This is a genomic window from Pseudomonas palmensis (genome assembly GCF_017848315.1).
GTDB lineage: Bacteria > Pseudomonadota > Gammaproteobacteria > Pseudomonadales > Pseudomonadaceae > Aquipseudomonas > Aquipseudomonas palmensis.
In genome coordinates this window covers 1-56,579 of record NZ_JAFKEC010000032.1, presented here as the reverse complement: position 1 = coordinate 56,579, position 56,579 = coordinate 1, and the positions used below count along the sequence as shown (strand labels likewise).

The window sequence follows — 56,579 nt, the reverse complement described above, 5'->3', positions numbered from 1 at the left end:
TGCTGATGCGCCCGTTCGGTTGGGACACCCTGGCGGTGCGGGTATTCGAGATGACCAGCGAGGGCGAGTGGTCGCGTGCCTCGCTGCCGGCGTTGACGCTGGTGCTGGTGGGGCTGCTGCCGGTCATCGGGTTGATAAGGCGTTCGGCGCGTCACCCGGGTCAGAGTCACTGAGGGTGTAAGGCTGCGCCCTTGCGGCTACAATGCGCGGCATTCGCTGCGGCCGATCAGCACCGGGTAGCTGAAACGCTGCCCTCAGCCGCAGCCTCGCCACGCCCGGAAGGAGAAACCCATGGGACAGCGTACGCCTCTTTATGACCTGCACCTGGCGCTTGGCGCCAAGATGGTCGATTTTGGCGGTTGGGACATGCCCCTGCATTACGGCTCGCAAGTCGAGGAGCACCACCAGGTGCGCCGCGACTGCGGGGTCTTCGATGTCTCGCACCTCACCGTGATCGATGTGCACGGCGCCCAGGCCACGCCCTGGCTGCGCTGGTTGCTGGCCAACGATGTGGCCAGCCCGAATGCCCACGGCAAGGCCCTGTACAGCACCCTGCTCAACGAACAGGGCGGTGTGATCGACGACCTGCTGGTCTACCGCACCGACGACGGCTACCGCCTGGTGGCCAACGCCGCCACCCGCGACAAGGACCTGGCCTGGCTGCAGGCCCATATCGGCGACTACGACGTGCAGGTGCGCGAGCGTCCCGAACTGTCGATATTCGCTGTGCAGGGCCCGCATGCGCGGGACAAGTTGGCCGAACTGGTGAGCAGTGACCGTGCGGCGCTGATTCGTGAACTGGCCCCCTTCGAAGGCCGCAGCAGTCGCGACTGGTTCATCTCGCGTACCGGCTACACCGGCGAAGACGGCCTGGAGATCACCCTGCCGGCAGAGCAGGCCCCGGCGTTCTTCAACGACCTGGTCGGCGCCGGTATTGCCCCCAGCGGGCTGGGCGCGCGCGATACCTTGCGCCTGGAAGCGGGCATGACGCTGTACGGACAGGACATCGACGAGGCACACTCGCCACTGACCTCCAACCTGGCCCACAACATCGCCCTGGAACCGGCCGACCGCGACTTCATCGGACGCCGTGCGCTGGAGGCCGAACAGGCCGCAGGCGTGCAGCTGAAACTGGTCGGCCTGGTGCTCGAGGAACGCGGTGTGCTGCGTGCGCATCAGGTGGTGCGAATCGCACAGATTGGCGAAGGGGAGATCACCAGTGGTAGTTTCTCTCCTACGCTGAGCAAGGCGATTGCCCTGGCCCGCGTGCCGGTGGCTACCGCCGACCGCGCCGAGGTGGAAATTCGCGGCAAGTGGTACCCGGTACGGGTGGTCAAGCCGACCTTCGTGCGCCAGGGCAAGATCCTGATCTGAATTCATTCCGGCGGGCCGACCGCTGACCTGTTGAGGAAAGACACTATGAGCAATATCCCCGCCGACCTGCGTTTTGCCGAGAGCCACGAGTGGGCCAGGCTGGAAGCCGACGGTACCGTCACCGTGGGCATCAGCGACCACGCCCAGGAAGCCCTGGGCGACGTGGTATTCGTCGAACTGGCCGAGGTCGGCAAGGTGTTCGCGGCCAAGGACGCCGCCGGGGTGGTGGAGTCGGTGAAAGCCGCTTCGGATATCTACGCGCCGGTCAGCGGCGAAGTGATCGCGGTCAACGAAGACCTCAGCGACAGCCCTGAGAACCTGAACAACGATCCTTACGCCAGCTGGATCTTCAAGCTCAAGCCGTCCAACCCGGCAGAGCTGGAGCAGTTGCTGGACGCCGCCGGCTACAAGGCCGCCATCGGCGAGTAGTTTTTCCCGCACGAACGGCAATCCCTTCCTAGACTCAATAAGCCTCGACCCCTCGAGGCTTGGTCTTGGAAGAGAGAGCCGCTATGTCCCAGTCGCCGTCCCTGAGCCAACTGCACGATCCCAACCCGTTCCTGCGTCGTCATCTTGGCCCGGATGCGGCCGAGCAGCAGGCGATGTTGCAGGCCCTGGGCCTGAGCAGTCGCAGTGAACTGATCGAGCAGACCGTCCCGCCGGGCATTCGCCTGAACCGCCCGCTGGAACTGCCCCCGGCGCTTGATGAACAGGCCGCCCTGGCAAAACTGCGCGGTTACGCCGAGCAGAACCAGGTGTGGACCAGCCTGATCGGCATGGGGTACCACGCTACCCTGACGCCCACGGTGATCCTGCGCAACGTGCTGGAGAACCCCGGCTGGTACACCGCCTATACGCCGTATCAGCCGGAGATCGCCCAGGGTCGCCTGGAGGCGCTGCTCAATTACCAGCAGATGGTCATCGACCTGACCGGGCTGGACCTGGCCAATGCCTCGCTGCTCGACGAAGCGACGGCCGCTGCCGAAGCCATGGCTCTGGCACGGCGCATGGCCAAGTCGCGCAGCAATGCGTTCTTCGTCGATGAACATTGCCACCCGCAGACCCTGTCCGTATTGCAGACCCGCGCCGAGGGCTTCGGCTTCGAGCTGATCGTCGATGGGCTGGACAACCTGGACAAGCACCGGGTGTTCGGCGCGCTGCTGCAATACCCCAACACCCACGGCGGGGTGCACGACCTGCGCCCGGCCATCGAGCAGCTGCATGCCCAGCAGGCGCTGGCCTGCGTCGCCGCCGACCTGCTGAGCCTGGTGCTGTTGACCCCGCCGGGCGAGCAGGGCGCCGACGTGGTGCTCGGCTCGACCCAGCGCTTTGGCGTGCCCATGGGCTACGGGGGCCCGCACGCGGCCTACTTTGCCTGCCGCGACGACTTCAAGCGCGCCATGCCAGGGCGCATCATCGGCGTTTCCAAGGACGCGCGCGGCAACCTGGCGCTGCGCATGGCCCTGCAGACCCGCGAACAGCACATCCGCCGCGAGAAGGCCAACTCCAACATCTGCACCGCGCAGGTGCTGCTGGCCAACATCGCCGGGTTCTATGCCGTGTACCACGGGCCCGAAGGGCTCAGGCGCATCGCCCAGCGGGTGCACCGGCTCACGGTGATCCTGGCTGCCGGCCTGCAAGCCAAGGGGCTCAAGCGCTTGAACGAGCACTTCTTTGACACCCTGACCCTGGACGTCGGCGGCAGCCAGACCGCGATCATCCAGAGCGCCGAGGCCGCGCAGATCAACCTGCGCATCCTGGGCCGCGGGCACCTGGGCGTAAGCCTGGATGAAACCTGCGACGAGGCCACGGTGCTGCGCCTGTTCGGCATCTTTCTGGGCGCCGACCATGGGCTGAGCGTGGCCGAGCTGGATGCCCAGGCGCAGCACAGCGGCATCCCCGACGCCTTGCAGCGCCAGTCGGCGTTTCTGACGCACCCGGTGTTCAACCTGCACCACAGCGAAACCGAGATGCTGCGTTACCTCAAGCAGCTGGAGAACAAGGATCTGGCCCTCAACCAGTCGATGATCCCGCTGGGCTCGTGCACCATGAAGCTCAACGCCAGCAGCGAGATGATCCCCATCACCTGGCCGGCCTTCGCCAACCTGCACCCGTTCGCGCCGCTCACCCAGGCCCAGGGCTATACCGCGATGATCGACGAGCTGGAGCGCTGGCTGTGCGCGATCACCGGTTTCGATGCCATCTGCATGCAACCCAACTCCGGTGCCCAGGGTGAATACGCGGGGCTGCTGGCGATCAGCAAGTACCACCGCAGCCGCCAGCAGTGTCAGCGCGATATCTGCCTGATCCCGGCCTCGGCGCACGGCACCAACCCGGCGTCTGCGCAGATGGCCGGCATGCAGGTGGTGATCGTGGAATGCGATGTGGCGGGCAACGTCGACCTGGTCGACCTCAAGGCCAAGGCCCAGGCGGCAGGTGAGCGCCTGGCCTGCCTGATGGCCACCTACCCGTCGACCCACGGCGTGTACGAGGAAGGCATCAGTGAGATCTGCGAAGTTATCCACAGCCACGGTGGCCAGGTGTACATGGATGGCGCCAACCTCAATGCCCAGGTCGGGTTGGCGCGGCCGGCGGACATCGGTGCCGATGTATCGCACATGAACCTGCACAAGACCTTCTGCATTCCCCATGGCGGTGGCGGGCCGGGCATGGGCCCGATCGGCGTGCGTGCACACCTGGCACCGTTCGTGGCCAGCCATCCGGTGGTGCCGGTGCCCGGCCCCGACCCGCAGAACACTGCGGTCAGTGCGGCGCCCTGGGGCAGTGCGAGCATCCTGCCGATCAGCTGGATGTACATCGCCATGATGGGGCCGCAACTGGCCGATGCCAGCGAGGTGGCGATCCTGTCGGCCAACTACCTGGCCCAGCAGTTGGGCGGGGCGTTCCCGGTGCTGTACCGCGGGCGCAATGGGCGGGTGGCGCATGAGTGCATCCTCGACCTGCGGCCCTTGAAGGCGCTGACCGCCATCACCGAAGAGGATGTGGCCAAGCGCCTGATGGACTACGGGTTCCATGCGCCGACCATGTCGTTCCCGGTGCCGGGCACCTTGATGGTGGAGCCGACCGAGAGCGAGTCCAAGGCCGAGCTGGACCGCTTCGTGGAGGCGATGCTGAAGATTCGGGCCGAGATTGCAGAGGTGCAGAACGGCAACTGGCCAGCCGAGGACAACCCGCTAAAGCGGGCGCCGCATACCTTGGCGGATGTGCTGGGGGTGTGGGAACGACCTTACTCGATCGAGCAGGGTGTTGCGCCGAGCCACCATGCGCGGCTGCACAAGTATTGGCCGGCGGTGAACCGGGTGGACAACGTGTACGGGGACCGCAACCTGTTCTGTGCGTGTGTGCCGGTGGAGGATTATCGCTGAGGTCCAGGGCCTCGTGGGCCGACAAGGCTGGCTCCTGTAGGAGCCGGCATTGCCGGCGAGGCGATTACTCGGTCACGGCATTCTGCGCCAGGATCGCATTGGCCAGTTCCATGTCGCTGACCTGCAGCCCTGGCTGCTCGGCACGCACACGCTGCATGGCAGCTTCAAGATACGGCCCGCTGATCTGGCCGTTGCTGGCCACATAGCTGCTGGCATCTTCCTGCGCCGCCACCACCAGCTTGTGGTCCTTGAAGGTCAGGTAGGTGGAGCCGGTGGTGGCACCGGACGAAATCACATCACGCCAGAAGCCATCAGCCATCGCCGAGCCAACCGGCAGCGACAACAAGGCAAGGGTGGCAACCGCAAGTTTGACGCGCATGGGGCTTACTCCAGTGTGGGGGCTATTATGGTGCGTTGGATCGTGATTTCCCCAGGCAAGTTCCCCAGGGCCTACGGTGCGGGGCCAACCTGCAGTATCGCGCCGTCCTGCGACAGCACTTGCACCGGGGTGCCCACCGGCAGGTCCGGCCCGCGGACCATCCACACCCCGTCGCCGACCTTGATTTTGCCGCGACCGCCCACGATGGCCTCCTGCACCACGAAGGTCCGGCCGATCAGTTCCTGGCCGCGCATGTTCAGCCCCGGCGCATCGCTGGGGCTGGCATTGCTGCGCTGACGGTGCCACCAGAACACTGCGGTGAATACCGACAGCAGGCCGAACAGCAGGAACTGCAAGGTCCACGGCAGCTGCGGGACGACGAAGGTGATCACGCCCACGCCCGCCGCCGCCACCCCGATCCACAGCAGGTAGCCGCCGGCGCCGAACACCTCCAGGATCAGCAGCAGCGTACCGAGCGCCAGCCAGTCCCAGAACGACAGGTGTTGCAGGTAGTCCCACATGCTCAGCCCTTCTTGCCGTCGAAGGTGGCCCGCACGATTTCGCCGATGCCGCCGACGGCGCCGATCACCTGGCTGGCTTCCAGCGGCATCAGCACCACCTTGCTGTTGTTGGCCGAGGCCAGCTTGCCCAGCGCGTCGACGTACTTCTGCGCCACGAAGTAGTTGATGGCCTGCACGTTGCCGTTGGCGATGGCCTCGGACACCACCTGGGTGGCGCGGGCTTCAGCTTCGGCCTGGCGCTCGCGGGCCTCCGATTCCAGGAAGGCCGCCTGACGCTCACCCTCGGCCTCGAGGATCTGCGCCTGTTTCTTGCCTTCGGCGGTGAGGATGGCTGCCGCCCGCAGGCCCTCGGCTTCGAGGATCTGCGCACGCTTGACCCGCTCGGCCTTCATCTGCCCGGACATGGCGGCCATCAGGTCGGCCGGCGGGCTGATGTCCTTGATCTCGATACGGGTGATCTTGATGCCCCACGGTGCGGTGGCTTCATCCACGGTGCGCAGCAGGCGCTCGTTGATGGCGTCGCGCTGGCTGAGCATGGCGTCCAGTTCCATGGAGCCGAGCACGGTACGGATGTTGGTCTGCAGCAGGTTGCGGGTGGCGTGCTCGAGGTTGTTGACCTCGTAGGCGGCCTGCGCCGTGTTGACCACCTGGAAGAAGCACACCGCATCGATCTGCACGGTGGCGTTGTCGGCGGTGATGACTTCCTGCGGCGGGATGTCCAGCACGCTTTCCATCATGTTGATCTTGCGCCCGATGCGGTCCATCACCGGCACGATGATGTTGAGGCCCGGCTTGAGGGTGGTGGTGTAGCGGCCAAAGCGTTCCACGGTCCACTGGAAACCCTGCGGCACCACCTTGAACCCCATGAACACCAGCGCCAGGGCCAGGCCCACGAATAACAGCATTACCATTCCGATTTGCATGACGTTTCCTTGGTCAGCAGGACTGAAAGTGCGCAAGCTTGGCATGTGGTCAGCTGTGCAGGCCAGCGCCGGATCATTTCATTTCATGCAGTAACGCGAATCACTTCTGTCAGTGTAGTCAGCCCTGCGGCGACTTTTTGCGCGCCGCTGGTGCGCAGGCTGCCCAGCCCCTCGGCCCGGGCCTGGCGGCGCAGGTTTGCCAGGTCGACGTCGCCCGACAGCTGCTCGCGCAGGCGTGGGCTCACAGGCAGCAGCTCGAACAGGCCGGTGCGGCCCCGGTAGCCGGTGTACCGGCAATCGCGGCAGCCTTCAGCCTGGCAGGTAGCGGTGGGCAGCGGCGCCTGCGGGTCGAGTTCGCGCCAGTGCGCCATGTCGAGCGGCTGCGCCACCTTGCACGCCGGGCACAGCGTGCGCACCAGGCGCTGGGCCAGCACGCCGACCAGCGTGGCACGGATCAGGTACGGCGCGATGCCCAGTTCCAGCAGGCGCCCGACGGCGCCGCAGGCATCGTTGGTGTGCAGGGTCGAGAGCACCAGGTGGCCGGTGAGCGCGGCCTGGATCGCCACCTGCGCGGTGTCGGCATCGCGGATCTCGCCGATCATGATGATGTCCGGGTCCTGGCGCAGCAGCGCACGCACACCGTTGGCAAAGCCCAGGTCGATGCCGGGCTGCACCTGCATCTGGTTGAAGGCCGGCTCGAGCTGTTCGATCGGGTCTTCGAGGGTGCACAGGTTGACCTGTGGCGTGGCCAGTTGCTTGAGGGTGGCGTACAGGGTGCTGGTCTTGCCCGAGCCGGTCGGCCCGGTCACCAGGATGATGCCGTGGGGCTGGCGCAGCATCGCCTGCCAGTGCTGCAGCGCCTCGCCGTCCAGGCCCAGCTGGGTGAAGTCCTGATGCAGCAGGTGCGGGTCGAAGATACGCAGTACCAGTTTCTCGCCGAACGCGGTGGGCAGGGTGGCCAGGCGCAGTTCGACCTCGGCGCCGGCGGCCGAGCGGGCCTTGATGCGGCCATCCTGCGGGCGGCGCTTTTCCGCGACGTTCATGCGCCCCAGGCTCTTGAGCCGGCTGACCACCGCCAGGGTCACTGCCGGCGGGAACTGGTAGGCCGGGTGCAGCAGGCCGTCGATGCGCAGGCGCAGGTGGCCCTGGTCGCGGCGCGGCTCGATGTGGATATCGCTGGCGCGCTGCTCGAAGGCGTACTGCAACAGCCAGTCGACGATGCCGACGATGTGCGTCTCGTTGGCATCGACGTCGCCTGCGCTGTTGCCCAGGTCGAGCAGTGCCTCGAGGCTGGCGCCGTCGGGCCCGGGCACGGCCTGCTGGCTGGCACCACTGACCGAGTGGGCCAGGCGAAACACCGCCTGGCTCAGCTCACGGATCTGCACCGGGCTGGCCAGCACCCGCTGCACCCTGCGTTGCAGCACCTGCCCAAGGTCGCGCTCCCAGCTGCGTACGTAGGGCTGGGCGCTGGCGACGGTCACCGTGTGGGCATCCACCGCGATGGCCAGAATCTGGTGACGCCGCGCGAATGCGGCCGACATCAGCCCGCCGAGGCTGGCTGCCTGCAGTGCCAGGGGGTCGATGCGCACATGGCGCTGGCCGGCCTGGCGGCCCAGCCATTCGCCCAGGGCATCGAGGTCCAGGGTATGGCCGGGGCGTTGCAGGTCGTTCAGGCCGCGTCGGGCGATGCGCTCCAGCGGATGTGTGGGTTCATTGGCGGCCTGCGGCCAGGGGCGCGCACAGGCGGGGCTGATGCGTTGCTGGGCGAGCAGTTCGGCGAGCAGGGTGTCGAGGTCGAGCCAGCGATCGGGCGGCGTGGCAGGCATGGGGCTTCCTTGCGAAGGTCGGACGGCCAGCCAAGGCTAGCTGCCAGCGGACCACAGGGCCTGTCGCAAGGGTTGCCGGATTTTTCTGTTCAGCGTGCCTGCTGCAATGGCATGCGCGAGGCCGCCAGAGGCTCGACGCTGACCTGGGCGACACAGATCAGGTTGCGCATTTTCTGTGCAATCAGTTCGGCGCGGTGCCAGCTCAGGCCGGCTACGCCGATCTCCAGGTTCAACAGGTCGTCCTGCTGCTGCATCTGTACCTGGTGCGGGGTGAGGAACTGCAGGGCAAACAGGTTGAGCACGCGGCACAGGCTGTCCGGCTCGGCTTCCACCTGCAGGCTGTAGCGCACGCTGCTGTGCGCAGCATTGGCGGCCCAGACATCGCTGCGCAGCGGGGTGACGGGGCTGTCCAGCCGTTCGTGGGCGCTCATGGGAAATCTCCGGTTTCGATGGAGGAATTTTTACATCTTCAACCGGGTATTTTTTCTCTATGATCGAGCGATCTGCGTAATCTGCGCATTGTTCAATTCATTAATGGCGCCTTGAGGGGATAAAACATGCAAAGCCAACTGGACGCCTACGACCGACGTATCCTGGCTCTGCTGCAGGAGGATGCGTCGCTGTCCAGCGCACAGATTGCCGAACGGGTCGGCCTGTCGCAGTCGCCGTGCTGGCGGCGGATCCAGCGGCTCAAGGAGGAGGGGGTGATTCGCGGGCAGGTGACCCTGCTCGATCGCAAGAAGATCGGCCTGAACACGCAGATTTTCGCCGAGGTCAAACTCAACGCCCACGGGCGGACCAACTTCGCCGAATTCACCGAGGCGATCCGCGAGTTTCCCGAGGTGCTGGAATGCTATGTGCTGATGGGCGCAGTGGACTTCCTGCTGCGCATCGTCACCCCGGACATCGAAGCCTACGAACGGTTCTTCTTCGAAAAGCTGTCGATGGTGCCGGGGATCCAGGAGGTCAACTCGATCGTGGCCTTGTCCGAAATCAAGTCCACGACCAGCTTGCCGGTGTAGCCGTCACTTGCGCAGCAGGTGCTTCCAGCCGCGGCTCTGGAACACCGCCATGGCCTGATGCACACGGGCTTCGAGCACGTCGTCGCTGATTGGCAGGCTGGCCAGTTCGTGCAGCTTGTTCAGCTCGCCGAACAGGCGGTCCAGGTCGGGGCTTTCCAGCACCTGGCGGGCATGGTGCAGCCAGGCCAGCAGGCGCTCGATGCGCGGCAGCTGTTCGGCCAGGTCTTCAGGCTGGCGGTGGTACAGCGGCAGTTGCAGCGCGTTGGCTTCGTCCGACAGCAGCACCTTGAGCCAGTTGCCCAGTTGCGCAGCGCCCTGGCGGTCGCCACGTTTGTTGCGCTCGACGGTCCAGCCACGGGCCAGCAGCCAGCGCGAGGTGTCCAGCGAGAACTGGCCCCAGCGGGTGTCGAGCAGTTCTTCGGCGAACTGCTCGGGCGCCGCGCGGCGCACGTCTTCGTCGTCGTTGCCGGCCAGCACCAGCGGGCGCCAGTCCTCGAGCAGGGCGTCGAGGCTGGCACGCAGGGCGCTGGTGGTCGGGCGTGGCGCGGCCTGGCCCAGGCTGCCGAGCAGGGCGCGCAGTTCGGCCAGGCTCTGGACCCAGTCCTGCAGCAGGCGCCAGTGTCCGTTGAACAGGTACTGCTCGGCCAGGCGCTGGCTGCTGCCCAGCAGGTGCCAGGCCAGTGCCGCGAAGGCATCGTCCAGCGGCATCTCGGCGTTCAGTTCAGCAGGCGGCAGGCTCACGGCGAAGCTCGAGGGGTCGAGCAGGCGGTAGCCGCGTTCGGCCTTGCTGATGTCGCACGGCATCAGCGGCAGGCTGGCGGCCAGCTCGGCGGCCAGTTCCAGCAGTGCGGCCGGGTCGCCTTCACGCAGTTCCAGCTCCAGCTCGCAGATGGCTTCCTTCTGCTTGCCGGCCACTACATGGCCCAGGTCCAGCGCAGCCTCGATGACCACCTTGGCCTTGCCACGGCCCCAGGCGATTTCGGCGTACTCGCGGGTGAAGTCGGTGCTGAACAGCGGCTTGATGGTTTTCTTGTCCAGGTCGGCCAGCTCGGCCGGCCATACCTGCTCGTCGAGCTTCTTGAGGTCGAGCTTGGCCTTGGGCAGCTGCCATTCGTGCTCGTTGCGTACCGACAGCCCGGCGGTGCTGTGGCCACGGGCCTTGAGGGTCTGGATCACCACGTCGCCGTCACGGCGCAGGCGCAGGGCCACCTTGGCCGCGGCCAGGTCGCGTTCTGGGGTATCGAAATATTGATTGAGCAGCTCGCGCTGCTGCCAGCCGGACTTGTTGCGCTTCTTCAGCAACGGGTGTTCGCGCAGGGCAGCGAGGGTCTCGCGGCTGACCCGCAGTTTGAGTTCGGTTTCTTTGTTCATTGCTGGCAGGCTCGATGACTGGGTGCGTCTTGGCCGTGCAGTGTACAGGAGTCGGCCGCCGACGGTTTATTCCAGGTGCCCGATAGCCCTATGATGGGCCTCGTACCGAGGAGAATGCGCATGCCTTTGCCGCCGCTCAAAGACCAGTTCGCCGCCCTGATCGCCACGCCGTCGGTCAGTTGCACCCAGCCGAGCCTGGACCAGTCCAACCGCGCGGTGATCGACCTGCTGGCCACCTGGCTGGGTGACCTGGGTTTTGCCTGCGAGCTGCAGGAGGTGACGCCGGGCAAGTTCAACCTGCTGGCCAGCTACGGCAGCGGCCCCGGTGGCCTGGTGCTGGCCGGGCACAGCGACACGGTGCCCTATGACCCGCAGCTGTGGCAGACCGATCCGCTCAAGCTGACCGAGGTTGACGGGCGCTGGGTGGGCCTTGGCAGTTGCGACATGAAGGGCTTCTTCGCCCTGGTGATCGAGGCGGTACGCCCGCTGCTCGAGCAGCCGTTCAGGCAGCCGCTGCTGATCCTGGCCACCTGCGACGAGGAAAGTTCGATGTCCGGCGCCCGCGCCCTGGCCGACGCCGGCCGCCCGCTGGGCCGTGCTGCGGTGATCGGCGAGCCGACCGGGCTGCGCCCGATCCGCCTGCACAAGGGGGTGATGATGGAGCGCATCGATATCCTCGGGCGCAGCGGTCATTCGTCCGACCCGAGCCTGGGCCACAGCGCCTCGGAGGCGATGCATGCGGTGATGGGCGAGCTGATGGGCCTGCGCCGGCAATGGCAGCAGCAGTACAGCAACGCCCAGTTCAGCGTGCCGCAGCCGACCATGAACTTCGGCTGCATCCACGGTGGCGACAACCCCAACCGTATCTGCGGGCAGTGCGCCCTGGAATTCGACCTGCGTCCGTTGCCGGGGATGGACCCGGAAGTGCTGCGTGCGGCGATCCGCAGCAAGCTGGCGCCGCTGGCCGAACAGCACCAGGTGAAGATCGACTACGCGCCGCTGTTTCCCGAGGTGCCGCCGTTCGAGCAGGCCGCCGACGCCGAACTGGTGCGCGTGGCCGAGCGTCTTACCGGGCATACGGCCGAGGCGGTGGCCTTTGGTACCGAGGCGCCTTATCTTCAACGTCTGGGCTGCGAAACCCTGGTGCTGGGCCCCGGCGACATCAGCTGTGCCCACCAGCCGGGCGAGTACCTCGAAATGTCACGCCTGGAGCCTACCGTGCGTCTATTGCGTGAGTTGATCGGGCATTATTGCCTCAACCCGGTAATTGCCCGCTGATTTCAACCGTTTTTACCCAAGGAGAATGCGCGTGACGCCAGACCTGTTGCGACGATAACCCTTCGAGCGCTGTGTGCTTTTCCGTTCTTGTCCTTTTTCCACAGGTTTCTACAGGCTCTGGTTATGCCCGAATACGTCAATTGGCTGCGTCATGCTTCGCCTTACATCAATGCCCACCGCGACTGCACCTTCGTGGTCATGCTGCCCGGTGACGGGGTCGAGCACCCCAACTTCGGCAATATCGTCCACGACCTGGTGCTGCTGCACAGCCTGGGCGTGCGCCTGGTGCTGGTGCACGGTTCGCGCCCGCAGATCGAAAGCCGCCTGGCCGCCCGCGGCCTGAGCGCGCACTACCATCACGGCCTGCGCATCACCGATGCGGCCACCCTGGAATGCGTGATCGACGCGGTCGGCCACCTGCGCATCGCCATCGAGGCGCGCCTGTCGATGGACATGGCCGCGTCGCCGATGCAGGGTTCGCGCCTGCGCGTGGCCGCCGGCAACCTGGTCACGGCGCGCCCCATCGGCGTGCTCGAAGGCGTCGATTATCACCACACCGGCGAAGTGCGCCGGGTCGATCGCAAGGGCATCAATCGCCTGCTCGACGAGCGCTCCATCGTGCTGCTGTCGCCGCTGGGCTATTCGCCCACCGGCGAGATCTTCAACCTGGCCTGCGAAGACGTCGCCACCCGTGCGGCCATCGAGCTGGGGGCCGACAAGCTGCTGCTGTTCGGCGCCGAGCGCGGGCTGATGGATGAGAGCGGCAGGCTGGTGCGTGAGCTGCGCCCGCAGCAGGTGCCGGCGCATCTGCAACGCCTGGGCTCGGACTATCAGGGCGAGTTGCTGGACGCGGCCGCCGAAGCCTGCCGTGGCGGTGTGGCGCGCAGCCACATCGTCAGCTATGCCGAGGACGGTGCGCTGCTCACCGAGCTGTTCACCCGTGACGGTGGCGGCACGCTGGTGGCCCAGGAACAGTTCGAGAAGGTGCGCGAGGCGGCCATCGAGGATGTCGGCGGCCTGCTGGACCTGATCAGCCCGCTGGAAGAGCAGGGCATCCTGGTGCGGCGTTCGCGCGAGGTGCTGGAGCGCGAGATCGAGCAGTTCAGTGTGGTGGAGCGCGAGGGGATGATCATTGCCTGCGCGGCGCTGTACCCGATCGCCGATTCGGAGGCGGGCGAGTTGGCGTGCCTGGCGGTGAACCCGGAATACCGGCATGGCGGGCGTGGCGACGAGTTGCTGGAGCGCATCGAGACACGGGCGCGGGAGATGGGCTTGAAGACCTTGTTCGTGCTGACGACGCGCACGGCGCACTGGTTCCGCGAACGCGGCTTCGTGCCCAGCGAGGTGGAGCGGCTGCCTGCGGCGAGGGCTTCGCTGTACAACTACCAGCGCAATTCGAAGATCTTCGAGAAGGCGCTTTAAGGGCTTCGCCGGCAAGGCCGGCTCCTACACGGTCACATCGACCCTGTAGGAGCCGGCCTTGCCGGCGAATGGACCTTACACGGTGTGCAGGTACCAGTTGTACTCAAGGTCGGAGATGGAGTGTTCGAACTCCTCCAGCTCGCTTTCCTTGCAGGCCACGAAGATATCGATGTACTTCGGATCGATGTACTTGGCCATGATCTCGCTGTCGTCCAGCTCGCGCAGTGCATCCCGCAGGTTGTTCGGCAGGCTCTGCTCGTTCTGCTCGTAGGAGTTGCCCACCATCGCCGGGCCCGGTTCGACCTTGTTGGTCAAACCGTGGTGCACGCCCGCCAGTACGGCTGCCATCAGCAGGTACGGGTTGGCGTCGGCACCGGCCACACGGTGCTCCAGGCGCACGGCGTCCGGCGTGCCGGTCGGTACGCGCAAGGCCACGGTACGGTTGTCCAGGCCCCAGGTCGGGGAGTTGGGCACGTAGAACTGGGCACCAAAACGGCGGTACGAGTTGACGTTCGGGCACAGGAACGCCATCGACGCCGGCAGGGTCTCGAGCACACCGCCGATCGCGTGACGCAATGCGGCGTTCTGCTCGGGATCCTCGCTGGTAAAGATGTTCTTGCCATCCTTGTCCAGCACCGAGATATGCACGTGCAGACCATTGCCCGCCTGGCCAGGGTACGGCTTGGCCATGAAAGTGGTGTCCATCTCATGGTCGTAGGCGATGTTCTTGATCAGACGCTTGAGCAGTACCGCGTAGTCGCAGGCCTTGATCGGGTCGGCCACGTGGTGCAGGTTCACTTCGAACTGCGCCGGGGCACTTTCCTTGACGATGGCGTCAGCCGGGATGCCTTGTTCCTTGGCACCTTCCAGAATGTCCTGCAGGCAGTCGACGTACTCGTCGAGGTCGTCGATCAGGTACACCTGGGTGGAGATCGGACGCTTGCCAGAGATCGGCGAGCGCGGCGGCTGCGGACGGCCGTTCACGTTCTCCTGGTCGATCAGGTAGAACTCCAGCTCGAACGCGGCGCAGATGGTCAGGCCCAGGTCGTCGAACTTGCTCACCACCTGGCGCAGCACTTCACGCGGGTCGGCGAAGAACGGCTCGCCCTCGAGCTCGTGCATGGTCATCAGCAGCTGCGCGGTAGGGCGCTTCTGCCAGGGCTCGTTGGAGAGGGTGCCGGGGATGGGATAGCAGATACGGTCGGCATCGCCGATGTCCAGGCCCAGGCCGGTGCTTTCGACGGTGGAACCGTTGATGTCCAGGGCGAAGAGGGAGGCCGGCAGGTTGATGCCTTTCTCGTAAACCTTGTGCAGGCTCGTGCGTTCGATGCGCTTGCCACGCACCACACCATTCATATCTGCAATCAGAAGGTCAACGTAGAGAACCTCAGGATGTTCCTTAAGGAACGCGTTCGCTTCGTTAAGCTGAACGGCACGCGGGGGTACCGACATGATGCAACACCTTTGTTGTTAAAAATATCAATCAATGGGGGCTTGCAGGTTCAGTCAACGCGAAAGCCCTGCTGAAGTCAAGCCAGCCCCATCATGCCCTAAAACGGCGCTGAAGCGGCATTTTTGCTGCAAATGAGGGCGTCGACAAGGCCTGCTTTGGTAGCGAGACAGCGACTTTGAGCGGGCCGTATTCTATTTTTTACAGGGGTGTTGTGTAAAAAAATGAACAAGGCTAAGCTCGGTTGCAACCCATAACAGCAATAATACCGGGGGTTACATGTCTCGCCAGCCGACAATCGGCGTCACCGGCCGCACTGCGCGGATCGGTCTGCACGCCCGCCGCACCCACGGCAGATACCGCGTGGCCGTGCACCGCCACCTGGCCGCAATAATTGACGGCCTGGGCTGCATGCCCGGTATCGCACCCTCTTCTGTAATCGACTGCCACCACTATAGCCGGCCAGGCGGCCCAGCGGGTATTGCCCTGCGCGTTCGCCCCGTGGCAGGTGCTTTGCTTTAGCGTCGTGCGGCATCCAGAATGAGCAGGACGGCCCAGCCTGGGCGTCCTGACGTCAGTCCAGACATTTACCTCCTGAGGTATTTATGAGTAACAACCTCGACCAGCTCACCGATTGGTTGAAAGAGCACAAGATCACCGAAGTCGAGTGTCTGATCAGCGACCTCACCGGTATCACGCGCGGCAAGATCTCCCCTACCAACAAGTTCATTGCCGAAAAGGGCATGCGCCTGCCCGAAAGTGTGCTGTTGCAGACGGTGACCGGCGACTACGTCGACGATGACATCTATTACGAGCTGCTCGATCCGGCCGACATCGACATGATCTGTCGCCCCGACGAGAACGCGGTATTCCTGGTGCCATGGGCCATCGAGCCCACCGCGCAGGTGATCCACGACACCTACGACAAGCAGGGCAACCCGGTCGAGCTGTCGCCGCGCAACGTGCTCAAGAAGGTCTTGAAGCTCTACGCCGACAAAGGCTGGCAGCCGATCGTGGCGCCAGAGATGGAGTTCTACCTGACCAAGCGCTGCGAGGACCCGGACTTCCCGCTGCAGCCGCCCATCGGTCGCTCCGGTCGCCCCGAGACCGGTCGCCAGTCGTTCTCCATCGAGGCCGCCAACGAATTCGACCCGCTGTTCGAGGACGTCTACGACTGGTGCGAACTGCAGCACCTGGACCTGGACACGCTGATCCACGAGGACGGCACCGCGCAGATGGAAATCAACTTCCGTCACGGCAACGCGCTGTCGCTGGCCGACCAGATCCTGGTGTTCAAGCGCACCATGCGTGAGGCCGCGCTCAAGCACAACGTCGCCGCCACCTTCATGGCCAAGCCCATGACCGGCGAGCCGGGCAGTGCGATGCACCTGCACCAGAGCATCATCGACGTGAACACCGGCAAGAACATCTTCTCCAACGAAGACGGCAGCATGAGCCAGCTGTTCCTGCACCACGTCGGTGGCCTGCAGAAGTTCATCCCGTCGGTGCTGCCGCTGTTTGCCCCCAACGTCAACTCGTTCCGCCGCTTCCTGCCCGACACCTCGGCGCCGGTCAACGTGGAGTGGGGCGAGGAGAACCGCACCGTGGGCCTGCGCGTGCCGGATGCCGGCCCGCAGAACCGGCGTGTGGAAAACCGCCTGCCCGGCGCCGACGCCAACCCTTACCTGGCGATTGCCGCCAGCCTGTTGTGCGGCTACATCGGCATGGTCGAAGGCATCAACCCCAGCGCGCCGGTCAAGGGCCGCGGTTACGAGCGGCGCAACCTGCGCCTGCCGCTGACCATCGAGGACGCCCTTGAACGCATGGAGAACTGCAGCGCGCTGGAGCCGTACCTGGGCAAGAAATTCATCGCAGGCTACGTCGCCACCAAACGCGCCGAGCATGAAAATTTCAAACGCGTGATCAGCTCCTGGGAACGCGAGTTCCTGCTGTTCGCGGTCTGATAAACCCCGGGGCCGCAGGAGCGCGGCCGTCAGTCATCGGAGAAGCACATGAGCGTCAAGAACCCGCAAACCCGCGAGTGGCAAGACCTGAGTCGTGATCATCACCTGGCGCCGTTCAGCGACTACAAGCAGCTGAAGGAAAAAGGCCCGCGGATCATCACCAAGGCCAAGGGCGTGCACCTGTGGGACAGCGAGGGCAACAAGATCCTCGACGGCATGGCCGGGCTGTGGTGCGTGGCCGTCGGCTACGGCCGTGAAGAACTGGCCGAGGCGGCAGCCAGCCAGATGCGCGAGCTGCCGTACTACAACCTGTTCTTCCAGACCGCCCACCCGCCGGCGCTGGAGCTGGCCCGGGCGATCACCGAGGTGGCCCCTGCGGGCATGAGCCATGTGTTCTTCACCGGCTCCGGCTCCGAAGGCAACGACACCAACCTGCGCATGGTCCGCCATTACTGGGCACTCAAGGGCAAGCCGCAGAAGCAGGTGATCATCGGTCGGGTCAACGGCTATCACGGCTCCACCGTGGCCGGCGCTGCCCTGGGCGGCATGAGCGGCATGCACGAGCAGGGCGGTACGCTGCCGGGCATCGTGCATATTGCGCAGCCGTACTGGTTCGGCGAAGGCGGTGACATGACCCCGGACGCGTTCGGCGTATGGGCCGCCGAGCAACTGGAGAAGAAGATCCTCGAGGTCGGCGAAGACAACGTCGCCGCCTTTATCGCCGAGCCGATCCAAGGTGCTGGCGGGGTGATCATCCCACCAGAAACCTACTGGCCGAAGATCAAGGAAATCCTCGCCAAGTACGAAATCCTGTTCATTGCCGATGAGGTGATCTGCGGTTTCGGTCGTACCGGCCAGTGGTTCGGTACCGACTACTACGGCCTCAAGCCCGACCTGATGACCATCGCCAAGGGCCTGACTTCGGGCTACATCCCCATGGGCGGCGTGATCGTGCGTGACGAAGTGGCGGCCGTGCTCAGCGAGGGCGGCGACTTCAACCACGGCTTCACCTACAGCGGCCACCCGGTGGCGGCAGCGGTGGCCCTGGAAAACCTGCGGATCCTGCGCGACGAGAAAATCATCGAGCGCGTTCAGGCAGAAACGGCACCGTATTTGCAGAAACGTCTGCGTGAGCTGAACGATCATCCGCTGGTGGGCGAGGTCCGTGGCCTGGGCATGCTTGGCGCGATCGAGCTGGTCAAGGACAAGGCGACCCGCACCCGTTACGAGGGCAAGGGCGTGGGCATGATCTGCCGCCAGTTCTGCTTCGACAACGGGCTGATCATGCGCGCCGTGGGCGACACCATGATCATCGCGCCGCCGCTGGTCATCACCTGCGAGGAGATCGACGAGCTGGTGGAAAAGGCACGCAAATGCCTGGACCTGACGCTCGAAGCGTTGAAGTGAGCAGGTGCTAGGCTCAGCCTTGGGTTGAATGGCGATCTGCGGCGCACTCTGGTTGAAACCGCGCCGTGGATCTTGCCAGACTAGCGACTGTTTCAGTCGCCCAGCGCTTGCGCCGAACGAGTCGGTCGCTGAACAGATGGTTTCTATAAAAAATTCTGGAGCATTACGCATGAAGAAAATGGGCAAGACGCTGTTGGCCGCTACCCTCGCGGGGTTGATGGCCGGTGCTGTTCAGGCGGACGACAAGGTGCTGCACGTCTACAACTGGTCCGACTACATTGCGCCGGACACCATCGCCAAGTTCGAGAAGCAGTCGGGCATCAAGGTGGTCTACGACGTGTTCGACAGCAACGAAACCCTGGAAGCCAAGCTGCTGGCCGGCAAGTCGGGCTACGACGTGGTGGTACCGTCCAACAACTTCCTGGCCAAGCAGATCAAGGCCGGTGTGTACCAGGAGCTGGACAAGTCCAAGCTGCCGAACTGGAAGAACCTCGACGAAGACCTGCTCAAGGCCGTGGGCGATGCCAGTGACCAGGGCAACAAGCATGCCTTCCCGTACATGTGGGGCAGCATCGGCATCGGCTACAACCCCGAGAAGGTCAAGGCCGCGCTGGGCGTCGACAAGATCGACTCGTGGGACGTGGTGTTCAAGCCGGAAAATATCGCCAAGCTCAAGAGCTGCGGCGTGAGTTTCCTCGACGCACCGACCGAAATGATCCCGGCGGCCCTGCATTACCTGGGCAAGCCGACCAACAGCAAGGACAAGGCAGACCTGAAGGCCGCCGAAGACCTGTTCCTGAGCATTCGCCCATCGGTGGCGTACTTCCATTCCTCCAAGTACATCTCGGACCTGGCCAACGGCAACATCTGCGTGGCTGTGGGTTACTCGGGTGACCTGGAGCAGTCCAAGGCCCGTGCCCACGAAGCGGGCGACAAGGTCAAGCTGGCCTACAGCATTCCGAAAGAAGGCGCCGGCACCTTCTATGACATGGTCGCGATTCCCAAGGACGCCACCAATGTCGAAGCAGCCTACAAGTTCATGGACTTCCTGATGCAGCCGGAAGTCATGGCCGAGATCACCAACGCCGTGCGCTTCCCGAACGGCAACAAGGCAGCCACCGCTCTGGTGGACAAGGACATCTCCGGCGACCCGAGCATCTACCCGTCGGATGAAGTGAAGAAGCACCTGTACGCGATCAGCGACCTGGATGCAGGCACCCTGCGCCTGATCACCCGCAGCTGGACCAAGATCAAATCGGGCAAATAAATCCGGTTTTTCCCGTCAGGCACTGAAAAACAGTGCCTGAACGGGGCTCGAGGGCAAATTCTTTTTGCTCGATGGGTGTATCGAAGGTAAGTTGCGCGCCGGTTTGCCGGTACCGCAGGCGTATCTGCCAAACGACTCGGGCACTTTTGTAGAGGACCTCCCACTTGTCTACTTCACATTTTCGCAAGGCCGTCCTGGCCACAGCGAGCCTGACGCTGGCGATCAGTGTCCAGGCGGCGCCCACGGTGCATATCTACAACTGGTCGGACTACATCGGCCAGACCACCCTTGCGGACTTCGAAAAGGAGACCGGCATCAAGCCGGTGCAGGACGTCTTCGATTCCAACGAAACCCTGGAAGGCAAGCTGCTGGCCGGTCGCACCGGCTATGACGTGGTGGTGCCGTCCAACCATTTCCTCGGCAAGCAGATCAAGGCGGGCGCGTTCCAGAAGCTCGACAAGACGCTGCTGCCCAACTATTCCAATCTCGACCCGGCCCTGATGAAGCGCCTGGAGAAGAACGACCCGGGCAACCAGTACGCGGTCCCCTACCTGTGGGGCACCAATGGCATCGGCTACAACGTCGAGAAGGTCAAGGCCGCGCTGGGAACCGACACCATCGATTCATGGGCCGTGCTGTTCGAGCCGGAAAACATCAAGAAGCTCTCCAAGTGCGGCGTGGCGTTCCTCGACTCGGCCGACGAGATGCTGCCGGCGGTGCTCAACTACATGGGCCGCGACCCCAACAGCACCAACCCCAAGGACTACGCCGACGCCGAGAAGAAGCTGCTGGCCATACGGCCCTACGTGACCTACTTCCACTCGTCCAAGTACATCTCGGACCTGGCCAACGGCGACATCTGCGTGGCCGCCGGCTTCTCCGGCGACGTGTTCCAGGCCAAGTCCCGCGCCGAAGAGGCGGGCAAGGGCGTGGAAATCGCCTACGCGATCCCCAAGGAAGGCGGCAACCTCTGGTTCGACATGCTGGCGATTCCCAAGGACGCCAAGAACGTCAAAGAGGCCCACGCCTTCATCAACTATCTGCTCAAGCCTGAGGTCATCGCCCAGGTCAGCGATTACGTCGGTTACGCCAACCCGAACCCCAAGGCTGGCGAACTCATGGACCAGAGCGTGCGAACCGACGCAGCGGTTTACCCACCGCAAGAGGTGCTGGACAAGCTGTACGTCAACTCAGAGTTACCCCCCAAAGTGCAACGTTTGATGACCCGAAGCTGGACCAAGATCAAGTCGGGCAAGTAACTATCCAGGGCCCGTCACGGCAGGGGCGGGCACCAAAATCTTGTTGGGAGTTTCACACATGGCAGTTGCCTCCGGTGCCTATAAGAAAGCCCTAGAAGGCGATCAGCAACCTAAACAGGTGCTGGTCAAGATCGACCGGGTTACAAAGAAGTTCGACGAAACCGTAGCGGTGGACGATGTGTCCCTGGAGATCAAGAAGGGCGAGATCTTCGCGCTGCTCGGTGGCTCCGGCTCGGGCAAGTCCACCTTGCTGCGCATGCTGGCGGGGTTCGAGCGCCCGACCGAAGGGCGGATCTTCCTCGATGGCGTGGACATCACCGATATGCCGCCCTACGAGCGGCCGATCAACATGATGTTCCAGTCCTACGCGCTGTTCCCGCACATGAGCGTGGCCGACAACATCGCCTTCGGCCTCAAGCAGGACCGCATGAGCAAGGACGAGATCGAGGCGCGGGTGGCCGAGATGCTCAAGCTGGTGCACATGACCCAGTACGCCAAGCGCAAGCCGCACCAGCTCTCCGGTGGCCAGCGCCAGCGTGTGGCCCTGGCCCGTTCGCTGGCCAAGCGGCCCAAGCTGCTGCTGCTCGATGAGCCGATGGGCGCGCTGGACAAGAAACTGCGTTCGCAGATGCAGCTGGAACTGGTGGAGATCATCGAGCGCGTGGGCGTGACCTGCGTGATGGTGACCCACGACCAGGAAGAGGCCATGACCATGGCCCAGCGCATCGCGATCATGCACCTGGGCTGGATTGCCCAGATCGGCAGCCCCATCGATATCTACGAAACCCCCACCAGCCGCCTGGTGTGCGAGTTCATCGGCAACGTCAACCTGTTCGAAGGCGAAGTGGTCGAGGACGCCGAGGGCCACGCGCTGATCGCCAGCCCCGAGCTCGAGCGCAAGATCTACGTGGGCCACGGTGTGACCACCTCGGTCGAAGACAAGCGCATCACCTATGCGCTGCGTCCGGAAAAACTGCTGGTGACCACCGAGCAGCCGAGCTTCGAGTTCAACTGGTCCCACGGCAAGGTGCACGACATCGCCTACCTGGGTGGCCATTCGGTGTTCTACGTGGAGCTGCCAGGCGGCAAGATCGTGCAGTCGTTCGTCGCCAACGCCGAGCGCCAGGGCACCCGGCCGACCTGGGATGACCAGGTCTACGTGTGGTGGGAAGACGACAGCGGCGTGGTCCTGCGGTCATGACAGCGCGCAAGCTCAAGCGAGCGTTTCAGCGATTGATACCCGAAGGGCGTCACCTGGTGATCGGGGTGCCGTTCCTGTGGCTGTTCCTGTTCTTCATGCTGCCGTTCTTCATCGTGCTGAAGATCAGCTTTGCCGAAGCCGACGTGGCGATCCCGCCGTACACCGAGATCTTCACCTACCTCGAAGACAAGGTGCAGCTGGTACTCAACCTGGCCAACTATGGCCTGTTGACCGAGGACGAGCTGTACATCGCGGCCTACCTGGGCTCGTTGAAGATGGCCCTGATCAGCACGATCCTGTGCCTGGCGATCGGCTACCCGATGGCCTATGCCATCGCCAACGCGCGCAAGGAAATGCAGACCGTGTTGCTGCTGCTGATCATGATGCCGACCTGGACGGCGATCCTGATCCGCGTGTATGCGTGGATGGGCATCCTCAGCAACAACGGGCTGCTCAATGCCTTCCTGATGTGGCTGGGGCTGATCGATCAGCCGCTGCAGATCCTCAACACCAACCTGGCGGTGTATATCGGCGTGGTCTATTCGTACCTGCCGTTCATGATCCTGCCGCTCTACGCCAACCTGGTCAAACACGACCAGAGCCTGCTGGAAGCGGCGTCCGACCTGGGTTCGAGCACCTTCAACAGCTTCTGGAAAATCACCGTGCCGCTGTCCAAGAACGGCATCGTGGCCGGCTGCATGCTAGTGTTCATCCCGGTGGTGGGCGAGTTCGTGATCCCCGAGCTGCTGGGCGGCCCGGAAACCCTGATGATCGGCAAGGTGCTGTGGCAGGAATTCTTCAACAACCGTGACTGGCCGGTGGCATCCGCCCTGGCGGTGGTGATGCTGGCAATCCTGATCGTGCCCATCCTGCTGTTCAACCGCAGCCAGGCCAAAGAGATGGAGGGCAGGGCATGAAGCGTTTCAGTTTCTCCAAACTGATGTTGGTGGTAGGCCTGCTGTTCATCTACCTGCCCATGCTGATCCTGGTGATCTACTCGTTCAACGCCTCCAAGCTGGTGACGGTATGGGGGGGCTGGTCGGTGAAGTGGTACGTGGGCCTGCTCGACAACACCCAGCTGATGGGCTCGGTGATGCGCTCGCTGGAGATTGCCTGCTACACCGCGGTGGCCGCGGTGGCGCTGGGTACCCTGGCGGCGTTCGTACTGACCCGCGTGACCCGCTTCAAGGGGCGCACGCTGTTCGGTGGCCTGGTCACCGCACCGCTGGTAATGCCTGAGGTGATCACCGGTCTTTCGCTGTTGCTGCTGTTCGTGGCCATGGCGCAGATGATCGGTTGGCCGCAGGAGCGCGGCATCGTCACCATCTGGATCGCTCACACCACGTTCTGCGCCGCCTATGTGGCGGTGGTGGTGTCGGCTCGCCTGCGCGAGCTGGACCTGTCCATCGAAGAGGCGGCCATGGACCTGGGCGCGCGGCCGTGGAAGGTGTTCTTCCTGATCACCATCCCGATGATCGCGCCGTCGCTGGCGGCGGGCGGCATGATGTCGTTCGCACTGTCGCTGGACGACCTGGTGCTGGCCAGCTTCGTGTCCGGGCCGGGTTCGACCACCTTGCCGATGGAAGTGTTCTCGGCGGTGCGCCTGGGCGTGAAGCCGGAGATCAACGCGGTGGCCAGCCTGATCCTGCTCAGCGTGTCGCTGGTGACCTTCATGGTCTGGTACTTCAGCCGCCGTGCCGAAGAGCGCCGCAAGCGCGCGATCCAGCAAGCCATCGAAGAAAGCGCCGCGGACTCGTGGAAGCAGCCGGACGTGCGCCGCGCCACTGCGGCGCAGGTCTCGGCCTGATCTGAAAAAGTCATCGCGGTTCACGCCCGCTCCCACAGGTTTTGCGAACACCGCAGACCCCTGTGGGAGCGGGCGTGACCCGCGATGGGCTGCACAGCAGCCCTAGGGCACCAGCCGCAACGTCCCCTCGGTCTCCCCCGCCAACCCCATCAGCGCCCGCTGATACCTGCCGTCGATATAGTCCTGCGCCTGATCGGCATAGTGCCTGTCGAACACCACGCCGCTCTGCCCGAGCGGGTTGATGCTCAGCGCCGTCCCCGCATCGGCGAAATCGATCACGCGCCGCGTCGATGGCCCGTAGGTCACCGGCCACGGTGCCGGGCCGATTCTGGACGACAGGTTGTTCGGTACCTCATGCGCGCCCGGCGCCGCGAATGGCCCCACGTTGAACAGCAGGTTCAGCGGCTTCTGCGCACCCAGCGGGTGCCCGTGGGTCAACGTGTGCGCCTTGCCCCACTGCCAGTTCGCCGGGTCCTTGCCCAGGGTGGTGCGCAGGTGCGCCAGGGTGTTGTCCCAGGCCAGCTTGACCACCGTTTCGCGGTCACTGTGCGCGTTGCTGCCCTTGCGCGCCCACCACTGCGAATCCACGTCTGCGGCCAGGCGCGGCAGCAAGGTATCCACCATGCGCGTCGACAGCAGCGTCTCGAACCATTCGTCACCGAGCTCGTCATGGGTGGCGGCGCGGGCGAATTCGTACAGCAGCTGGTTGAACAGCGTGGCGCTGGTCGATTCCACCGGGTAGTCGCCGCGCCACGCGGCCAGTTGCTCGACCAGCTCGCGCTCGTGTACGTCGGTGACCACCTGGCGCAGTACCGACAGCAGCGGTGTGAGCAGGTGCGGGCCATAGGCTGTGGCCGTGTCCAGCTGCAATGCCTGGCTGTTGTGCAGGTCCCACTTCACGCCGGGCGAGGCCAGGTTGTTGTTGAGCTGGCGGCCGCGGTCCGGCGGGTTGTAGTAGCCGGGGATGACCATGCCGGTGGGCGCCACCGGCTGGAAGTTGGCCGAGACGATGTAGCCCGCGGCGGGGTTCTCCTGCTGCGGGTTGGCGCTGAACGGGTAGAAGCCGAGCTTGTCGGCCTGGGCCGTGCTGCCGTCGAGAATGAACGCCGGGTTCACCCCATCCGGACGGATCGGCAACTGCGCTGCCGCCCACCAGCCGATATCGCCCAGTGCGTTGGCCCATACCAGGTTGATGCCGGGGGCGTGGATCTTGGCGGCGGCCGCACGCATCCTGTCCAGGGTGTTGGCGCGGTTGATGTCGTAGAAGGCTTCCAGGATCGGGTTCTCGGTTTCCAGGAATGCCCACCACATCGCGATCGGCGTGCCGTTTTCATGCCCACTGACGGCGGGGTTGATGATCGGCCCGTGCGGCGAGCGGCGCAGGGTGAGGGTGAGCGGGTCTTCCCCCTTGATCCGGACCTGCTGCTGGGTGGAGGTGAGGTCGTGCCACTGGCCGTGGATCTTCACCTGTTCGGGATTGTCCGGGTTGACCTGCTCGGCGATCAGGTCGAGGTCGTCGTTCTGGAACATGGTCAGGCTCCAGCCGAACTCGCGGTTGTGTCCCAGCGAGGCGAACGGATTCAGCGCCTGGTGGTAGCCGTACAGGTGAAAGCCCGGCGCCGACAGTTCGGCCTCGTACCACACCGACGGCACCGAGAAGCGAATATGCGGGTCGCCCGCCAGCAGCGGCTTGCCACTGGCGGTGAGCCTGCCGCTGACGGCCCAGGCGTTGCTGCCCTCGAATTGCGGCAGGCCCGCATCGCCCAGCGCCTGGTGGCTGACCTGGGCGATGCGGCCCAGGCTGCGCCAGTCGGCGGCAGCCAGGTGTGGCGGGGTCTGCACCGCGCCTTCGGGGTCCCAACCCAGGTCGAAGTCGCTGAGGTAGTACTTGCCCAGGTGATCGCGCACGTAGGTCAGCAGCGGCTCGGTACGAAACGCGGCGGCGAAGCTGTAGGCCATGAACCCTGCGATGCTCAGGGTGTCCTCGGCGGTGAACGGGCGCGGTGTGATGCCCAGCACATCGAACTCCACGGGCCTGGGGTGCGAGTCCTGCCAGGCGTTCACGCCCTCCAGGTAGGCTTGCAGGGCCAGCCAGGCCGGGGATTGCCTGTCCTGGCGGGCGACCATGCTGCGCGCCTGCTCGGCAATGCGCAGGCTGCGGAACAGGGTGTCGGTCTCCACCAGCCTGGGGCCCAGTACCTCGGCCAGTTCGCCATTGGCCAGGCGCCGGGTGATTTCCATCTGGAACAGGCGGTCCTGGGCGTGCACGTAGCCCAGTGCGCGGTACAGGTCGGTTTCGTTCTGCGCCTGGATGTGCGGTACGCCGCGCTGGTCGTAGCGCACGCTCACCGGCGCCTGCAGGCCGGCCACGGTGACTTCGCCGGTGCGTTGCGGCAACTTGCTGTGGGCATACCAGTAGCCGCCGCCGGCGACGGCGGCGATGAGCACCGCAAGAAGGGTAAGGCTGCGTTTCATCGGGGCTCCTTGTGCGAGGATCGTTCCTTGCCCTGGCCGGTCAGATGTTCGGCACAGGATAGACCCTGCAACTTAACCCATCCCAGGAAGCCACGGTCCGATGAACCTCAGTGAAAAGCAGAAAATGCTCGCCGGCCAGCTCTATCATGCCGGCTGTCCCGAGCTGCAGGCCGAGCAGATCGCCAACAAGCACTGGATGTACCGCTACAACCATTCCCCCGAACTGCTCAACGAGCAGCGTCATGCCCTGCTGGTCGAGCACTTCGCCAAGGTGGGGGCAGGCGCGGTGATCCGGCCGCCGTTTCATTGCGACTACGGCTACAACATCACGCTGGGCGCCAACGTGTTCGTCAACTTCAACTGCGTGATCCTCGACGTGGTGCAGGTGCACATCGGCGATGACTGCCAGATCGGCCCCGGTGTGCAGATCCTCACCGCCGACCATCCGCGCGATCCGGCCATCCGCCGTTCGGGGCTGGAGAGCGGGCGCCCGGTGAACATCGGCAGCAACGTGTGGATCGGTGCCGGTGCGCTGATTCTGCCAGGGGTGAGCATTGGTGATGATGCGATCATCGGCGCGGGCGCAGTGGTGACCCGCGATGTGCCGGCGGGGGCGACAGCGATGGGCAATCCGGCACGGGTACGCTAGCCGGCCCAGGGGCAATAGCAGCCCACCGCCAGGGTGTGGGTGGCGTTCACGCTGCGGCCCTGGGTGAGGGCCAGCAGAATGGGCTCGATGAAGCTGTTGCTCGAATTGCACGTGGCACCCTCGCTGTAGGGGCCGAAGTAGGCGAGCTGGCCGTTGCGGTCCCAGATCGCTACCGCAGGGCTTGCCGGCAGGTGCTCGGCGCCGGGCAGATCGGCCAGTGGCTTGAGCGCGCCGAGGGTGGCGGGCAGTTGGCCGTGGGTACCGGGCTTTTGCACCACGTAGAACTCCACGCCCTGGGCGGCGAAGTGCTCGGTCAGCTCGGCCAGGTGCTGCTGGTTGCCGACGTTGCAGGGGCAGGCCGGGTCCCAGAAGTGCACCAGGCGGACGGGGCCGGGGCCGGCGATGTCTTCTGGCAGGCGCAGAGTGTCGCCGGCGAACAGTGCGGTGTGGTTGTCGAAGGGGCGCAGGTAGCGGCCCTGGAAGCTGTCGTAGGCCCACCACAGGCCGGCGGCGCAGAGGAGCAGGGTGAGGCCGGTGAGCAGGTGGCGGGGCATCGGGGGTACCATTTCCGGAAAGGGGTGTATCTTTTCGCCGGCAAGGCCGGCGCCTACGGGCGAGGGGGCGGCACAGGCAACAAAAAAGTCCCCCAGCTTGCCACGCCGTTCGCAACAGATGAATATCACAGGTCAATCCTTTGCCCCGTTGTTGGTAACTTCCATGCCCGCGTCATTCCAGCCCGACTCCCTGCGTGCCAGCCTGCAACCGCTGGCCGCGCGTCAGCCGTTGTCGACCCAGGCGCAGGCGTACCGGCATTTCTACAGCCTGGACATCCCCGGCGTCGACAGCTGGCTGGGGCGCTTCGACACCGCAGGCTTCGAGCTGGTCGCCCAGGTCTGGGTGCCCGCCGCGCCTGTGGCGACGCTGGTACTGCTGCACGGTTTCTACGACCACATGGGCCTCTACCGCCACGCCATCGAATGGGCCCTGGCCCGACAGTTCGCGGTCATCGCCTGCGACCTGCCGGGTCATGGGCTGTCCAGCGGCGAGCGCGCCAGCATCGATGACTTTGCGGTGTATCAGGACGTGCTGCAGGCGCTGTTCGAGCAGGGCCAGGCGCTGAACCTGCCGCAACCCTGGCACCTGTGCGGGCAGAGCACCGGCGGCGCCATCCTGGTCGACCACCTGCTGCACCACGGCGCGCACAGCCCGGCTCAGGGCCAGGTGATCCTGCTGGCGCCGCTGGTACGCCCGCGTGCGTGGCGCTGGTCGAAATTCAGCTATCAGGTGCTGCGCCACTTCGTCACCGGCATCGAGCGGCGCTTCAGCGACAACAGCAACGACCCGACCTTTTTGCCGTTCCTGCAGGCCGACCCGCTGCAGCCGCGGCGCCTGCCCACCGCCTGGGTCGGGGCGCTGATGGCGTGGGTCAAACGTATCGAGGTGGCGCCATGCAGCCCGCGCCAGCCGCTGATCGTGCAGGGGCAGGCCGACATGACTGTGGACTGGCCGTACAACCTTGAGGTGCTCAAGGCCAAGTTCGCCGAACCGCAGATTCTGCTGATGCCCGAAGCCCGCCACCACCTGGTCAACGAGCTGCCGGCAATACGCCGAGACTACTTTGCCTTCATCGGCCAGCGCCTGGGCTGATCACTGCAGGTCGGAGGTGCTCTGACCGACCGCCAGGCCAGCCCGGATTGCGGCCAGGGCGGCGGCATAGTACGCCTTGCCTTCGGGCGATTCGGCAAAGCTTGCAAAGGCATCGAGTTCGGCATCCGACAGCCCGCGATACACATACAGCAGGGTGTTGTTCAGGTCGGCCTCGATCTGCTGCATCAGGCGCTGGCGCTGCCCGTCGAGCAGGCCCTGGGCCTGGCTGCCACCGAGCAGGCCGGGGATCATCTGGCTCAGGCTGTCGGCCGCCACACCGGCAATCGCCAGGCTGACCTCGGCACCGGCCTCGCGGGCCGGCAGGGCCTGGGCCAGGTGGCCGATGATCAGCAGGCGGCTGTCGCTGGCCTCGATCTTGGGCAGGCCCTTGGCATTCTTGGCCAACTGGTCACGGCGGGTGGCCAGCAGCTCGGCCGCCACGATCTTGCGCCCCAGGGGGGATTGAAAAAACGCCAGCGCAGGCTTGGGGTCGCTGAGGTTGACGCGCAACTGGGCTTCGGCGCGGCGGTCGACGGCGGTGGGTTCGAAACGCTGGTTGCTGTTGTTCACCAGGGCCTGGAAGACTGCAGGCGGCAGGCTGCTACGATAGCGCTGCTGGGCGGCATCGAGGGCATCGGTGAAGTGGGCGCGCTGCTCCGGCCACCCGGCAACCTTGTACAGTTGGTCGTGGGTATCTGCCAGGACAGGCGTGGTGCAGATCATCAACAGCAGAAAAAACAAACGGCGCATTCAGGACTCCTGTCGGCAGGCCGCTATTGTCCGTGGCCCGGCGGGGCTTTGTCGAGACGCCAATGCACACTCTCGGCCAAGTGGCGCTGTCGGTTTTGCTGGCGGCTCGATACTATGCGCGGCATGCAGATATCCCTTGATCACCCCTTGCTGTCGCGCATCGTCGACGACCTGGCCACCCGTGGCTGGTCGCAGCACGACCTGTTCCTGCCGGCCCCGCTGACGCGGGCACTGGCGGCCGAGTGCCGCCGCCGCGCCGCCGAAGGTGAACTGGCCCCTGCGGGGGTCGGGCGAGGGCCCGCGCAGGAAGTACGCGAAGGTATTCGCAACGACCATATCCAGTGGCTCGAACCCGGTGACTCGGACGCCTGCGACCAGTACCTGGGGTTGATGGACGGCCTGCGCGAAGCGATGAACCGCGGCCTGTTCCTGGGCCTGGAAGACTTCGAGTGCCACTTCGCCCTGTACCCGCCCGGCGGCTTCTACCGCAAGCACCTGGACCGCTTTCGCGACGACGACCGGCGCATGGTCTCGTCGGTGATCTACCTCAACGAAGACTGGCTGCCCGAACATGGCGGGCAGTTGCGCATGACCCTCAAGGACAATGTGGAACACGATGTGCAGCCGACCGGCGGTTGCCTGGTGGTGTTCCTCTCCGGCGAGATCCCCCACGAAGTGCTGCCGGCCAACCGCGAGCGGTTGTCGCTCACCGGCTGGTTCCGTCGGCGCGGCAACGAGCCCTTCTAGCATGCATAAGGTTCTGGTCAGCGCCTGCCTGCTGGGGCAGCCGGTGCGCTATGACGGTCGCGCCAGCGGGCATCCGGATGTGCTCCAGGGCTGGCAGCGGGAGGGTCGCGTGGTGCCGTTGTGCCCCGAGGTCGCCGGCGGCCTGCCGACCCCGCGGCCACCTGCGGAAATTCCCGGTGGGCAGGGCAGTGCGGTGCTGGAAGGCCAGGCCCGGGTGGTGACGGTAGCCGGCGAGGACGTGACCGCGCCGTTCGTGCAGGGCGCGCACCTGGCGCTGGCACTGGTGCAGCGCCACGCCATAAGGGTGGCCGTGCTCAAGTCGGGCAGCCCGTCCTGTGGCAACCGGCTGACCTATGACGGTACGTTCAGCGGCACCAGGGTGGAAGGTGAGGGTGTGACCACGGCGCTGTTGCGCCGGGCCGGGGTGCAGGTGTTCAGCGAACTGGAGCTGGACGCGGCCGTGCAGGCCCTGGGGGCCCTCGACGCTTAAGGTGCGTCGGTGTCCACGGCAGCATCCGCCGCTTCGGTGTGGGTCTGGGCCTGGGGCTCGACAGCGGGCCGCGCCGCCTGCTGCGCCAGCTCGGTCATGCGCCCGTTGTCCTTGATGCGCTGCAGGGCGGCGTTCAAGGCTTTCTCGAAGGCCGGGTTGTCCTTCTGGAAGGGCATCACATAGCGTTTGTCGTCGTCACCGTCGGTATAGGGTTCGCTGACACCCAGGCGCTGCTTGAGCTCGGGGCTGGCGGTGATCTGGTCCAGGGCGATGTCGTAACGGCCGCTTTCCACACCGTCCAGCAACTCGTCATGGTCGACGGGCACGAACTCCACCCCTACATCCAGCTCCTTGGCCAGCGCCTGGCCCAGCCCGATCTCGAAGCCGGTCCACTGGCCTTGCTTGCGGATATTGGTCGAGGAATCGGCGCTGATCGCGATACGCAGTTCATTTCGATCGTTGACCTCGTCGATCAGCTCGGCATGGGCCAACGGGGTCAGCAGGGCCGTGAGCAGTACCCCAATAGTCAAACGCATCTAAGCCCCTTTCCTGGTCTTTGGCAGTGAGTCCGGTCGCCGCGACTTTTTGTGTGTGTCGCGGTCGAACAGTGTCTAGGACCGCACTTGGCCGAGGATGTTAGATGCCAGGGAAGATTTTTCCGTGGCGTTTTTTAAAGCTTGCCTTGGCGCAATTGATCTATCGTAATGAACCGTTGCCCTGGTATTCAGGGGTAAGGGTTACCGAAGTAAATCACAGGAGAAGTGAATGAAAAGCCTATTTTCGCGTGCTGCCGTCGCTGGTTTGTTGATGGGCGTGTCCGCGCTGGCCGCCGCCGAAGGCCTGGTGAGCCAGGCACCACCCAAGGATGCCAAGGTATTCATCGTTTCCCCGGCCGATGGCGCCACCGTCGACAAGACCTTCACCGTCAAGTTTGGCATCGAAGGCATGGAACTCAAGCCGGCCGGCGACGCCACCCCGCATAGCGGCCATCATCACCTGCTGGTGGACGTCGACAAGGCGCCGGCTGCCGACCAGGTGCTGCCCACCAGCCTGATGCCGGAAAACGGCCAGCCGCTGCCCGCCGGCCCGCAGGTACTGCACTTTGGCAAGGCGCAGACCGAAACCCAGCTGACCCTGACCCCTGGCAAGCACACCCTGCAACTGGTGCTGGGCGACAAGTTCCACGTGCCGTTCAAGCCAAGCGTGGAATCGAAGAAGATTACCGTGACCGTGAAGTAAAACGCGGGCATGAAAAAAGGCGACCCGAGGGTCGCCTTTTTCATTTGGATCGGCGTTGCCGGCGAAGCGTTTAGAACAGCACGCGCGAACGGATGGTGCCGTTGATGTGCTGCAGCTTCTCTTGCGCCAGGTCCGAGTACTCGGCATCGACGTCGATCACCACGTAGCCGACCTTCTCGTTGGTCTGCAGGAACTGACCGGAGATGTTGATCGAGTTTTCCGCGAACACCTTGTTGATCTCGCTGAGCACGCCCGGAATGTTCTGGTGGATGTGCAGCAGGCGGTGCTTGCCCGGGTGCGCCGGCAGGGCCACTTCAGGGAAGTTGACCGACGACACGGAGGTACCGTTGTCGCTGTACTTGACCAGCTTCTCGGCCACTTCCAGGCCGATGTTGGCCTGGGCCTCGGCGGTGGAACCACCGATGTGCGGGGTCAGGATCACGTTGTCCAGGCCACGCAGCGGGCTTTCGAACTGCTCGTCGTTGGAGCGCGGCTCTACCGGGAACACGTCGATGGCGGCGCCGATCAGGTGCTTGTCCTTGATCGCGGCGGCCAGGTGGTCCAGTTCGACCACGGTGCCACGGGCGGCGTTGATCAGGATCGCGCCCTTTTTCATCGCGCGGATTTCCTTCTCGCCGATCATCCACTGGGTGGATGGCAGCTCAGGAACGTGCAGCGAGACGATGTCGGCCAGGCCCAGCAGCTCGTGCAGGCTGGCGACCTGGGTCGCGTTGCCCAGCGGCAGCTTGGTCAGCGGGTCGAAGAAGAACACCTGCATGCCCAGGCTTTCGGCCAGTACCGACAGCTGGGTGCCGATCGAGCCGTAGCCGACGATGCCCAGCTTCTTGCCACGGATCTCGAAGGAGTTGGCCGCGCTCTTGATCCAGCCGCCACGGTGGCAGGAAGCGTTCTTCTCGGGGATACCGCGCAGCAGCAGGATCGCTTCGGCCAGTACCAGCTCGGCAACCGAACGGGTGTTGGAGTAAGGCGCGTTGAACACGGCGATGCCGCGCTCGCGAGCGGCGTCCAGGTCGACCTGGTTGGTGCCGATGCAGAAACAGCCGACAGCGACCAGTTTCTTGGCGCAGTCGAAGACCTCTTCGGTCAGCTGGGTGCGAGAGCGAATGCCGATGAAGTGGGCATCGGCGATCTTTTCCTTCAGTTGCGCATCCGGCAGGGAGCCGGTGAGGTATTCGATGTTGCTGTACCCGGCGGCCTTGAGGACGTCCACGGCGGATTGGTGGACGCCTTCGAGGAGAAGGAACTTGATCTTGCTCTTATCGAGAGAAGTCTTGCTCATCTGCGTAAACCTGTGTCCCGGAGAAAAATGGCAGGGAAAGAAGCGCTCGCAGCATCGGCTTTCGGCACGATCTGCGGGGGTGCGTATGCTAGCATAGGCACCCCTGTTTACGCCCATCCCTGGCACGTGAAACGTGCTCAGGGTGACCATGAATTGTTCGAGAGTTCTGTAGATGACCGATCGTGCGCTGTTGGATGAGCTGATGACCCTGGTTGAGCCTGGAAAGGTCCTGACCGACGCTGCTTCACTTGATGCGTACGGCAAGGACTGGACCAAGCATTTTGCTCCAGCCCCCCTGGCCATCGTGTTCCCCAAGAGCACCGAACAGGTTCAGGCCATCGTGCGCTGGGCCAACCAGCGCCAGGTCGCCCTGGTGCCGTCGGGCGGGCGCACCGGCCTGTCGGCTGCCGCAGTAGCCGCCAATGGCGAAGTGGTGGTGGCGTTCGACTACATGAACCAGATTCTCGACTTCAACGAATTCGACCGCAGCGTGGTGTGCCAGCCTGGCGTGATCACCGAGCAGCTGCAGAATTTTGCCGAGGACAAGGGCCTGTACTACCCGGTCGACTTCGCGTCGGCAGGATCCAGCCAGATTGGCGGCAATATCGGCACCAATGCCGGCGGTATCAAGGTGATTCGCTACGGCATGACCCGCAACTGGGTAGCTGGCCTCAAGGTCGTGACCGGCAAGGGCGACCTGCTCGAGCTGAACAAGGACCTGATCAAGAACGCCACCGGCTACGACCTGCGCCAGCTGTTCATCGGCGCCGAAGGTACCCTGGGCTTCGTGGTCGAGGCCACCATGCGCCTGGACCGGGCACCCAACAACCTCACCGCGATGGTGCTGGGCACGCCTGATTTCGACTCCATCATGCCGGTGCTGCACGCCTTCCGTGGCAAGCTCGACCTGACCGCCTTCGAATTTCTCTCCGACAAGGCCCTGGCCAAGGTGCTGGGCCGCGGTGACGTGCCTGCGCCGTTCGAGACCAATTGCCCGTTCTACGCGCTGCTGGAATTCGAAGCCAGCACCGAGGAAGTGGCCAACGAAGCCCTGGCCACCTTCGAGCACTGCGTCGAGCAGGGCTGGGTACTGGACGGCGTGATGAGCCAGAGCCAGCAGCAACTGCAGAACCTGTGGAAGCTGCGCGAGTACATCTCCGAGACCATCTCGCACTGGACCCCGTACAAGAACGACATTTCGGTAACCGTGTCGAAGGTGCCGGCGTTCCTCAAGGATATCGACGCGATCGTCGCCGAACGCTACCCCGACTTCGAGGTGGTGTGGTACGGCCACATCGGCGACGGCAACCTGCACCTGAACATCCTCAAGCCCGACGACATGAGCAAGGACGAGTTCTTCTCCCGTTGCGCGGTGGTCAACAAGCAGGTGTTCGAGACGGTAGAGAAGTACAACGGCTCGATTTCGGCCGAACACGGCGTGGGCATGACCAAGCGTGACTACCTGACCTACAGCCGTTCGCCGGTCGAGATCGAGTACATGAAGGCAGTGAAGGCGGTGTTCGACCCCAACGGGATCATGAACCCGGGCAAGATCTTCGCCGTCGAGTGAACCCCGCAGCGCCAATAACATCGTTCCAGGAGTCGGCAATGAACTATCAGCACCAGTATGTAGACGGCACGCGTACTCATCTGCCGGTGGGCAAGGTGGTGTGCATCGGTCGCAACTACGCCGAGCACGCCAAAGAGCTGGACAACCCGATTCCGACCGAGCCGCTGCTGTTCATCAAGCCGGGCAGTTGCGTGGTATCGCTGGAAGGCGGGTTCAAGATCCCGGCCGAGCGTGGCTCGGTGCACTACGAGGCGGAAATCGCGGTGCTGCTGGGCAAGTCGCTGTCGCCGGCGCCTACCGAAGAAGAAGTGCTCGACGCCATCTCCGGCTTCGCCCCGGCACTGGACCTGACCCTGCGTGACCTGCAGGCGCAGCTCAAGGAAAAGGGCCTGCCCTGGGAGCGCGCCAAGTGCTTCGACGGCGCCTGCGTGCTGACGCCCTTCGTGGTTGGCAGCACATTCGAGGACCTGGCCGATATCGGCATTCGCCTGAGCATCAACGGCGAGGTGCGCCAGGACGGCAACAGCGCGCTGATGCTCAACCCGATCGTGCCGATGATCCAGCACATGGCCTCGCAGTTCGCGCTGCAGGCGGGTGACGTGATCCTCACCGGTACGCCGGCCGGCGTCGGGCCGCTGAGCGCTGGCGATGAGCTGGTGCTGGAACTGCCCGGTGTGAGCCGTTTCGAGGGCAGCGTTCGCTGACCTGCCCCGGGTGGCAGTCGATAGCCGACTGCCACCTTTTCCCCGGCCTTTGATCGGGCGTTGCCGTTTTTTTCACAAATGATCCGGATAATCCCCGCGAATCAACCTTGTGAACGTGCCTGCGTGTTGCGTGCCAGGCTAAAAAAACAACGGGAATACCTGATGGCCACACCTTATCCTTCCAGCGGTTCGCTCCCTCCTGTGCGCAAGCGTCGCCTCCTGTTGCGCTGGTCTACCTGGCTGGTGACGGCTGCGGTGATCGGCTATGGCGTGGCCATCGCCATGCACTGGGACGACCGTGGCCTGCTGTGGCTGCAGGAGCGTTTCGAGTCGGTGAGCGAACAGCAGGCCAGTATCTGGCTGCCGGGCTATACGGTCGATATCGACGCCAAGGTGCTGCCGGGCATGGAGGACGACGAGGCCTCCGACCTGGCCTACGACCCCCAGCGCAAGACCCTGTTCGCCGTCATGGGCAAGAACCCGTTCCTGGTCGAGCTGACCCTGGACGGCGATGTGCTGCGCAAGCTGCCACTTCACGGCTGGAGCAACCCCGAGGGGGTTGCGGTGCTGGCGGACGGGCGGTTGGCCATTGTCGACGAGCGTGATCACACCATGACCATCGTCAGCCTGGACGACAGCACCCAGGCACTGAACATCAAGGATTTCACGCAATACGACCTGGGCCCTTCGGCCAATCAGAACAAGGCCTTCGAGGCGATTGCCTGGGACCCGCGCAACCAGCGCCTCGTGCTGGGCGAGGAGCGTCCGCCGCGGCTGTTCACCTGGCGCACCGACGGCCGTTCGCCGCTGACCGGCGACAAGCAGCCGCTGCCCAGTGACGAGCTGGACCTGCGCAACCTCTCGGCGCTGGGGGTCGACCCGCGTACCGGGCACATGCTGGTGCTGTCGGCCGACTCGAACATGCTGCTGGAGCTGGACGAGCGGGGCGAGCAGGTCAGCTTCATGACCCTGCTCGGCGGTTTCAACGGCCTGAAAAAGCGCATCCCTCGCGCCGAGGGCGTGGCCATGGACGACCAGGGCACCCTGTACATCGTCAGTGAGCCGAACCTGTTCTACCGCTTTCGCAAGCAGTGACTCCCGCATAGTGGCATTAAGCTTCGATTCAGTTGGCTATGGTTAGATGACGCCCGAACCCTGCCGAGTCTTCCCGAATGCGTCGTTACCTGCCCCTGGTCTTTCTTGTTTTCAGTCTGCTGGCCCTTGCCGCCCTGGGCGTGGCGGGGCAGCAGCACCGCGTGTTCGAGCGTGCCTGGTTCGACCTCAAGGCCTGGTGGCAGCCGGCCGAGCAGGGCATGGGGCTGAGCCGCTACCAGGTGGTGGTCGAGGCACGCCCGGTCGAGGGGCTGGAGGCGGATATTTCGGCGCTGACCTTCGACCCGGACCGCAACAGCCTGTACACGGTCACCAACAAGAACCCCGAGCTGATCGAGCTGTCGCTGGAGGGGCGCATCGTGCGGCGCATCCCCCTGACAGGTTTCGGCGACCCCGAGGCGGTGGAGTATGTGGGGCCGGGCAGTTTCGTGATCACGGACGAGCGCGAGCAGCGCCTGATCCGGGTGCATGTGGCGCCCGATACCGCGTTCCTGGATGCCAAGGATGCCGAGCAGCTTACCCTGGGCATCGGCCTGAACGGCAACAAGGGTTTCGAGGGGCTGGCCTACGACTCGGGCGGCAAGCGCCTGTTCGTGGCCAAGGAGCGCGACCCGATGCTGATCTACGAGGTGCACGGGTTTCCCCATGACAATCCGGAGCAGCCCTATGCGGTGCACGTGGTGCAGGACCGCAAGCGTGATTCGCGGTTGTTCGTGAGAGACCTGTCGAGCTTGCAGTTCGACGAGCGCAGCGGGCATCTGCTGGCCCTGTCGGACGAATCGCAACTGGTGCTGGAGCTGGACGTGAAGGGCAAGCCGATCAGCAGCCTGTCGCTGCGCAAGGGGTCTGCCGGGTTGAAGGCGAGCGTGCCGCAGGCCGAGGGGATTGCGCTGGACGATGCCGGGACGCTGTATGTGGTGAGCGAGCCGAACCTGTTCTACGTATTCAGGAAGACCGAGTAGGCTGTATCGCGGGTCAAGCCCGCTCCCACAAGATCACACCGAACCTGTGGGAGCGGGCTTGGCCCGCGATGAGGCCGGCCCCGCAAGCTTACCTGGTCAGGGTCTTCACGCCGTCCGCGGTCCCCAGCAGCAGCAGGTCCGCCGGGCGCGCCGCGAACAGGCCGTTGGTCACCACGCCCACGATCGCGTTGATCTGGGTTTCCAGCTCCACCGGGTTGGTGATCTGCAGGTTGAACACGTCCAGGATGATGTTGCCGTTGTCGGTCACCACGCCTTCGCGGTACACCGGGTCGCCGCCCAGTTTCACCAGCTGACGTGCCACATGGCTGCGCGCCATCGGGATCACCTCGACCGGCAGCGGGAAGGCGCCCAGTACCGGCACCAGCTTGCTCGCGTCGGCAATGCAGATGAAGGTCTTGGCCACGGCCGCGACGATCTTCTCGCGGGTCAGGGCTGCGCCACCGCCCTTGATCAGGTTCAGGCGCTCGTCGCTCTCGTCGGCACCGTCCACATAGAACTCCAGGTCGCTGACCGTGTTCAGCTCGTACACCGGAATGCCGTGGCCCTTCAGGCGTGCAGCCGTGGCCTCGGAGCTGGCGACCGCACCATCGAACGCACCCTTGTGCAGCGCCAGGGCGTCGATGAAGCAGTTGGCGGTCGAACCGGTGCCGACGCCGACGATGCTCTTGTCATCGAGCTTGGGCAGAATGAAATCGACAGCGGCCTGGGCGACAGCCTGTTTGAGTTGGTCCTGGGTCATGCGGGCTCCGGAGCGGGCAGGGGTATCGTGAGGGCGCGTAGTATAGCGGCTAAAACCACAGACTGGCTGTGGTCGCCCGACCGGGCGCTGCGGTAGACTCCGAGGCCCCGCCCAGCTGCCCAGTGATGCGTTCCCGATGCTCGAACAGTACGTCAAGAAGATCCTCACCTCGCGCGTCTATGACGTCGCCGTCGAAACCCCGCTGCAACCGGCCGGCCAGCTCAGCAAGCGCCTGGGCAACCACGTGCTGCTCAAGCGCGAAGACCTGCAGCCGGTGTTCTCGTTCAAGATCCGCGGCGCCTACAACAAGCTGGCGCAGTTGAGCGCCGAGGAACTGGCGCGGGGCGTGGTCACCGCCTCGGCCGGCAACCATGCCCAGGGCCTGGCGCTGGCCGCCCGTGAACTGGGGATCAAGGCCACCATCGTGATGCCCAAGACCACCCCCGAGATCAAGGTCGAAGGCGTGCGCTCGCGGGGCGCCAAGGTGGTGCTGCATGGCGATTCGTTCCCCGAGGCGCTGGCCTACTCGCTCAAGCTGGTGGACGAAAAGGGCTTCGTCTATATCCACCCCTATGACGACCCGCACACCATCGCCGGGCAGGGCACCGTGGCCATGGAGATCCTGCGCCAGTACCCCGGGCCGCTGGACGCGATCTTCGTGCCGGTGGGCGGCGGCGGCCTGATCGCCGGCATTGCCGCCTACGTCAAATACCTGCGCCCCGAGATCAAGGTGATCGGTGTCGAGCCGGACGACTCCAACTGCCTGCAGGCCGCCATGGCCGCCGGCGAGCGCGTGGTGCTGCCGCAGGTGGGCCTGTTCGCCGATGGCGTGGCGGTGGCGCAGATCGGCCAGCACACCTTCGACATCTGCAAGGATCATGTGGACGAGGTGATCACCGTCAGCACCGACGAGATCTGCGCGGCCATCAAGGACATCTACGACGATACCCGCTCGATCACCGAACCTGCCGGCGCGCTGGGCGTTGCCGGCATCAAGAAGTACGTTGAGCTGCGAGGTGTGACCGGGCAGACCCTGGTGGCCATCGACTCCGGTGCCAACGTGAACTTCGACCGCCTGCGCCATGTGGCCGAGCGCGCCGAACTGGGCGAGGGCCGCGAGGCGATCATCGCAGTGACCATCCCCGAACAGCCGGGCAGCTTCAAGGCGTTCTGCGAGGCCATCGGCAAGCGCCAGATCACCGAATTCAACTACCGCTACCACGCCGACGGCGAGGCGCACATCTTTGTCGGGGTGCAGACCCACCCCGACACCGACCCGCGCAGTGCCCTGCTGCACAGCCTGATCGCGCAGGGTTTTCCGGTGCTGGACCTGACCGACAACGAGCTGGCCAAGCTGCACATCCGCCACATGGTGGGCGGGCACGCGGCGCGGGTCAGCGACGAGCTGGTGCTGCGCTTCGAGTTCCCTGAGCGGCCGGGGGCGCTGTTCAACTTCCTCAACAAGCTGGGTGGGCGCTGGAACATCTCGATGTTCCACTACCGCAACCATGGCGCGGCCGATGGTCGCGTGGTGGCCGGGCTGCAGGTGCCGGATGATGAGCGCCACCTGGTGCCGGCGGCACTGGCCAAGATCGGCTACCCGTACTGGGATGAAACCGACAACCCGGCGTACCGGCTGTTTCTGGGCTGAACGGCTACGCTGTTGGGCAACGCCTGAGGAATAAGAAGACATGGAATTGCTGACAAGCCTGAAAATCGCCCACGTACTGGCCACGGTCGTGCTGCTGGGCAGTGCCCTGGGCCTGGCGCTGTGGGTCTGGCTGGCACGACGCAAGGGTGACGTGACTGCGCACACGCGCCTGTTGCAGCGGCCTTTGCTGTTCGTATGGTTGCTGATGGGCGTATGCCTGGTGAGCATGCCGTTCAGTGGCTGGTGGCTGGTGCACCTGATCGGCTGGCCATTGGGGCAGACCTGGGTGCTGGGCTCCAGCCTGATCTATACGGTGGGGGCGTTCTGCTGGTTCTGGCTGAGTGTGCGCCTTAACCGGCTGCGCACGGCGCCGGGCGCAGGCAACCCGAAGGTGACGCTGGGCCTGGCGGTGTTCTGCGCCGTGTGCTTCATCGCGATTGCCGGGCTGATGGGTGCAAAACCCGTCTGATGCCTTCGCCGGCAAGGCCGGCTCCTACACCCGTTGCGCTGTAGGAGCCGGCCTTGCCGGCGAATGGTCACACCTCAATCGCGCAGGCTGATCACCGGCCAGCCGCGTTTCTCGGCTTCGGCACGCAGGGTCGGGTCCGGGTTCACCGCCACCGGGTTGGCCACCTGCTCCAGCAGCGGCAGGTCGTTGATCGAGTCGCTATAGAAGTAGCTGTCGTCCAGGTTCAAGCCATTCTCTTCGAGCCAGCGGTTCAGGCGCGTCACCTTGCCTTCACGGAAGCACGGCACGTCGATGCTGCGCCCGCTGTAGCGACCGTCGACCATCTCGCACTCGGTGGCCAGCAGGGTCTCCACGCCCAGGCGCTGGGCAATCGGGCCGGTGATGAAGCGGTTGGTGGCGGTGATGATCACCAGCTTGTCGCCCGCGTCACGGTGCTTTTGCAGCAGCGCCAGGGCCTGGGGCAGGATGATCGGCTCGACGCAGTCGCGCATGAAGTCGCGGTGCCATTCGTCGAGTTGCGCCATTTCGGTCCGGGCCAGGATCTCCAGGGTGAATTCAAGGTAGGCGCCCTGGTCCAGCTTGCCGGCCAGGTAGTCCTGGTAGAACGCATCGTTGCGGTTCTTGTAGGCGATGGGGTCGAGAATCCCGCGTTCGCACAGGTAATCGCCCCAGGCGTGGTCGCTGTCGCCACCCAGAAGCGTGTTGTCCAGATCGAATAAAGCCAGGCGCATCGAAGTCACTCGCATAACATCTGAAAAGGCCCACAGAATACGGACTTTTATCTGCTATGCACATAAGGTGGAGCGGCGCGTTGCTGGCGTTGCAAGCTTTGTGGAACAATGCGGCGACATGCGTTTGCGAGGTTGCTGCCGTGATCGACCCCGATGGTTTTCGCCCCAATGTCGGGATCATTCTGACCAATGATCTCGGGCAGGTGCTATGGGCTCGACGGATCAACCAGGATGCCTGGCAGTTTCCACAAGGCGGGATCAACCCCGAGGAAACGCCGGAAGACGCCCTGTACCGCGAGCTGAATGAAGAAGTGGGCCTGGAGCGGCAGGATGTTGAAATTCTTGCCTGCACCCGTGGCTGGTTGCGTTATCGTTTACCCCAACGCCTGGTGCGTACCCACAGCCAACCGCTGTGCATCGGCCAGAAACAGAAATGGTTCCTCCTGCGCCTGGTGTCCAACGAGCAGCGGGTGCGGATGGATTTGACCGGTAAACCGGAATTCGATGGGTGGCGCTGGGTCAGCTATTGGTATCCGTTGGGCCAGGTGGTGACATTCAAGCGCGAGGTTTACCGCCGCGCTCTCAAAGAGCTTGCCCCGCGCCTGCTGGCGCGCGACTGACGACGGAGTTCGACCCCGAGCCATGCTCAATACGCTGCGCAAGATCGTCCAGGAAGTTAACTCCGCCAAGGATCTCAAGACGGCGTTGGGGATCATTGTGTTACGCGTCAAAGAAGCCATGGGCAGCCAGGTGTGTTCCGTCTACCTGCTCGACCCGGAGAGCAACCGCTTCGTGCTGATGGCCACCGAGGGCCTGAACAAGCGCTCCATCGGCAAGGTCAGCATGGCCCCCAACGAAGGCCTGGTGGGCCTGGTGGGTACCCGCGAAGAACCGCTGAACCTGGAAAACGCCGCCGATCACCCGCGTTATCGCTACTTTGCCGAAACCGGCGAAGAGCGCTTTGCCTCCTTCCTCGGTGCACCCATCATCCACCACCGCCGCGTGGTGGGCGTGCTGGTCATCCAGCAGAAGGAACGTCGCCAGTTCGACGAGGGCGAAGAAGCCTTCCTGGTCACCATGAGTGCGCAGTTGGCCGGGGTTATCGCCCATGCCGAGGCCACCGGCTCGATTCGCGGCCTGGGGCGCCAGGGCAAGGGTATCCAGGAAGCCAAGTTCGTCGGCGTGCCGGGCTCGCCGGGCGCGGCGGTGGGTACGGCGGTGGTGATGCTGCCGCCGGCCGACCTGGACGTGGTGCCGGACAAGACCGTCACCGACATCGACGCCGAACTCAAACTGTTCAACAACGCCCTCGAAGGCGTGCGCAGCGACATGCGCAACCTCTCGGCCAAGCTCGCCACCCAGCTGCGCCCCGAAGAGCGTGCGCTGTTCGACGTGTACCTGATGATGCTCGAAGACGTCGCCCTGGGCGGCGAGGTGGTGGAGGTCATCAAGACCGGCCAGTGGGCCCAGGGCGCCTTGCGCCAGGTGGTGGGCGAGCACGTCAACCGCTTCGAGCTGATGGACGACGCCTACCTGCGCGAGCGCGCCTCCGATGTCAAAGACCTGGGCCGGCGCCTGCTGGCCTACCTGCAGGAAGCCCGCCAGCTGACCCTGGTGTACCCCGACAACACCATCCTGATCAGCGAAGAGCTGACCCCGGCCATGCTCGGTGAAGTACCCGAAGGCAAGCTGGTGGGGCTGGTGTCGGTACTCGGCTCGGGCAACTCCCACGTCGCGATCCTGGCGCGTGCCATGGGCATCCCCACGGTGATGGGCCTGGTCGACCTGCCGTATTCGAAGGTCGACGGCATCCAGATGATCGTCGACGGCTACAAGGGCGACGTCTACACCAACCCCAGCGAAGTGCTGCGCAAGCACTACACCGAAGTGGTCGAGGAGGAGCGCCAGCTGGCCCAGGGCCTGGACGCCCTGCGCGAACTGCCGTGCGAGACGCTCGATGGCTACCGCATGCCGCTGTGGGTCAACACCGGGCTGCTGGCCGACGTGGCGCGGGCGCAGCAGCGCGGCGCCGAAGGGGTGGGGCTGTACCGTACCGAAGTGCCGTTCATGATCAACCAACGCTTCCCCAGCGAAAAGGAGCAGCTGGCGATCTATCGCGAGCAACTGGCGGCCTTCCACCCGTTGCCGGTGACCATGCGCAGCCTGGACATCGGGGGTGACAAGGCGCTGTCGTACTTCCCGATCAAGGAGGACAACCCGTTCCTGGGTTGGCGCGGTATCCGCGTGACGCTGGACCACCCGGAGATCTTCCTGGTGCAGACCCGCGCCATGCTCAAGGCCAGCGAAGGCCTGAACAACCTGCGCATCCTGCTGCCGATGATCTCCGGGATACACGAACTGGAAGAGGCATTGCACCTGATCCACCGCGCCTGGGGCGAGGTGCGCGACGAAGGCACCGACGTGCCGATGCCGCCTGTGGGGGTCATGATCGAGATTCCGGCGGCGGTCTACCAGACCCGCGAGCTGGCGCGCATGGTCGACTTCCTGTCGGTGGGGTCCAACGACCTGACCCAGTACCTGCTGGCGGTCGACCGCAACAACCCGCGGGTGGCCGACCTCTATGACTACCTGCACCCTGCGGTGCTGCAGGCCTTGCAGCACGTGGTGACCGCGGCGCATGCCGAGGGCAAGCCGGTGAGCATCTGTGGCGAGATGGCTGGCGACCCGGCAGCGGCGGTGCTGCTGATGGCCATGGGCTTCGACAGCCTGTCGATGAACGCCACCAACCTGCCGAAAGTGAAATGGATGCTGCGTCAGATCAGCATGAGCAAATCCAGGGAATTGCTGGAGCAGGCGATGGGTATCGATAACCCGCAGGTTATCCACAGCTCGCTGCAACTGGCGCTGAAGAACCTGGGGTTGTCGCGGATGATCAATCCTGGGGCTTCCAAGACCCTGTGAAGCCGGGGCCGCTTCGCGGCCCTTCGCGGGTCAAGCCCGCTCCCACAGGGATCTCACCGGTCTTGATGCTTGTGCTGTATCTGTGGGAGCGGGCTTTACCCGCGAAAGCGTCAAACCTGCAGGGTGACCTCGCCCAACTGCCCTCCAAACGGTCCGAAGCTGCGCTCCACCATCAACCTGCTGCCATCCGCCTCGACAATCAACACCGTACTCGCCCGCGTCCCGTAGTTCTGGCTGGCAATGAACACGCTCGACAGCAACCGCTCGGTCGCCAGCCCCACACCGGTCTGCGGCAGCTCGGCCTCTTCGGCCTGCTGCTCATCCCCCAGCAACGCCAGCAGCCGCTGTGGTCGCGGGTCCTGCAGCTGGTCTTCGAGCGCAGCCCGCATCTTCAGCAGTTTCGGCCACGGCGTATCCAGCCCGGCATTCGACAAGCCGTACACCCCCTCGGCCAGCAGCACCGGCGCCGCCTCCTGCGCATTCAGGTACCCCAACTGCCCGGCGTCCCCTACCAGCAGGTTGAATCCCGAATACTGGCTGCTGCGGCTGGCCACATGGTCCAGGTAAGCCTCCACCCCCAGCTCGCCGCGCAGAAATCCCGCCACCAGCTCGCCGCGCGAGCGCGCACCCTGCGCCTGCTGCGGGTCCCGAATATTGGTCAGCGCCGCAAAGCGCCCGCCCGGTCCGACCCCCAGCCAGCTGCCGCCAGCCTCCAGGTCACGTCCGGCATACACCCCCGGCGCATCCTCCCACGCCCCCAGCGCCTGGCTGGGGCGGGCATAGAACTCGTCACGGTTGGCCGCGACGATCAGCGGCCGGGCATGCCCCGGGCGCCATGCAAAAGCAATCAGACACATAGGTTCGCTCCCAGTGTTTTCAGCCACTCTACCCACACTGGCGTTCGCTATCCATCGACTAAACGTGTCTTCACTAGAGCCACAGGCCCACCTTCCGTTACCATGCCGAACTGATTTTGGGGGTCGACAATGGAATTTGTGATCTATCTGGTGCTGGGCGCCTGTGCAGGTGTACTGGCCGGGCTGTTCGGCGTGGGCGGCGGCATCATCATCGTGCCGGTGCTGGTACTGAGCTTCACCCTGCAGGGCTTCGACGCCTCGGTGCTGACCCACCTGGCAGTCGGCACGTCGCTGGCGACCATTGTCTTCACCTCGGTCAACGCCATCCTCGAGCACCACCGCCGTGGCGCGGTGCAGTGGCCGATCTTTGTGTGGATGACCGTGGGCATCCTGCTCGGCGCCGGGGTCGGGGCCAAGACCGCCTCGCTGATCCAGGGCCCGCACCTGCAGAAGATCATCGGCGTGTTCGCCCTGCTGGTGGCGGTGCAGATGGCCCTGGACCTCAAGCCCAAGGCCAGCCGCGGCGTACCCGGCAAGCTTGGCCTGACCGCCGCCGGCGGCGTGGTGGGCTGGGCCTCGGCGATCTTCGGCATCGGCGGCGGCTCGCTCACCGTGCCCTTCCTGACCTGGCGCAGCCTGCCCATGCAGCAGGCGGTGGCCACGTCCTCGGCCTGTGGTTTTCCGATTGCGGTGGCCAGTGCCCTGAGTTTCATCGTGCTGGGCTGGGACGAGGCGCACCTGCCGCCCAACAGCCTGGGCTTCGTGTATTTGCCGGCGCTGCTCGGGATTGCCCTGACCAGCATGTTCTTTGCCCGTTTCGGTGCGCGCCTGGCGCATAAACTGTCGCCACGCCTGCTCAAGCGGCTGTTCGCCGCACTGCTGTTCTGTGTAGGCCTGAGCTTTTTGCTTTAACGAGAGGAGTCACCATGCTGCCTTACCCGCAGATCGATCCCGTGGCACTGGCCATCGGGCCGCTGAAAATCCACTGGTACGGCCTGATGTACCTGATCGGCATCGGCGGCGCGTGGCTGCTGGCGTCGCGCCGGCTGCACCGCTTCGACCCCACCTGGAGCCGCGAGAAACTCTCCGACCTGGTGTTCTGGCTGTCCATGGGCGTGATCGTCGGCGGGCGCCTGGGCTACGTGCTGTTCTATGACCTGAGCGCGTACCTGGCCAACCCGACGCTGATCTTCGAGGTGTGGAAGGGCGGCATGTCGTTCCATGGCGGCTTCATCGGCGTGATGCTGGCGGCGCTGTGGTTCGGCAAGCGCAACAACAAGTCGTTCTTCGAGCTGATGGACTTCGTTGCGCCGCTGGTGCCAATCGGCCTGGGTGCCGGGCGCATTGGCAACTTCATCAACGCCGAGCTGTGGGGCAAGGCCACCGACGTGCCGTGGGCCATGGTGTTCCCGCCGTTCAGCGACCCGGCGCAATTGCCGCGTCACCCGTCGCAGCTGTACCAGTTCGCCCTGGAAGGTGTGGCACTATTCCTGATTCTGTGGCTGTACTCGCGCAAACCGCGCCCGACCATGGCGGTTTCCGGGATGTTCGCGCTGTTCTACGGCATCTTCCGCTTCATCGTCGAGTTCGTGCGGGTGCCGGATGCGCAGCTGGGTTACCTGGCCTTCGGCTGGCTGACCATGGGGCAGGTGCTGTGCGTGCCGATGATCGTCGCCGGTATCGCGCTGATCTGGCTGGCCTACCGCCGCGCGCCGAGTGCCAAGGGCGCCGCGCTTTAATTTTCCCGGCAGGGGCCTGGCCCCTGCCGGTATCGAGACAGGTAAGACATGAAGCAATATCTAGAGCTGGTGCGTGATGTGATCGAGAACGGCACCCTGCAGGGCAACCGTACCGGCGTGCGTACCATCAGCCTGCCGGGAGCCATGCTGCGTTTCGACCTGCAGAAGGGTTTCCCGGCCATCACCACCCGCCGCCTGGCGTTCAAGTCGGCGATCGGCGAAATGGTGGGCTTTCTGCGTGGCGTGAAGAACGCCGGCGAATTTCGTGAACTGGGCTGCAAGGTCTGGGACCAGAACGCCAACGAGAACGCCCAGTGGCTGGCCAACCCCTTCCGCCAGGGGCATGACGACCTGGGCGAGATCTACGGCGTGCAATGGCGCCAGTGGCCGGCCTACAAGCGCATCCCACTGAGCAACCCGGCGGCCATCGAGCTGGCGCAGAGCAATGGCTTCGTGAAGATTGCCGAGGCAGAAGAAGAGGGCGAGGCGTTCGTGGTGCTGTACAAGGCCATCGACCAGATTCGCCAGTGCATCGACACCATCCACAACGACCCGGGCAGCCGCCGCATCCTGTTCCATGGCTGGAACTGTGCGCAGCTGGACGAGATGGCGTTGCCGCCGTGCCACCTGCTTTATCAGTTTCACCCGAACGTGGAGACCAAGGAGATTTCCCTGACCCTCTACATCCGCTCCAACGACCTGGGCCTGGGCACACCGTTCAACCTCACCGAAGGCGCCGCGCTGCTGTCGCTGGTGGGCCGCCTGACCGGCTACACGCCGCGCTGGTTCACCTACTTCATCGGTGATGCGCACGTGTACGAGAACCACCTGGACATGCTCACCGAACAGCTCAAGCGCGAGCCGCTGGCGGCGCCCAGGCTGGTGATCTCCGACCGCGTGCCGGAGTATGCCAAGACGGGTGTGTACGAGCCGGAGTGGCTGGAGAAGATCGAGCCGAGCGACTTCAGCCTGGAAGGCTACGAGCACCATGCGCCGATGACGGCGCCGATGGCGGTCTAAGCGCGCCATACCGCTTCGCCAGCAAGGCTGGCTCCTACAAGGATCACCGCGATCCCCTGTAGGAGCCAGCCTTGCCGGCGAAAGGGCCCTCAGTCAGTGCCCATGGCTGCGCCCCACATGCGAATGCTCCGCCTCCGGAGCTGTCACCGCACCGTTCACCTCCAGATGCTGCAGGATCGAGCACTGCGTTTCCTGCGCCCGGCAATGCTGGCGCAACTCCAGCAACTGCCCCTGCAATGCCACCAACCCGTCGATGCGCGCCTTCACGTGCTGGATATGCTCGTCGATCAGCGCATTCACGCTTTCGCACTGGTCCTCCGGGCTGTCGCGCAGGCGCAGCAGGCTGCGGATCTCTTCCAGGGTCATGTCCAACGTGCGGCAGTTGCGGATGAAGGTCAGCCGCTCCACGTGCGCCTGGGTATACAGCCGGTAGTTGCCCTCGCTGCGCGCAGGCTCTGGCAAGAGGCTTTCACGCTCGTAGTAGCGAATGGTTTCCACCGGGCAGTCGGTGGCCCTGGCCAGCTCTCCGATCTTCATCTGCAAAATACCTCGGTTGGTTGCTTGACCCTATAGTGGCTACAGGGTGTTCACTTGGCAACAGGACCTTTAGGGATGAACCACATGAACCAGCCTGTCAGCCCCGACCACGTCGGCCACGCGCACGATCACAAGCATGAACATAGCCACGATCATGCCCACGACCACGCGGACCACGACCACGCCAGCCCCGCGCCTGCCGCGCCTGCCCACGGCAGCTGCTGCTCCGGCGCCGCCGCACCGGCCCTGGTGCAGCTGCGTGAAACCACCAGCAGCGATGCGCGGCTGAGCCGCTTCCGGATCGAGGCCATGGACTGCCCGACCGAGCAGACCCTGATCCAGAACAAGCTGGGCAAGCTCGACGGCGTCGAGCAGCTGGAATTCAACCTGATCAACCGTATCCTCGGCGTCACGCATACCCACCCCGACACCCGCGGCATCGAGCAGGCGATCACCTCGCTGGGCATGCACGCCGAACCGCTCGACGATGCGGGCGAGGCCGGCAGCGACGCAGTGGCTGCGCCGAAGAAAGCCTGGTGGCCGCTGGCGCTGTCCGGTGTCGCCGCACTCGCCGCCGAGATCGTCCACTTCACCAATGCCGCCCCGGAATGGGCCGTGGCCCTGCTGGCGCTGGCGGCCATCCTCGGCTGCGGCCTGGGCACCTACAAGAAGGGCTGGATTGCCCTGAAGAACCGCAACCTGAACATCAACGCACTGATGAGCATCGCCGTGACCGGCGCCGTGCTGATCGGCCAGTGGCCGGAAGCGGCCATGGTGATGGTGCTGTTCACCCTGGCCGAACTGATCGAGGCGCGCTCGCTGGACCGTGCACGCAACGCCATCGGCGGCCTGATGCAACTGGCCCCGGACCTGGCCACCGTGCGCCAGGCCAACGGCCAATGGCAGGAGGTCGACGTGCGCCAGGTGGCCCTTGGCGCCACCGTGCGCGTGCGCCCAGGCGAACGTATCGGCCTGGACGGCGAAGTGCTGCAAGGCCAGTCCAGCATCGACCAGGCGCCGATCACCGGCGAAAGCCTGCCGGTGGAGAAGGGCCCCGGCGACAAGGTGTTCGCCGGCACCATCAACCAGTCCGGTGCGCTGGAGTACCGCGTGACCGCCGCCGCCGGCCAGTCGACCCTGGCCCGCATCATCAAGGCCGTGGAGCAAGCCCAGGGCGCCCGCGCCCCGACCCAGCGCTTCGTCGACCAGTTCTCGCGCATCTACACCCCGGTGGTGTTCGTGCTGGCACTGGCGGTGGCCGTGGTGGCACCGCTGTTCTTCGGCGGCCTGTGGTTCGACTGGATCTACCGTGCGCTGGTGCTGCTGGTGGTGGCGTGCCCGTGCGCGCTGGTGATCTCGACCCCGGTGACCATCGTCAGCGGCCTGGCCGCCGCAGCGCGCAAGGGCATCCTGATCAAGGGCGGCGTGTACCTGGAGGGCGGGCGCAAGCTCAGCTTCCTGGCGCTGGACAAGACCGGCACCATCACCCACGGCAAACCGGTGCAAACCGACTACCACGTGCTCGATGCGCGCTTCGAAGGCCGCGCCCAGCACATCGCCGCGAGCCTGGGCGCTCGTTCCGATCACCCGGTGTCGATGGCCATCGCACAGCAGTACGGCGATCAGCCGCTGGCCGAGGTCAGCGAGTTCCAGGCCCTGATGGGCCGTGGCGTGGGCGGCAGGATCGACGGCGTGCTGTACCACCTGGGCAACCATCGCCTGGTCGAGGAACTGGGCCTGTGCTCGCCCGAACTGGAAGCCCAGCTCGATGAGCTGGAGCGCCAGGGCAAGACAGTGGTGCTGCTGCTCGACGCCTCCGGCCCGCTGGCGCTGTTCGCCGTGGCCGATACGGTCAAGGAAAGCAGCCGCGAGGCGATTGCGCAGTTGCATGCACTGGGTATCAAGACCGTCATGCTCACCGGCGACAATCCGCACACCGCCGAGGCCATCGCCGCGCAGGTGGGCATCGATGAGGCTCGCGGCAACCTGCTGCCGGCCGACAAGCTCAAGGCCATCGAAGACCTGTACGCCCAGGGCCATCGGGTCGGCATGGTCGGCGACGGCATCAACGATGCCCCGGCGCTGGCGCGCGCCGAGATCGGGTTTGCCATGGCGGCGGCCGGTACCGACACCGCCATCGAAACCGCAGACGTGGCACTGATGGATGACGACTTGCGCAAAATCCCGGCGTTCGTCAGGCTCTCGCGGCAAAGCGCGGCGATCCTGGTGCAGAACATCGTTCTGGCCCTGGGCATCAAGGCGATCTTCCTGGCGATCACCTTCACCGGCATGGCGACCTTGTGGATGGCGGTGTTCGCCGACATGGGCGTGAGCTTGCTGGTGGTATTCAACGGCTTGCGCCTGCTCAGAAAGTAAGAGGCGGTATGTTGAGTTCCGAGTTGAAGGCGTTCTACATGGTGGCCCGCCTGGGCAGCATTACCCTGGCGGCGAAGAAACTCGGGCTCAGCCAGCCGACGGTGACCACGCAGATCCGCAACCTGGAGGCCCAGTACGGGGTCGAGCTGTTCTTTCGTGGCGGTCGCCGCCTGACCCTGAGCGACGACGGCACGCGGCTGATGCCGATGGTCAAGGCGCTGATGCAGCAGGAGTCGGATATCGAGTTCTTCCTGCGCAACAGCGGCCAGGGGCAGGGCGGCCTGCGCATTGCGGCCACCGCGCCGTACTACATTCTCGACCTGGTGAAGATCTTCCGCGAGCGCCTGCCGCAGGTGGAGCTGTCGGTGGAGATCGGCAACTCGCAGCAGGTGCTGGAGTGGCTGGAGGATTACCGCGTGGACATGGCCGCCTCGTCACAGCTGGTGGAGGATGCGCGGCTGGTGCGGCGGGTGCTGGGCGTCGACCCGCTGGTGGTGGCAGTGCACCGCAACCATCCCCTGGCCTCGCGTGAGGCGGTGCCGCTGAGTGCGCTGGGCGGGCATTGCCTGCTGATGCGCGAACAGGGCTCGACCACGCGCCGGCTCACCGAGCAGATGCTCGATGAGGCGGGGGTTAAGGTGGGCTCGCTGCTGGAGATCGGCAGCCGCGAATCGATCCGCGAGGCGGTGCTGCGCAACATCGGCATCAGCATCATCGCCCGCCACGAGGTGCCGCATAACCCGGAGCTGAAGGTGCTGGCGCTGGAGGGGGCGCCGGTGATGCATGAGTACCTGTACTGCCTCAAGGAACGGCGCCAGGCGCGGTTGCCTGCTGCCTTTCTCGGCCTGGCCCAGGAAGTCTCGGCGCTGACCCTGTAGGAGCCAGCCTTGCTGGCGAATGTCGCGCTGCGGCCTGCGGGATTGCGCAGTGCCCCCTTCGCCGGCAAGGCCGGCTCCTACAAAATCTGCCTATACCACTATCACCCGCTTTTGCCCCACCGCCACAGAACCTTCGCATTGCCCGCCTAGCATGGCCCTCACTCGTTCAGTGAGGTCCCGGCATGAACAACGCACTCGCAACCCCCGGCGCACAGATGAAAGTGCGCGGCATCCACAAACGCTTCGGCGCCTTCACCGCGCTGCACGACGTGTCCCTGGACATCGCCGCCGGCGAACTGGTGTGCCTGCTCGGCCCTTCCGGCTGCGGCAAGACCACCCTGCTGCGCTGCATCGCCGGGCTCGAACGCCAGGACCGTGGCACCCTCTACATCGGTGACCGCGACATTTCCGAGCTGCCGCCCCAGGCCCGCGACTACGGCATTCTGTTCCAGTCCTACGCGCTGTTCCCCAACCTCACCGTCGAAGCCAACATCGCCTACGGCCTGACCGCCAGCAGCCGCGACGAATCCCGTCAGCGCGTGGCCGACATGCTCGACCTGGTCGGCCTGCGCGGCAGCGAGAAGAAGTACCCCGGCCAGCTCTCCGGCGGCCAGCAACAACGTGTGGCCCTGGCCCGCGCACTCGCCCCGGCACCCTCCTTGCTGCTGCTCGACGAACCCATGTCGGCCCTCGATGCCCGCGTGCGCGACCACCTGTGCAGCGAGCTGCGTCAGTTGCAACGCCAACTTGGCATCACCACCCTGATGGTCACCCACAACCAGGACGAGGCCATGCTCATGGCCGACCGCATCGCGGTGATGAACAACGGCCAGGTCGAGCAGTACGACACCCCGCAGGCCATCTACGACAAGCCGGCCACGCCGTTCGTGGCCGAGTTCGTCGGCCAGGGCAACTGGCTGCCATTCCAGCAGCGTAGCGACAGCCATGCCCAGGTAGGTGACATGAACCTGCGCCTGGCCCCCGGTGCGGGCGCGGCCAACAGTGGCCGGTTGTTCTGCCGCCCCGAGGCGATCAGCGTCAACCCGCCGGTGCATGAAGAAAACCTGTTCCCGGCCCGAGTGCGGGAAATCACCTTCCTTGGCAATCGCTGCCGCATGAGTTTCGAGTTCAACCAACTGCCCGGCCACGCACTCACCGCCGAGGTGCCGCCCGAGTCGATGCCGCGCCTGGGCTCGCAGGATATCTGGGTGGCCTTGCCGCCGCGCAGCCTGCAGGTGTTTGCCTGGCATGGGCGCGCCGATGAGCCTGCCGATCGCACCTGCGAAGGCCAAGACCACCGGCGGCGTCGCGCTGGGTGATCGCCTGTTCGTGACCGGCGGCAAATGGCTGTTGCTGGTGCTGCTGACCGTCGCGGTGCTGCTGCCGTTGCTGGCGATCTTCTGGCGCGGCTTCAGCAGCGATGCCGGGCAGGGCGGCGGGCTGGTCGCGGCCCGCGAACTGTTCGCCAGCGCCAATTTCCACTGGCTGCTGGGCAACAGCCTCACCGTCGCGCTGAGCGTGGCGGCCATCGTGGTGCCCACCGCCTACCTGTTCGCCTATGCGCTGCAACGCACGCTGATTCCGGGCAAGCGCATATGGCGCGGGATCTCGCTGCTGCCGCTGCTGGCGCCTTCGATGCTGCCGGCCATCGCGCTGGTCTACCTGTTCGGTAACCAGGGCCTGCTGCGCGGGCTGCTCAGCGACAATATCTATGGCTTCTGGGGCATCGTGCTGGGCGAGGCCATCTACACCTTCCCGCATGCGCTGATGATCCTGCTCTCGGCACTGTCGCTGGCCGATGCACGGTTGTTCGATGCGGCCTCCAGCATGGGCGCCGGGCCACGCCGCGCGTTCACCAGCATCACCTGGCCGGCCACGCGCCAGGCCGTGTTCGCCGCGTTCTGCCTGGTGTTCACCCTCACCATCACCGACTTCGGCGTGCCGGTGGTGGTGGGTGGCGACTACCAGGTGCTGGCGCTGGAAGCCTACAAGGCGGTGGTGGGCCAGCAGCAGTTCGGCCGTGGTGCACTGATCGGCATGGTGCTGCTGGTGCCGGCGCTGCTCAGCTTTGCGGTGGATGCCTGGCTGCGCCGGCGCCAGGGCGATGCCATGAGCGGTCGCGCCCAGGTGTTCGAGCCGGCCCCCAGCCGCCGGCGAGATGCGTGCTTCCTGGCCATCGTGCTGCTGGTGTGCGCCATTCTGCTGCTGGTGGTGGGCATGGCGGTGTACTCCTCGCTGGTCAAGTTCTGGCCCTACAACCTGTCGCTGTCGCTCAAGCACTACCAGTTCGACGACACCGCCGGCGGCGGCTGGCTGGCCTACCGCAACAGCATCACCATGGCGCTGGGCACCGCCCTGATCGGCAGCGCGGTGATCTTCAGCGGCGCCTACCTGATGGAGAAGACCAGAGGCCGTCTCAACCTGCTGCTGCGCCTGCTCAGCTTCGTGCCGATGGCCGTGCCGGGGTTGGTGCTGGGGCTGGGCTACGTATTCTTCTTCAACCTGCCGGGCAACCCGCTGCATGTGTTCTACGGCAGCATGACGCTGCTGGTGGTGTGCACCATCGCGCACTATCTGACCACCGCGCAGATGACCGCCACCACTGTACTGCGCCAGCTCGACAGCGAGTTCGAGGCCGCCGCGCTGTCGCTCAAGGCCCCGCTGTACCGCCACTTTGCGCGGGTCACCGTGCCGATCTGCCTGCCAGCGCTGCTGGACATCATCCGCTACCTGTTCGTCTCGGCGATGACCACCGTGTCGGCGGCCATCTTCCTCTACAGCCCCGACACCATCCTGGCCGCGGTAGCGGTACTGAACATGGACGATGCCGGCAACGTCGGCGGTGCCGCCGCCATGTCCACCCTGATCCTGCTGACCAGCGCCGGCGTGTCACTGCTGCTGGCGTGGGCCTCGCGTGGCCTGCTCAAACGCTCCCAGGCCTGGCGCCAACGCGCGCCGGGCCACTGATTGCTCTTCCAACCCTGTACTGCTCAAAGGAACCGCACCATGTTCAAGCCACTTGCTCTTGCCGCTGCCGTGCTCGCTGCCGTGACCGTGCAGGCCCAGGCCGCCGACACCCAGCTCACCGTGTACACCGCGCTGGAGGCCGAACAGCTCAAGACCTACAAGCAGGCCTTCGAAAAGGCCAACCCGGATATCGAGATCAAGTGGGTGCGTGACTCCACCGGCATCATCACCGCCAAGCTGCTGGCCGAGAAGGATCGCCCGCAGGCCGACGCGGTGTGGGGCCTGGCGGCGTCGAGCCTGGCGATCCTCGACCAGCAGGGCATGCTGCAGACCTATGCCCCCAAGGACCTGGACAAGATCGGCGCCAACTACCGCGATGCGGCCAACCCGCCGGCGTGGGTGGGCATGGACGTGTGGGCGGCGACCATCTGCTTCAACACCATCGAGGCCGAGAAGCAGGGGCTGAGCAAGCCGGTGAGCTGGCAGGACCTGACCAAGCCCGAGTACAAGGGCAAGATCGTGATGCCCAACCCGGCCTCGTCCGGCACCGGTTTTCTGGATGTGAGCGCATGGCTGCAGACCTTCGGCGAGAAGCAGGGCTGGCAGTACATGGACGAGCTGCACCAGAACATCGGCCAGTACGTTCACTCCGGTTCCAAGCCGTGCAAGCTGGCGGCGGCGGGAGAGTTCCCGATCGGCATCTCGTTCGAGTACCCGGCGGTGCAGCTCAAGCGCCAGGGCGCGCCGCTGGATATCGTGCTGCCCAAGGAAGGCCTGGGCTGGGAGATCGAGGCCACTGCGCTGATCAAGGGCAGTCAGCATGAAGCCGCGGCCAAGCGCCTGGCCGACTTCTCGGCGAGCCCGGCGGCGATGGAGCTGTACAAGGAGAACTTCGCGGTGCTGGCGCAGCCGGGCATTGCCAAGCCGCAGACCGAGTTGCCGGCCGATTACGAGCAGCGTCTGATCAAGAACGACTTCGGCTGGGCATCGAAGAACCGCGACAGCATTCTGGCCGAGTGGCGCAAGCGCTATGACGGCAAGTCGGAGAAGGTGGCGCAGCAGTAAATCCGCTTCGCATTCATCGCGGGTCAAGCCCGCTCCCACAGGGATCATCGCCGTCCTTGTGGGAGCGGGCTTGACCCGCGATGGCCGCACCACAATCCTGAAGGGAACCCCCATGTCAGATTTTCTCATCGTCGGCGCCGGCATCCTCGGTCTGTCCCACGCCTACGCCGCAGCCCGGCGCGGCCTGCGGGTCAAGGTGTTCGAACGCAGCGCCACCCCGCTGGGCGCCTCCATTCGCAACTTCGGCCAGGCCCTGGTCAGCGGCCAGCCACCCGGCCAGATGCTCGAACTGGCCAATGCCAGCCGCGGCATCTGGGCCCACTGGGCCGAGCACGCCGGCTTTGCGCTCAAGCGCAACGGCTCGCTGCTGCTGGCCCGCACCGCGCTGGAGCAAGACCTGCTCGAAGCCTTCTGCAATGGGCGTGCACTCGAGCACGGCTACCCGGTCGAACTGCTGCAGGGCGCTGCGCTCGATGCGCTGTACGATGGCCAGTTCCGCCATCATCGCGCCGCCCTGCGTGGGCTGGACGATCAGCAGGTGTACTCGCGCGAGGCCATCCCTGCGCTGGTCAACTACCTGCGCGAGCAACTGGGCGTCGAATTCCACTTTTCCACGCTGGTGCGCGAGGTGGAGCCGGGGTTTCTGACCACCACCGCCGGTCGCTTCAGCGGCGAGCATATCGTGGTGTGCAGCGGGCACGACTACCAGACGCTGCTCGCCGAGCCGATGGCGCAGTTGCAGCCGCAGGTATGTCGCCTGCAGATGCTGCGCGCCCGGCCATGCTTCGGCCTGGACCTGCAGCATTCGCTGCTGACCGGGTTGAGCTGCCTGCATTACGGGGCGTATGCCGACCTGCCGCAGGCGCAGGCCCTGCGCGCCGAGGTACAGGCCGGCAGCCCGCACCTGCTGGAAAACGGCATTCACCTGTTGATCAGCCCGACGCCCCATGGCGAGCTGATCATCGGCGATTCGCATGCCTACGGCAGCGATGCGTTGCCGTTCAATGCCGAGCAGGTGGACAACTGGATGATCGAGCTGGCCGAGCAGACGCTGGGTGGGCGCATCGAGGTGCTGGAGCGCTGGCAGGGGGTGTACGGCTCGGG

At 65.0% G+C, this 56,579-nt stretch carries 51 protein-coding genes and 1 pseudogene (1 of these 52 running past the window's edge); 36 read left to right on the top strand and 16 right to left on the bottom strand.

The window, feature by feature from the left end; genetic code table 11:
• The 4 genes from JZZ72_RS17100 to gcvP all read left to right on the top strand — a co-directional run.
• Positions 1-173: part of an ABC transporter permease coding region (locus JZZ72_RS17100; protein ID WP_236066288.1), annotated on the top strand (this coding region is incomplete at its 5' end). Its footprint begins 1,444 nt before the window's first position; the window shows 173 of its 1,617 annotated nt.
• A 118-nt stretch (positions 174-291) separates the two neighbouring features.
• Complete coding sequence (gene gcvT / locus JZZ72_RS17095) at positions 292-1,374, top strand: glycine cleavage system aminomethyltransferase GcvT (RefSeq protein ID WP_058541754.1); 1,083 nt, start codon at positions 292-294, stop codon at positions 1,372-1,374.
• A 45-nt stretch (positions 1,375-1,419) separates the two neighbouring features.
• A complete protein-coding gene (gene gcvH / locus JZZ72_RS17090) occupies positions 1,420-1,803 on the top strand; it encodes a glycine cleavage system protein GcvH (RefSeq protein WP_043863412.1) in 384 nt (127 codons plus the stop codon).
• An 83-nt stretch (positions 1,804-1,886) separates the two neighbouring features.
• On the top strand, positions 1,887-4,760 hold the full coding sequence (gene gcvP, locus JZZ72_RS17085; protein ID WP_210014749.1) for an aminomethyl-transferring glycine dehydrogenase: 2,874 nt from the start codon (positions 1,887-1,889) through the stop codon (positions 4,758-4,760).
• 64 nt (positions 4,761-4,824) lie between these two features.
• On the opposite strand, the gene JZZ72_RS17080 is transcribed toward gcvP, so the two are convergent.
• The 5 genes from JZZ72_RS17080 to JZZ72_RS17060 form a co-directional block, all read right to left on the bottom strand.
• Entirely contained in the window at positions 4,825-5,139 is a 315-nt protein-coding gene (locus tag JZZ72_RS17080; protein WP_043863414.1) for a DUF2388 domain-containing protein, read from the bottom strand.
• Positions 5,140-5,210: 71 nt separating this feature from the next.
• On the bottom strand, positions 5,211-5,660 hold the full coding sequence (locus JZZ72_RS17075; RefSeq protein WP_054915507.1) for an NfeD family protein: 450 nt from the start codon (positions 5,658-5,660) through the stop codon (positions 5,211-5,213).
• Between the two features lie 2 nt (positions 5,661-5,662).
• Entirely contained in the window at positions 5,663-6,583 is a 921-nt protein-coding gene (locus tag JZZ72_RS17070) for an SPFH domain-containing protein (RefSeq protein ID WP_043863416.1), read from the bottom strand.
• Positions 6,584-6,666: 83 nt separating this feature from the next.
• Positions 6,667-8,409, bottom strand: coding sequence for a GspE/PulE family protein (locus tag JZZ72_RS17065; protein WP_058541757.1), 1,743 nt, complete (start codon positions 8,407-8,409; stop codon positions 6,667-6,669).
• An 89-nt stretch (positions 8,410-8,498) separates the two neighbouring features.
• Positions 8,499-8,840: a hypothetical protein gene (locus tag JZZ72_RS17060; protein ID WP_043863418.1), complete on the bottom strand. Its 342-nt coding sequence runs from the start codon at positions 8,838-8,840 to the stop codon at positions 8,499-8,501.
• A gap of 126 nt (positions 8,841-8,966) precedes the next feature.
• On the opposite strand from JZZ72_RS17060, the gene JZZ72_RS17055 reads away from it, so the two are divergent.
• Positions 8,967-9,431 (top strand): Lrp/AsnC family transcriptional regulator, encoded by a 465-nt coding sequence (locus tag JZZ72_RS17055; RefSeq protein ID WP_043863419.1) that lies wholly within the window; start codon positions 8,967-8,969, stop codon positions 9,429-9,431.
• Positions 9,432-9,434: 3 nt separating this feature from the next.
• On the opposite strand, the gene JZZ72_RS17050 is transcribed toward JZZ72_RS17055, so the two are convergent.
• The gene (locus JZZ72_RS17050; protein ID WP_054915510.1) at positions 9,435-10,802 is read right to left on the bottom strand and encodes a CYTH domain-containing protein; all 1,368 of its coding nucleotides are present in this window, start codon (positions 10,800-10,802) and stop codon (positions 9,435-9,437) included.
• A 120-nt stretch (positions 10,803-10,922) separates the two neighbouring features.
• Here JZZ72_RS17050 and argE point away from each other — a divergent pair, with 120 nt between their 5' ends.
• Positions 10,923-12,080 (top strand): acetylornithine deacetylase, encoded by a 1,158-nt coding sequence (gene argE, locus JZZ72_RS17045; RefSeq protein WP_043863421.1) that lies wholly within the window; start codon positions 10,923-10,925, stop codon positions 12,078-12,080.
• 123 nt (positions 12,081-12,203) lie between these two features.
• Complete coding sequence (argA, locus tag JZZ72_RS17040; protein ID WP_043863422.1) at positions 12,204-13,502, top strand: amino-acid N-acetyltransferase; 1,299 nt, start codon at positions 12,204-12,206, stop codon at positions 13,500-13,502.
• 75 nt (positions 13,503-13,577) lie between these two features.
• Here argA and JZZ72_RS17035 read toward each other — a convergent pair whose 3' ends face one another.
• Positions 13,578-14,954, bottom strand: coding sequence for a glutamine synthetase family protein (locus tag JZZ72_RS17035; protein WP_043863423.1), 1,377 nt, complete (start codon positions 14,952-14,954; stop codon positions 13,578-13,580).
• 603 nt (positions 14,955-15,557) lie between these two features.
• Between JZZ72_RS17035 and JZZ72_RS17030 the strand changes: the two genes are divergently transcribed.
• The 7 genes from JZZ72_RS17030 (at position 15,558) to JZZ72_RS17000 (ending at position 23,857) form a co-directional block, all read left to right on the top strand.
• Positions 15,558-16,916 carry a glutamine synthetase family protein gene (locus tag JZZ72_RS17030; RefSeq protein WP_043863424.1) on the top strand — a complete coding sequence of 453 codons (1,359 nt, stop codon included), beginning with the start codon at positions 15,558-15,560 and terminating at the stop codon, positions 16,914-16,916.
• 48 nt (positions 16,917-16,964) lie between these two features.
• A complete protein-coding gene (locus JZZ72_RS17025; protein WP_043863425.1) occupies positions 16,965-18,323 on the top strand; it encodes an aspartate aminotransferase family protein in 1,359 nt (452 codons plus the stop codon).
• A 169-nt stretch (positions 18,324-18,492) separates the two neighbouring features.
• On the top strand, positions 18,493-19,590 hold the full coding sequence (locus tag JZZ72_RS17020; protein ID WP_043863426.1) for a polyamine ABC transporter substrate-binding protein: 1,098 nt from the start codon (positions 18,493-18,495) through the stop codon (positions 19,588-19,590).
• Between the two features lie 164 nt (positions 19,591-19,754).
• Positions 19,755-20,849: a polyamine ABC transporter substrate-binding protein gene (locus JZZ72_RS17015; RefSeq protein ID WP_043863427.1), complete on the top strand. Its 1,095-nt coding sequence runs from the start codon at positions 19,755-19,757 to the stop codon at positions 20,847-20,849.
• 58 nt (positions 20,850-20,907) lie between these two features.
• A complete protein-coding gene (locus tag JZZ72_RS17010; RefSeq protein ID WP_043863428.1) occupies positions 20,908-22,050 on the top strand; it encodes an ABC transporter ATP-binding protein in 1,143 nt (380 codons plus the stop codon).
• A 35-nt stretch (positions 22,051-22,085) separates the two neighbouring features.
• Entirely contained in the window at positions 22,086-22,967 is an 882-nt protein-coding gene (locus JZZ72_RS17005) for an ABC transporter permease subunit (protein ID WP_173925095.1), read from the top strand.
• A complete protein-coding gene (locus tag JZZ72_RS17000) occupies positions 22,964-23,857 on the top strand; it encodes an ABC transporter permease subunit (RefSeq protein WP_043863430.1) in 894 nt (297 codons plus the stop codon). Before JZZ72_RS17005 ends, JZZ72_RS17000 begins: the two co-directional genes overlap by 4 nt.
• Positions 23,858-23,959: 102 nt before the next feature.
• On the opposite strand, the gene JZZ72_RS16995 is transcribed toward JZZ72_RS17000, so the two are convergent.
• The gene (locus JZZ72_RS16995) at positions 23,960-26,332 is read right to left on the bottom strand and encodes a penicillin acylase family protein (RefSeq protein ID WP_210014748.1); all 2,373 of its coding nucleotides are present in this window, start codon (positions 26,330-26,332) and stop codon (positions 23,960-23,962) included.
• 100 nt (positions 26,333-26,432) lie between these two features.
• On the opposite strand from JZZ72_RS16995, the gene JZZ72_RS16990 reads away from it, so the two are divergent.
• Positions 26,433-26,981, top strand: a complete 549-nt coding sequence (locus tag JZZ72_RS16990) for a sugar O-acetyltransferase (RefSeq protein WP_043863432.1) — start codon at positions 26,433-26,435, stop codon at positions 26,979-26,981.
• Here the strand turns inward: JZZ72_RS16990 and JZZ72_RS16985 are convergent.
• Positions 26,978-27,535 (bottom strand): DUF6436 domain-containing protein, encoded by a 558-nt coding sequence (locus tag JZZ72_RS16985; RefSeq protein WP_043863433.1) that lies wholly within the window; start codon positions 27,533-27,535, stop codon positions 26,978-26,980. The two genes, JZZ72_RS16990 and JZZ72_RS16985, sit on opposite strands and share 4 nt — an antisense overlap.
• A 163-nt stretch (positions 27,536-27,698) precedes the next feature.
• On the opposite strand from JZZ72_RS16985, the gene JZZ72_RS16980 reads away from it, so the two are divergent.
• A complete protein-coding gene (locus tag JZZ72_RS16980) occupies positions 27,699-28,628 on the top strand; it encodes a phospholipase BipL (protein ID WP_210014747.1) in 930 nt (309 codons plus the stop codon).
• Here JZZ72_RS16980 and JZZ72_RS16975 read toward each other — a convergent pair whose 3' ends face one another.
• Positions 28,629-29,378 carry a DUF2059 domain-containing protein gene (locus JZZ72_RS16975; protein WP_210014746.1) on the bottom strand — a complete coding sequence of 250 codons (750 nt, stop codon included), beginning with the start codon at positions 29,376-29,378 and terminating at the stop codon, positions 28,629-28,631.
• Positions 29,379-29,492: 114 nt separating this feature from the next.
• Between JZZ72_RS16975 and JZZ72_RS16970 the strand changes: the two genes are divergently transcribed.
• Entirely contained in the window at positions 29,493-30,125 is a 633-nt protein-coding gene (locus tag JZZ72_RS16970) for a 2OG-Fe(II) oxygenase (RefSeq protein ID WP_210014745.1), read from the top strand.
• A gap of 1 nt (position 30,126) precedes the next feature.
• Positions 30,127-30,615, top strand: a complete 489-nt coding sequence (locus JZZ72_RS16965) for a DUF523 domain-containing protein (RefSeq protein WP_100634264.1) — start codon at positions 30,127-30,129, stop codon at positions 30,613-30,615.
• Here the strand turns inward: JZZ72_RS16965 and JZZ72_RS16960 are convergent.
• Positions 30,612-31,151, bottom strand: coding sequence for a transporter substrate-binding domain-containing protein (locus tag JZZ72_RS16960; protein WP_043863438.1), 540 nt, complete (start codon positions 31,149-31,151; stop codon positions 30,612-30,614). The two genes, JZZ72_RS16965 and JZZ72_RS16960, sit on opposite strands and share 4 nt — an antisense overlap.
• 229 nt (positions 31,152-31,380) lie before the next feature.
• Here JZZ72_RS16960 and JZZ72_RS16955 point away from each other — a divergent pair, with 229 nt between their 5' ends.
• A complete protein-coding gene (locus JZZ72_RS16955) occupies positions 31,381-31,854 on the top strand; it encodes a DUF4399 domain-containing protein (protein WP_058541763.1) in 474 nt (157 codons plus the stop codon).
• A gap of 70 nt (positions 31,855-31,924) precedes the next feature.
• Here JZZ72_RS16955 and serA read toward each other — a convergent pair whose 3' ends face one another.
• On the bottom strand, positions 31,925-33,154 hold the full coding sequence (gene serA / locus JZZ72_RS16950) for a phosphoglycerate dehydrogenase (protein WP_043863440.1): 1,230 nt from the start codon (positions 33,152-33,154) through the stop codon (positions 31,925-31,927).
• 172 nt (positions 33,155-33,326) lie between these two features.
• On the opposite strand from serA, the gene JZZ72_RS16945 reads away from it, so the two are divergent.
• From JZZ72_RS16945 to JZZ72_RS16930, 4 genes are all read left to right on the top strand, one after another.
• The gene (locus tag JZZ72_RS16945) at positions 33,327-34,724 is read left to right on the top strand and encodes an FAD-binding oxidoreductase (RefSeq protein WP_088514629.1); all 1,398 of its coding nucleotides are present in this window, start codon (positions 33,327-33,329) and stop codon (positions 34,722-34,724) included.
• A gap of 38 nt (positions 34,725-34,762) precedes the next feature.
• Positions 34,763-35,428, top strand: coding sequence for a fumarylacetoacetate hydrolase family protein (locus tag JZZ72_RS16940; protein WP_043863442.1), 666 nt, complete (start codon positions 34,763-34,765; stop codon positions 35,426-35,428).
• Positions 35,429-35,590: 162 nt separating this feature from the next.
• Positions 35,591-36,523: an SdiA-regulated domain-containing protein gene (locus JZZ72_RS16935; protein ID WP_043863443.1), complete on the top strand. Its 933-nt coding sequence runs from the start codon at positions 35,591-35,593 to the stop codon at positions 36,521-36,523.
• A 77-nt stretch (positions 36,524-36,600) separates the two neighbouring features.
• Entirely contained in the window at positions 36,601-37,503 is a 903-nt protein-coding gene (locus JZZ72_RS16930; RefSeq protein WP_210014744.1) for an SdiA-regulated domain-containing protein, read from the top strand.
• Between the two features lie 88 nt (positions 37,504-37,591).
• Here JZZ72_RS16930 and rpiA read toward each other — a convergent pair whose 3' ends face one another.
• Complete coding sequence (gene rpiA, locus JZZ72_RS16925) at positions 37,592-38,263, bottom strand: ribose-5-phosphate isomerase RpiA (RefSeq protein WP_043863445.1); 672 nt, start codon at positions 38,261-38,263, stop codon at positions 37,592-37,594.
• 136 nt (positions 38,264-38,399) lie between these two features.
• Here rpiA and ilvA point away from each other — a divergent pair, with 136 nt between their 5' ends.
• Both ilvA and JZZ72_RS16915 read left to right on the top strand, forming a co-directional pair.
• Positions 38,400-39,914, top strand: coding sequence for a threonine ammonia-lyase, biosynthetic (ilvA, locus tag JZZ72_RS16920; RefSeq protein WP_210014743.1), 1,515 nt, complete (start codon positions 38,400-38,402; stop codon positions 39,912-39,914).
• Between the two features lie 40 nt (positions 39,915-39,954).
• Complete coding sequence (locus JZZ72_RS16915) at positions 39,955-40,383, top strand: DUF2269 family protein (protein WP_043863447.1); 429 nt, start codon at positions 39,955-39,957, stop codon at positions 40,381-40,383.
• 74 nt (positions 40,384-40,457) lie between these two features.
• Here the strand turns inward: JZZ72_RS16915 and JZZ72_RS16910 are convergent, their stop codons facing one another.
• On the bottom strand, positions 40,458-41,114 hold the full coding sequence (locus JZZ72_RS16910; protein WP_043863448.1) for a histidinol-phosphatase: 657 nt from the start codon (positions 41,112-41,114) through the stop codon (positions 40,458-40,460).
• Positions 41,115-41,254: 140 nt separating this feature from the next.
• Here JZZ72_RS16910 and JZZ72_RS16905 point away from each other — a divergent pair, with 140 nt between their 5' ends.
• Together JZZ72_RS16905 and ptsP are read left to right on the top strand one after the other, a co-directional pair.
• A complete protein-coding gene (locus JZZ72_RS16905) occupies positions 41,255-41,734 on the top strand; it encodes an RNA pyrophosphohydrolase (protein WP_043863449.1) in 480 nt (159 codons plus the stop codon).
• 22 nt (positions 41,735-41,756) lie between these two features.
• Positions 41,757-44,036: a phosphoenolpyruvate--protein phosphotransferase gene (gene ptsP, locus JZZ72_RS16900; RefSeq protein ID WP_043863450.1), complete on the top strand. Its 2,280-nt coding sequence runs from the start codon at positions 41,757-41,759 to the stop codon at positions 44,034-44,036.
• A 110-nt stretch (positions 44,037-44,146) separates the two neighbouring features.
• Here the strand turns inward: ptsP and JZZ72_RS16895 are convergent, their stop codons facing one another.
• On the bottom strand, positions 44,147-44,893 hold the full coding sequence (locus JZZ72_RS16895; protein WP_116052393.1) for an NRDE family protein: 747 nt from the start codon (positions 44,891-44,893) through the stop codon (positions 44,147-44,149).
• Between the two features lie 129 nt (positions 44,894-45,022).
• Here JZZ72_RS16895 and JZZ72_RS16890 point away from each other — a divergent pair, with 129 nt between their 5' ends.
• The 3 genes from JZZ72_RS16890 to JZZ72_RS16880 are packed head-to-tail and all read left to right on the top strand — an operon-like array spanning position 45,023 to position 47,652.
• Positions 45,023-45,805: a sulfite exporter TauE/SafE family protein gene (locus tag JZZ72_RS16890; RefSeq protein ID WP_043863452.1), complete on the top strand. Its 783-nt coding sequence runs from the start codon at positions 45,023-45,025 to the stop codon at positions 45,803-45,805.
• Between the two features lie 14 nt (positions 45,806-45,819).
• The gene (gene lgt, locus JZZ72_RS16885; protein ID WP_088514634.1) at positions 45,820-46,632 is read left to right on the top strand and encodes a prolipoprotein diacylglyceryl transferase; all 813 of its coding nucleotides are present in this window, start codon (positions 45,820-45,822) and stop codon (positions 46,630-46,632) included.
• Positions 46,633-46,680: 48 nt separating this feature from the next.
• A complete protein-coding gene (locus tag JZZ72_RS16880; RefSeq protein ID WP_088514635.1) occupies positions 46,681-47,652 on the top strand; it encodes a thymidylate synthase in 972 nt (323 codons plus the stop codon).
• Between the two features lie 93 nt (positions 47,653-47,745).
• Here JZZ72_RS16880 and cadR read toward each other — a convergent pair whose 3' ends face one another.
• Positions 47,746-48,189, bottom strand: a complete 444-nt coding sequence (gene cadR, locus JZZ72_RS16875) for a Cd(II)/Pb(II)-responsive transcriptional regulator (protein ID WP_043863455.1) — start codon at positions 48,187-48,189, stop codon at positions 47,746-47,748.
• An 84-nt stretch (positions 48,190-48,273) separates the two neighbouring features.
• On the opposite strand from cadR, the gene JZZ72_RS16870 reads away from it, so the two are divergent.
• The 6 genes and pseudogenes from JZZ72_RS16870 to JZZ72_RS16845 all read left to right on the top strand — a co-directional run.
• On the top strand, positions 48,274-50,565 hold the full coding sequence (locus JZZ72_RS16870) for a heavy metal translocating P-type ATPase (RefSeq protein ID WP_210014742.1): 2,292 nt from the start codon (positions 48,274-48,276) through the stop codon (positions 50,563-50,565).
• A gap of 8 nt (positions 50,566-50,573) precedes the next feature.
• A complete protein-coding gene (locus tag JZZ72_RS16865; RefSeq protein ID WP_058541769.1) occupies positions 50,574-51,443 on the top strand; it encodes a LysR family transcriptional regulator in 870 nt (289 codons plus the stop codon).
• A 182-nt stretch (positions 51,444-51,625) separates the two neighbouring features.
• Positions 51,626-52,687, top strand: a pseudogene (locus tag JZZ72_RS16860) (putative 2-aminoethylphosphonate ABC transporter ATP-binding protein); the annotation flags it as partial.
• A 4-nt stretch (positions 52,688-52,691) separates the two neighbouring features.
• Positions 52,692-54,410 (top strand): putative 2-aminoethylphosphonate ABC transporter permease subunit, encoded by a 1,719-nt coding sequence (locus JZZ72_RS16855; RefSeq protein WP_210014741.1) that lies wholly within the window; start codon positions 52,692-52,694, stop codon positions 54,408-54,410.
• A gap of 39 nt (positions 54,411-54,449) precedes the next feature.
• Positions 54,450-55,475: a putative 2-aminoethylphosphonate ABC transporter substrate-binding protein gene (locus JZZ72_RS16850; RefSeq protein ID WP_054915526.1), complete on the top strand. Its 1,026-nt coding sequence runs from the start codon at positions 54,450-54,452 to the stop codon at positions 55,473-55,475.
• A gap of 112 nt (positions 55,476-55,587) precedes the next feature.
• Positions 55,588-56,579: TIGR03364 family FAD-dependent oxidoreductase (locus JZZ72_RS16845; protein ID WP_210014740.1), on the top strand; the 992-nt coding region annotated here is incomplete at its 3' end.

Coding starts and splice junctions, on each gene's coding strand:
- gcvT (WP_058541754.1), top strand. CDS start 292: ATGGGACAGCGTACGCCTCTTTATGACCTGCACCTGGCGCTTGGCGCC.
- gcvH (WP_043863412.1), top strand. CDS start 1,420: ATGAGCAATATCCCCGCCGACCTGCGTTTTGCCGAGAGCCACGAGTGG.
- gcvP (WP_210014749.1), top strand. CDS start 1,887: ATGTCCCAGTCGCCGTCCCTGAGCCAACTGCACGATCCCAACCCGTTC.
- JZZ72_RS17080 (WP_043863414.1), bottom strand. CDS start 5,139: ATGCGCGTCAAACTTGCGGTTGCCACCCTTGCCTTGTTGTCGCTGCCG.
- JZZ72_RS17075 (WP_054915507.1), bottom strand. CDS start 5,660: ATGTGGGACTACCTGCAACACCTGTCGTTCTGGGACTGGCTGGCGCTC.
- JZZ72_RS17070 (WP_043863416.1), bottom strand. CDS start 6,583: ATGCAAATCGGAATGGTAATGCTGTTATTCGTGGGCCTGGCCCTGGCG.
- JZZ72_RS17065 (WP_058541757.1), bottom strand. CDS start 8,409: ATGCCTGCCACGCCGCCCGATCGCTGGCTCGACCTCGACACCCTGCTC.
- JZZ72_RS17060 (WP_043863418.1), bottom strand. CDS start 8,840: ATGAGCGCCCACGAACGGCTGGACAGCCCCGTCACCCCGCTGCGCAGC.
- JZZ72_RS17055 (WP_043863419.1), top strand. CDS start 8,967: ATGCAAAGCCAACTGGACGCCTACGACCGACGTATCCTGGCTCTGCTG.
- JZZ72_RS17050 (WP_054915510.1), bottom strand. CDS start 10,802: ATGAACAAAGAAACCGAACTCAAACTGCGGGTCAGCCGCGAGACCCTC.
- argE (WP_043863421.1), top strand. CDS start 10,923: ATGCCTTTGCCGCCGCTCAAAGACCAGTTCGCCGCCCTGATCGCCACG.
- argA (WP_043863422.1), top strand. CDS start 12,204: ATGCCCGAATACGTCAATTGGCTGCGTCATGCTTCGCCTTACATCAAT.
- JZZ72_RS17035 (WP_043863423.1), bottom strand. CDS start 14,954: ATGTCGGTACCCCCGCGTGCCGTTCAGCTTAACGAAGCGAACGCGTTC.
- JZZ72_RS17030 (WP_043863424.1), top strand. CDS start 15,558: ATGAGTAACAACCTCGACCAGCTCACCGATTGGTTGAAAGAGCACAAG.
- JZZ72_RS17025 (WP_043863425.1), top strand. CDS start 16,965: ATGAGCGTCAAGAACCCGCAAACCCGCGAGTGGCAAGACCTGAGTCGT.
- JZZ72_RS17020 (WP_043863426.1), top strand. CDS start 18,493: ATGAAGAAAATGGGCAAGACGCTGTTGGCCGCTACCCTCGCGGGGTTG.
- JZZ72_RS17010 (WP_043863428.1), top strand. CDS start 20,908: ATGGCAGTTGCCTCCGGTGCCTATAAGAAAGCCCTAGAAGGCGATCAG.
- JZZ72_RS17000 (WP_043863430.1), top strand. CDS start 22,964: ATGAAGCGTTTCAGTTTCTCCAAACTGATGTTGGTGGTAGGCCTGCTG.
- JZZ72_RS16995 (WP_210014748.1), bottom strand. CDS start 26,332: ATGAAACGCAGCCTTACCCTTCTTGCGGTGCTCATCGCCGCCGTCGCC.
- JZZ72_RS16990 (WP_043863432.1), top strand. CDS start 26,433: ATGAACCTCAGTGAAAAGCAGAAAATGCTCGCCGGCCAGCTCTATCAT.
- JZZ72_RS16985 (WP_043863433.1), bottom strand. CDS start 27,535: ATGCCCCGCCACCTGCTCACCGGCCTCACCCTGCTCCTCTGCGCCGCC.
- JZZ72_RS16980 (WP_210014747.1), top strand. CDS start 27,699: ATGCCCGCGTCATTCCAGCCCGACTCCCTGCGTGCCAGCCTGCAACCG.
- JZZ72_RS16975 (WP_210014746.1), bottom strand. CDS start 29,378: ATGCGCCGTTTGTTTTTTCTGCTGTTGATGATCTGCACCACGCCTGTC.
- JZZ72_RS16970 (WP_210014745.1), top strand. CDS start 29,493: ATGCGCGGCATGCAGATATCCCTTGATCACCCCTTGCTGTCGCGCATC.
- JZZ72_RS16965 (WP_100634264.1), top strand. CDS start 30,127: ATGCATAAGGTTCTGGTCAGCGCCTGCCTGCTGGGGCAGCCGGTGCGC.
- JZZ72_RS16960 (WP_043863438.1), bottom strand. CDS start 31,151: ATGCGTTTGACTATTGGGGTACTGCTCACGGCCCTGCTGACCCCGTTG.
- JZZ72_RS16955 (WP_058541763.1), top strand. CDS start 31,381: ATGAAAAGCCTATTTTCGCGTGCTGCCGTCGCTGGTTTGTTGATGGGC.
- serA (WP_043863440.1), bottom strand. CDS start 33,154: ATGAGCAAGACTTCTCTCGATAAGAGCAAGATCAAGTTCCTTCTCCTC.
- JZZ72_RS16945 (WP_088514629.1), top strand. CDS start 33,327: ATGACCGATCGTGCGCTGTTGGATGAGCTGATGACCCTGGTTGAGCCT.
- JZZ72_RS16940 (WP_043863442.1), top strand. CDS start 34,763: ATGAACTATCAGCACCAGTATGTAGACGGCACGCGTACTCATCTGCCG.
- JZZ72_RS16935 (WP_043863443.1), top strand. CDS start 35,591: ATGGCCACACCTTATCCTTCCAGCGGTTCGCTCCCTCCTGTGCGCAAG.
- JZZ72_RS16930 (WP_210014744.1), top strand. CDS start 36,601: ATGCGTCGTTACCTGCCCCTGGTCTTTCTTGTTTTCAGTCTGCTGGCC.
- rpiA (WP_043863445.1), bottom strand. CDS start 38,263: ATGACCCAGGACCAACTCAAACAGGCTGTCGCCCAGGCCGCTGTCGAT.
- ilvA (WP_210014743.1), top strand. CDS start 38,400: ATGCTCGAACAGTACGTCAAGAAGATCCTCACCTCGCGCGTCTATGAC.
- JZZ72_RS16915 (WP_043863447.1), top strand. CDS start 39,955: ATGGAATTGCTGACAAGCCTGAAAATCGCCCACGTACTGGCCACGGTC.
- JZZ72_RS16910 (WP_043863448.1), bottom strand. CDS start 41,114: ATGCGCCTGGCTTTATTCGATCTGGACAACACGCTTCTGGGTGGCGAC.
- ptsP (WP_043863450.1), top strand. CDS start 41,757: ATGCTCAATACGCTGCGCAAGATCGTCCAGGAAGTTAACTCCGCCAAG.
- JZZ72_RS16895 (WP_116052393.1), bottom strand. CDS start 44,893: ATGTGTCTGATTGCTTTTGCATGGCGCCCGGGGCATGCCCGGCCGCTG.
- JZZ72_RS16890 (WP_043863452.1), top strand. CDS start 45,023: ATGGAATTTGTGATCTATCTGGTGCTGGGCGCCTGTGCAGGTGTACTG.
- lgt (WP_088514634.1), top strand. CDS start 45,820: ATGCTGCCTTACCCGCAGATCGATCCCGTGGCACTGGCCATCGGGCCG.
- JZZ72_RS16880 (WP_088514635.1), top strand. CDS start 46,681: ATGAAGCAATATCTAGAGCTGGTGCGTGATGTGATCGAGAACGGCACC.
- cadR (WP_043863455.1), bottom strand. CDS start 48,189: ATGAAGATCGGAGAGCTGGCCAGGGCCACCGACTGCCCGGTGGAAACC.
- JZZ72_RS16870 (WP_210014742.1), top strand. CDS start 48,274: ATGAACCAGCCTGTCAGCCCCGACCACGTCGGCCACGCGCACGATCAC.
- JZZ72_RS16865 (WP_058541769.1), top strand. CDS start 50,574: ATGTTGAGTTCCGAGTTGAAGGCGTTCTACATGGTGGCCCGCCTGGGC.
- JZZ72_RS16855 (WP_210014741.1), top strand. CDS start 52,692: ATGGGCGCGCCGATGAGCCTGCCGATCGCACCTGCGAAGGCCAAGACC.
- JZZ72_RS16850 (WP_054915526.1), top strand. CDS start 54,450: ATGTTCAAGCCACTTGCTCTTGCCGCTGCCGTGCTCGCTGCCGTGACC.